Source organism: Methylobacterium sp. BTF04, assembly GCF_010692745.1.
Lineage (GTDB): Bacteria > Pseudomonadota > Alphaproteobacteria > Rhizobiales > Beijerinckiaceae > Methylobacterium.
Map to the genome: position 1 here is coordinate 1 of NZ_JAAHTB010000011.1, position 54,572 is coordinate 54,572.

The window sequence follows — 54,572 nt, forward strand, 5'->3', positions numbered from 1 at the left end:
ACCAAAGGCCGACACAAACACACCCAAGTGACACAAACGCCGACCCACCCAGCCAAAAGCCGGATCAGCCAACGCTAAATCCCCGAATGTGAAACCGGCGCCAACCCCGAAACCCGAAGGTCCCGCTCGCCGCCGCCGATGAACAGGCTTCTAGAGGCACCCAGAGCACCCGTCAATCGCCAAATGACAGCGGTTCGCATTTTTTACGAACGTTTCACGACGGGCCGCTCCAGGCTCTCAGAAATGGCCGTAGACAGCCTCTCAGGACTGGGCCCGCTTCCGATCAGAACCCACCGGCCGGCGGGCGAGCGTCGACGATGCGCGTTCGAAACCAATCGCGCAGCAGGTCGCGCTCATAGTCGAACGCGCCGTTGGACAGGCGCGTCGCGCGCATCAGGAAGTTGATGTCGGTCACGACCTCTTCGGCCGCGTCAATCTTGCGGCGCCCTTCGGTGAGGACATAGCGCAAGCGAAACCGCGGCGGAGTGACGTCGCTGACCACGCGCACGCCGAAGGGGATGTTGGCGCCGGGCCGCTCGGCACCGGCGAGATCGATGTCGAGGATTTCCACGGCGAGGGCGCGGCCCGGCGGCAAGCCTCGCCGTCCGAGCTCCTCGAAGATGCGGCGGATTTCCCCGAGGGTCCCCTGCAGCGGCAAGCCGGATCCGAACCGGTTCCCGGCGTCCGTATAGCGCTCCGGCGCGACGAAGCGAACGGTGACCTGCGCGACGGCGGCCTCGGCCCAGACCATCAGCACGAGGGCAAGGATCGGCCGGCCCCGGCGCATCGTCAGAACCCCTTCTTCACCTGGGCGAGCGCCCGGGTCAGCCCCTGCGCGATGACCTCACGCTCGGGCGGCGAGGCATCGCGCGCCACCACGACGTATTCGCGGCGCGACACCAGGGTGAGGGTCTGCATCCCGTATTCGTCGTCCTCGACCTTGGTGAGCTTGGTCCAGAGCGGGTTGAAGCGCCATTCCCGGCGCTCGCCGCGATGGGTGACGCGCGCCAGCATCACTTCGATCGGCGAGATCATCACCTCCTCGAACGAACGCCCACGCCGGAAGCTGACCTTCAGCGCCACGTAGAGCCCGATCATGTCGAGGCCGAAGAACCCGGCCACCGGCCAGAAGCCGGCGCGCACGCAGGCGACGGAGGTGACGACGGAGACCAGGCCGCAGCCGATCATCACCATCTTGAAACCGTCCTGGCTCAAAGATTGGTGCGGTCGAATCGTCGCCTGGAAAACCGGTCGATCGATCGTGTCCGGATCGAGCCCGTCCGGATGGGCATGGATGTTGCCGCTCGCCATTCCCGCAATATAACGCGGTCATGCGCACCCGACAGCCGAAACCGTCCCGGAAATCGACAATTACCGGCCGAATGGCCGAACCGATCGTCGCACGGGTGGAAACGGTCCCCTCCCCCGTCGGCGCCGAGACCGTCGCGGAGATCTTTTCGCGGCTTCGCGCCGCCAACCCGGAGCCGCGGGCGGAACTGGAGTTCCAGAATCCCTATACCCTGCTGGTCGCCGTGGTGCTGTCGGCACAGGCGACAGACAAGAGCGTCAACCTCGCCACCGCCCCGCTCTTCGCCATCGCCGATACGCCGGAGAAGATGCTGGCGCTCGGGGAGGAGCGGGTGCGCGGGTTCATCCGCACCATCGGGCTGTTCAACACCAAGGCGAAAAACGTCATCGCGCTCTCTCAGATCCTGGTGGACCGGCATGGCGGCACGGTCCCGCACGTACGCGAGCATCTGGAGGTCCTGCCGGGGGTCGGCAGCAAGACCGCGAGCGTCGTCCTCAACGTCGCCTTCGGCGAGGAAACCATCGCCGTCGACACGCACATCTTTCGCGTCGCCAATCGCATCCCCCTGGTAGTGGCGCCGACCACCGACAAGGTCCAGGCTGGACTCGAGGCGATCGTCCCCGCGCCCTATCGGCTCGACGCGCATCACTGGCTGATCCTGTTCGGCCGCTACGTCTGCAAGGCGCGCAAGCCCGACTGTCCGCGCTGCCTCCTGTCCGACCTGTGCTGCTATCCCGCCAAAACCACCGCGATTTGACGCGGAAGGTCGGGTCGAAGCCTGGGCGCGAAGCCATTCCGCGTGTTGTCGGATTTGCGCCCGCGCCCATCACGGCCGGCGGATGGGTGCCATCCCGTGAGCGCGTTGTGCTGCAAGCCCGCTTCGGGTAGTTTGCGACACGGTCGCAGGAGCTTTCGACAAACGACGTGTTTTCGCGGCCCGGTCTCCCAGGAGGCCACCACGCCGCGGATTCCGCATCGTTCAGTCCGAAGGAGTCACGGCCCATGGACTTCCTCAAACCACGGTACACGCCTATGAACCGCCGCCGTCGCATCTACGAGGGCAAGGCGAAGGTCCTCTACGAGGGTCCGGAGCCGGGTACGCTCATCCAGCATTTCAAGGATGATGCCACCGCCTTCAACGCGCAGAAGCATGACGTCATCGACGGCAAGGGCGTGCTGAACAACCGAATCTCCGAGTTCGTCTTCCAGCACCTCAACGACATCGGCGTGCCGACGCACTTCATCCGCCGGCTCAACATGCGCGAGCAGCTGATCCGCGAAGTCGAGATCATCCCGCTCGAAGTAGTGGTCCGCAACGTCGCCGCCGGCTCCCTCGCCACCCGCCTCGGTCTTGAGGAAGGGACGCAGCTGCCGCGTTCGATCATCGAGTTCTATTACAAGAACGATGCGCTCAACGACCCGATGGTCTCGGAAGAGCACATCACCGCCTTCGGCTGGGCCACGCCGCAGGAGATCGACGACATCATGGCGCTGGCCATCCGCGTCAACGACTTCCTGTCGGGGCTCTTCCTCGGCGTCGGCATCCGCCTCGTCGACTTCAAGATCGAGACCGGCCGCCTGTGGGAAGGCGACATGATGCGCATCGTCGTCGCCGACGAGATCTCCCCCGATTCGTGCCGCCTGTGGGACATCAAGTCCTCGGACAAGCTCGACAAGGACCGGTTCCGCAAGGATCTCGGTGGCCTGATCGAGGCCTATACCGAAGTCGCCAAGCGCCTCGGCATCATGTCCGAGAACGAAAAGGTGCAGACCGGCGGCCCGCGTCTCGTCCAGTAGGACCCTCAGCGCGGTGCGACCGGGCCGGCTTTCGGCCAGCCGGGCCGCACCCGCGCATAGGTACCGAGATCGGGGTCGAACCCTGGATGATAATGGGGGTCCTGCGCCAGCAGCGGCCCCCATCGTGTTTTGAAGGCCTCGACCTCGCGCCGGTGCCGTGCCCGTGAGTCCGGATTCCAGCGTCGGCTCGCGGCCTCGTAATGGTTGAGCATGGCGCCGCCGACGAAGAGCGTGCGATACCCGGCCGCGTTCAGGCGCAGGCACAGGTCGACGTCGTTGAAGTCGACGGCGAAGGCCGCCGCGTCGAAACCGCCGACACTCCAGAATTTGTCCGCCTCCACCACGAGGCAGGCCGCCGTCACCGCCGAGACCGCGCGGGTGGATGACAAGCCCGCGAGATAGCCAGGCGCATCGCCGGCAAAGAAGCGGTGGGCGTGGGTGACGAGGCCGCCGGGCCCGAGCACTACGCCGCCATGCTGGATGCGCCCTTCCCGGTCGCGGAGTTTCGCGCCGACCGCGCCGACATCCGGGCGCAGCGCCTCGCGGACCATACGGGCGAGCCAATCCGGTTCGGTCGCTTCCACGTCGTTGTTGACGAAGGCGAGGAGCCGGCCCCGGGCGACACGCGCCGCGGCATTGTTCATGGCGGCGAAATCGAAGGGGCCGGGGCAGGCGACGATCCGCGCGGTGCCGCTCGCTGCGAGCTCGCGAAAATACGCGGCGGTTTCCGGCTCGCAACTGTCGTTGTCGCAGATCAGGATTTCGCGGGAAGGCCAGTCGGTGCGGTGGATGAGGCTCTCGATGCAGGGCCTCAGGAGGTCGAGCCGATCGCGGGTCGGAACGATGAGGCTGACCAAGGGCGCCGGCTCGGGGCACGGGCGGATGAGGGTGATGATCCCGGCCGCATCGCTCTCCGCCCGCGTGGAATCCTGCCCCGTATCAGCAAGGTGCCGGCGGACGATGGCGAGGCGTCCCGCGCGCCTGTCGGAAGCCCCCTCCCCTGCCGGTCCCGGCCGCCATGTGGAGAGTATCCGCGGCAGATGCCCGATCGCCGAGCGACCGAAATGCTCGGCGATGCGGAACAGCAGGTCGAAGGCGGGGGCGTCGACGGAGAGGCGCGCGACTCCGCCCAATGCCGCGAGGCCGGCGCGCCGCACCGCCACGACGGGGCCGACGTAATCCACCGCCATGAGGTAATCCGGGTCGAAGACCGGCCGCAGCAGCGGCATCGCCGAACCGCTCTCACACAGGAAAAGCGCATCCCCGTAGATCGCCTGAAGATCGGGCCGGGTGGCGAAGGCTTCGGTCACCCGCTTGGCCGCCCCGGCCACCAACGCATGGCCCGGTGCGGTGAGGATGACGATCTCGGCGTTTTCGGAGATTTCGCCCGAAGAGAAGGGTGCGGAGACGACCGCCGTGGACGACGAACCCTGCGGTGCCGCGGCATCGGCGGACGGGCGTTGCCAGAGCGTGTGGTGATCGAGGCCGAGCAAGGCGGCCGCCGCCTGCCTTGCTCGCACCCGCTTTCCCGCCAGGCGAGCGCGCAGGATTGCCGATGCCTCGGTGGGATGTTGGACGAGCGCGGCGAGGACTGCGCCGAGGCGCGCCCCCAGACTCGGCCTTGGCAGGAACGCGAACCGCAAGGCGTCGAGACCGTGATCGGCATCCGGCGCGCGTCTATTCAAGGTCTTCGCCGAAGGTCGTGAGCGACAGGGCCGGATGGTAGAACGGGTCGTGCCGGATGGTGTCGCGCCAGCGCGCGACGAAGCGGTCGGCCTCCCGCTCGAACCGCAGGCGGGCCGGCCCCACCGATGGGCCGCGGCTGGTGGATTCGCGATGCGCGACCACGGCGCGCGGGGTCCACAGGGTCTTGTAGCCGGCCGCGTTCAGCCGGAGGCAGAAGTCGACGTCGTTGAAGTCGATGGGAAAGGCCTGCGCATCGAGCCCCCCGACCGCGTCGAACTTGTGCTTCTCCACGGCGAGACAGGCGGCGGTGACGGCGGAGACCTCGTGGGCCACGCGCATCTGCCCGAGATGGCCCGGCGATTCGGCTGGACGGCGACGCAGGATATGGCCGGCGCGGCCGCCGAGGCCGACGACGACGCCGGCATGTTGCAGGGTTCCGTCGGCATAGAGCAGCTTGGCGCCCACCGCGCCGACCTCCGGCCGGCACGCCTGCCGCACCAGGGCCTCGAGCCAATCTTCGTGCAGGATCGCGATATCGTTGTTGAGGAGCACCACGACCCGGCCCGTCGCCGCCGCGACGCCGGCATTGGTCATGGCAGAAAAGTCGAACGGCGCCGGCCAGGACAGGATGCGGACGCGCGGGTCGCGGCGCAGGGTGCCGTAATATTGGAGCACGTCGGCGTCGGTGGAGCCGTTGTCGACGATGACGAGTTCGATCGCCGGATAGGCGGTGCCGTTGAGGACGCCGTCGCTCGATTGCCGGATCAGATCGAGGCGGTTGCGCGACGGGATCACCACGCTGACAAGGGGCGCCGGCTGCGGCAGCGGCCAGAGCAGATCGAATCCGGCGATCTCGGTCCGGACGCGGGCCAGGGAGCCGGTCGCGACGCAGTGCCTGCCGAGCGCATCGGCATGGTCGATCGCTGCGTCCGCGGGTGGCGGCGGGACCAGAGCGAGGACGCGCGGCACATGGGCGACGCGGGCCGACTGCACTGTCGTGGCGGCAGCCAGAGCGAAGCGGGTCCGGCAGCCCTCGAGCCTGCCGAGCGGCAGCGCGGCCAAATGCGAGAGCAGAGCGCCGGCATGGAGTGTCGGTGCGCCCTGGTAGGCGGTGACCAGGGCGAGGTCCGGGCTCCAATCCGGCTTGAAGCGCGGGAGCGGTGACGCGGCGATGACGACTTCGTCGCCATAGACCATCTCCGGTGCGTCCGGCCCGGCAAGTGCTCCGACGAGGAGCGAGAGCGCATCAACGGTAAGGCGCTCGCCCGGCAGCATCATACCGACCGCCGTGGCGTCCGGCGCCCGATCCCGAAGGGTTGCGGTTTCCGACCAGGCGACTTGGGTCACGCGGGAATCGGCGGGGGTGAGGTCCGCGCCGTGCTGGTCCCAAGCGATGGCCAGCGTCCAGGCGCTATGGGACTGGGCTTCGAGACTGCGGACCGTCTCCATGACCAGAAGCATGTCGGCGCGGCGGGCCGGCAGGATCAGCGCGACCGGCCAATCGGTTGCCGGGTCTGTCTCCGTCCGCATCCGGTCGAGGGTCCACCGCGCGTAGCGATGCATCGGTGTGACGCCGCAGGCGCCGCGCAAGATATCGCGAAATCGTCGCTCGTCGCGCCGGAGAGAGGTGTAGAGCGCCGGCACCAGACGGAGGGGGCGCTTCCAAAGGCACTCGGCGAACACGTCGGCGTGGCCGCGCAGGCCCACCCGTTCCAGCACGAACCCGCTGCGTGGGTCTGTCGCCAGACAGATTTCGGCGAGGTCGGCCGGGAGGTAGCCGAGCCAGAAGGCGGCTCCGAGCACCGGTCCGGGCAGGACGAATTCCTCACTCCGGCCATCGGTGCGGACCAGCCGAACCAGCGGCCTGAGCGGACGTGGCACCGCGTGTCCGCGATAACGCAGGACGATCCAGCATCCGCGCGGGTTGCCGGCAATCGACAACCGCTGCGTAAAAAGCGGGTCGTCGGTGGCCGCCAGGGCGAAGGCCGCCGGGCGGCCGGGCCACACACCACCGAGACCGGATTCCGGGGACGTCTCCGTTCCGCTCAGGGCCGGACCCTCGTGACGGCGGAACCTGGACGGTGTGTCACTCGCCCGGTGCCGGGTTGGTGCTCGGGGCCTCGGAGGTCGCCGCGGCGGCTGGTGCCTTGCGGGTTTTTCTCGGAGCTCGGGGCGCGGCGGCGGCACCGCCGACCCGGACCTCGATGTCGTAATCGCCCACCATCGCAGGCGGTACGATGAGATTGTCCTCGATGAGCGAGAACAGCCCCTGTGCCTGACCTGCCGGAACCATCGTGGGGATCCGGCGGGTGCGCGTGGTCAAGACCTTGCCGCCGTACTTCAGCGTGATCGTCACCGGTGCCTCGAAGCGACCCGGCGTACCGGCGGGGCCGAGCAGAACGTGCCCTTCGACCCCGACCTTGACGCTGATCGTGCCATCCTGGAGCCGGACGCATTCCCGGGCGAGGCGTCCGAGGGCGATCTGGTAGCGCAGGGACGTGCCGGCGCCGGTCTGGATGGACGCGCCGCCCTCCGGCACCGCGACGGTGGGGCAATACGGCGGCTCGAGATCGGCCGGCTGGGATGGCGGCACGGTGGGACCGCCGTATTTCAGCATGTTGGTGAAGAAATTGCCGTCCTCGGCCCTCGCCCCGCTCGCGGCGAGGACGACGACCAGGGCGACGCCCATCACCCGCTTCGCACGCTCACGCATGGTCAAACCTCGGTCTCCCCCGGCTCACTCTGACGGCGCCGCTACTTCAGGCTCTCGAAGCCCTGGCCGAACCCCTTCATCGAGAGCGGGATGCCGACGCCCTCCTCCGGGGTCTGGAACACGATGAAGGTCGCCTGGGCGCCCGCGCTGAACTGCTTGATCAAGCCTTCGTCCATCACGACCTCGGCGACGCAACCGGTGGTGAGGCAGCGGACGAACCCGGCGCGGCCCACATCGGTCTTGTCGATCTTGAGGCCGAGGCCGGAGGGCAGCAGCACGCCGAGCGGCGCCACCACCCGCAGCAGGTAGCCGCGATTGTCGGCGGTCTTCAGGACGATGACGACGAGCGTCAGGTTCGGGCGGTCCTCGGCGGCGAGGTACTGAACCAGCGCACATTGCTCGGCCTTGGCACCGGCCGGCGTCTCGCAGCGCAGCTGCCAATCACCGAAGGTGTTACGGACCATGCCCTGCGCCTGGGCTGCCCCGGGGACAACGGCAGCGATCAGGAGCGCAACGAGCGGCAGGGCCGCGCGCAGGCCGCCACGGGCCAAAACGCGGCGTGCGCAATGCAGCAATCCGGAAAACCCCACGCGCAGTCCCTTCACATCGTGCCCTTCACAGCGTGCCCGCCGCCCCGCGGACCGTTAACCGAAAACACGGGTGTTCCGACCATGCTGGGCCATTGTATGTCAAGCGAGGCTTTGGGGCCGGGAACCGACTTTCCCGTGGCGCGTACAGCCTCTACTGACGAAGCCACGCTTGTTTATGACAAAGCCCGCTTGCCCGCGAATGGACCGATCCCATGCGACTGTGCGCCCCTCTCGTTCTGCTCACCCTCGCCGGCGGTCTTCCGGCCCTCGCCGAGCCGCTTCCGGTTGGTGAGACCACCTATGTCGAACACTCCCTGAATCGGGACGGCCCGCTCGTCGTCGAACACCGGCCCATCGCCCGTACCCCCGGCGGACGTCGCCATGGCAGCGCGGCGGAGATCGCCGGCGGTTGCCGCGAAGGCGGCATCATCCGTCGGCGCGACGAATTCGGGCAGCCGGTGATCCTGCGTCAGCGCGAGATCTGTGACAGCGTCGCGCCGCGGACTTTGATGCCCGGCGAGGCCGATCCGCGTCCGACCTGGCCCGCCGAGACCGTGACGCGCCAGACGGTGCTGCGCGCCCGCGGCTGATGCTGGCAATCACCCGAAACGGTGCAGGCTTGCGCCATTGCGATTGAGCCAGCGTTCGGCCTCCTCGACATGGGGGCACAGGCTGCCGACGAGGGTCCAGAACCGCGGCGAGTGGTTCATCTCGCGCAGATGCGCCATCTCGTGGGCCACCAGGTAGTCGAGCACGAGCGGCGGCGCGAGGATAAGCCGCCACGAGAAGTTCAATTCACCCCGCGCGGTGCATGAGCCCCAGCGGCTGCGGGTGTCGCGCACGGTGATGCGCTTGGGTCCCTGCCCGAGCTTCTCCGTGTAGGCGCGAACCGCCTCCGTCAGATCGCGCCGCGCCTCGCGTTCGAGGAAGTCGCCGACCCTGCGCGCCAGATGCGGTTCGGCGCACGCCACCGAAATCGCTGCCTCGCCCTCCACCAGCTCGATCCGGGTGAGACCGCCGGTCTCGCCGCGGTGGACGATGCGATGGCCGAGGCCGCGCAATGGTAGAATCGCGCCTGGCGTGAACGGCACCCGCTCGGGCACCCGCGCGAGCCGCGCCGCGATCCATCCCCCGTGGCCCACCGCGAATTTCTGGGCGACGGCGAGCGAGGTCCGAGCGGGCAGCGTCATCACCACTTCGCCGGTGGCGCTCGAGACCCGCAGGGTCAGCCTCCGCGCCGTGGGGCGACGGCGCAACGCGATACGAAAGGTTTCGCCTGCGTGCGGAATGTCGAGGTGATCGGGGTCCGGCCCGCGCAGCAGAGCGACTCTCATGAGCGTAGCTTAGCCGTGCAGATCACCGACCGCCATCGCCCACATAACGTCCTCCTCGCTTCTCGGCGCCGAACCTCTCGCCGGGCTTTACCGCCGACCGATCCTCAATTCACCGGCGCCTCCGGCTTGTGCGCGATCGCCGAGAAAGCCTGCGTCTCGCGCAGGCCCTGAATCTCCCGGATGAAGGCGGCGATGCGCGGCGCGATGATCGTGCGGTAGCGCGAGCCGTTGAACACGCCGTAATGCCCGACCCCCGTCTGAAGGTGGTAGGCCTTGCGCTCGACCGGCAGGTTGGGCGTCAGTTCGAGGGCGGCCAATGTCTGCCCGACGCCGGAGATATCGTCGTTCTCGCCCTCCACCGCGAGGATCGCACAGGTCCGGATCGCTCCGAGATCGATGCGTGCCCCGCGATGGACCATCGTCCCCATCGGCAGCGCATGGTCGACGAACACCGTCTTGACGGTCTGGAGATAGAACTCGGCGGTGAGATCCATCACCGCGAGGTATTCGTCGTAGAAGTCGCGGTGCTTCTCGGCCGAATCGCCGTCGCCCTTCACGAGGTGGTCGAACATGTCGGAATGCGCGTCCACGTGCCGGTCGAGATTCATCGCCATGAAGCCCGACAGCTGGAAGAAGCCCGGATAGACGCTGCGCCACGCCCCCGGATAGCCGGCGGGCACCGTAGAGATGCAATGGCGCTCGAACCACGCCGTGCCGCGCTCCTGCGCCAGGCAGTTCACGGCGGTGGGTGAGCGGCGGGTGTCGATGGGGCCGCCCATCAGCGTCATCGAGACCGGCACCGGCGAATAACCTTGGGCCTCCATCACGGCGATGGCGGCGAGCACAGGGACCGCAGGCTGGCACACCGCCATCACATGAAGGTCGGGCCCGAGTTCGCGAAAGATGTCGATGAGGTAGTCGATGTAGGTGTCGAGATCGAAACGGCCGGCACCGAGCGGCACCATGCGGGCATCCGCCCAATCAGTGATGAAGACCTGATGGCTCGGCAGCATCGCCTCGACGGTGCCGCGCAGGAGCGTCGCGTAATGGCCGGACATCGGCGCCACGATGAGAAGCTTGGGTTGGACCTCCGCCGGCCCGCGCACGAAGCCCCGGTCGAAGGTGATCACGCGGCAGAACGGCCGGTCCCACACCACGCGCTCGCTCACCGGGACGGTCGCCCCGTCCACTATCGTACCGGTGAAGCCGAAAGCGGGCTTCGCATAGCGCCGGGTAGCGCGCTCGAACATCTCGCAGGCGGCGGCCAAGGAACGGGCATAGGGCGCATATGCGAGGGGATTTGCAGGGTTCTGCAGGCTGTGCTTGGCCATGTCGGCCACTACACGCGCCGGCGCCGTCATGATCCGGGCAGCCTCGTACCAGTAATAGGACAGGTGCATGACGCGACGGCCCCCCATGGCAGCGCCGCGATCTCACCACCCGGCCAAGCGGGCAATAGTCATCGGCACCACGCCGGGCCATTCGGCCGCGACTTCTGAGAACCTAGGGCTTTTTCAAGCAAGGTGGACCCGGCCTGCCTCAAGAAAGTGCATCCATTCGAAGACAAACCAACGGTTCCGTAACAGCGCATGGCGGCCCGAACCGCCTGGACAAACATCCGCCGGGGATGGACGCCGCCGCCGCCGGCCCTATCGTTGCTCAAGCATGATCGACATGAGCACCAACGGCTTCGTCCGGAACGCGCGGCACCTGCGCCTCGACACTTTCGTACGCCTACGATGGCTGGCGATCACCGGGCAAAGCGCGGCCGTGGTCGGCGCTCAGTTCGGGCTCGGTCTACCGCTGCCGTTCGGCTGGTGCTTCCTCGTCATCGCCGCGTCCTCGTGGCTGAACCTCGCGCTGCGGATACGATTTCCGGCGAGCTATCGGCTCAGCGATGACTCGGCCGCTTTGCTTCTTGCCTTCGACATCGTCCAGCTCGCCGCCCTGCTGTTCCTGACCGGAGGTCTGCAGAACCCATTCTCCCTGCTGTTCCTCGCCCCCGTGCTGATCTCGGCCACCGCCCTGCCCCCGGAGCGGACCCTGGCGCTCGGGCTACTGGCGGTGGGACTCGCGACGCTGCTGGCGCTGATCCACCGGCCGCTGCCGTGGTTCTCCGACGGACGGCTGGAACTGCCGTTTCTCTACATCTCGGGCGTCTGGACCGCGATTCTGCTCGGGACGGCGTTCACCGGCGTCTACGCCTGGAAGGTCGCCGAGGAGACGCGCCAGCTCGCCCAGGCGCTCGCCGCCACCGAACTGGTGCTTGCACGCGAACAACACCTCTCCCAGCTCGACGGCCTCGCTGCGGCTGCGGCCCACGAACTCGGCACGCCGCTCGGGACGATCATGGTGGTGACGAAGGAACTCACGCGCCAGCTCGCCCCCACCGCGTCGCCCGCAGTGCGCGACGACCTCGCGCTGCTGCGCGATCAGGTCGACCGCTGCCGCGGCATCCTCTCCAAGCTCACCTCCCTCGATGGTGACGAGGCCGGCTTCCTCCAGACCGTCAGCCTCAGTCACCTCGTCGAAGAACTCGTGGCGCCTCAGCGCGCCATGGGGACCATCCTCGACGTGTCGAATCGCGGAGAAGGACCGGAGCCGGCTTGCCGGCGCAATCCCGGCGTGCTGTTCGGACTTGCCAACATCGTCGACAACGCCGTTGATTTCGCCGCCACCCGTGTGGTGATCGAAGCGCGCTGGACCCTCGACCGGGTGTGGCTCGAAATGCGGGACGACGGGCCGGGCTTCTCGAGCGAGGTGCTGCTCCGCGCCGGCGAACCCTATGTGACAACGCGGAGCCCCGATCGCTCACGCGGTGGTGACGATACCGGCGCGGGCCTCGGACTCGGCCTGTTCATCGCCAAGACCCTCATCGAGCGGTCGGGCGCGCAGCTGACGCTCTCCAACGTCTCGCACCCCGCCAACAGCGGAGCGGTGGTCCGGGTGAGCTGGGCCCGCCACATCTTCGAGCGAGACGCCGCAACTCGACCTTATGCGCAATTGAGTAGTGGACAACCCCTGACGGAATCCGGACCGGCGCCTATATAGCTTTCAGAAAACATCACCTGGCATTCTGGAGGAGCGTCCAATGTTGACGCAGACCGCTACGACGGCGCCTGGCGCCGAGATCATGCAGCTTTCGGAGAACGATCCCCTCGCGGCTTTTTCCGACCGCAGCCTGTTGATCGTCGATGACGACAAGCCGTTCTCGACCCGGCTGGCTCGGGCGATGGAAATGCGCGGCTACGAGGTGCAGGTCGCCGAGAGCGTCGCCGAAGGCGTATCCATGGTGGATGTCCGTGCTCCCGCATTCGCGGTCATCGACATGCGTCTGGCTGACGGCAACGGTCTCGACGTGATCGCGCGGCTCAAGGAGCGTCGTCCCGAAGCACGCGGCGTCATCCTCACCGGATACGGCAACATTGCCACGGCCGTGACGGCGGTGAAGCTCGGTGCGTTCGATTACCTCGCCAAGCCAGCCGATGCCGATGAGATCCACGGTACCCTGATGGCGCAGCCCGGCGAGCGCGCCGATCCGCCGGAGAACCCAATGTCGGCGGACCGCGTGCGCTGGGAGCACATCCAGCGGGTCTACGAGCTGTGCAGCCGCAATGTCTCGGAGACGGCGCGGCGCCTCAACATGCATCGTCGTACCCTGCAGCGTATCCTGGCCAAACGCGCACCGCGCTAGACCGCGAACGGGGCGAAGTTGCGCGGCGGAGCCGGATCGCGCTACTTCGCTCCTCCGATCGCAGCCACGTCGCTGCGACGAGCCAATCGGGACGTCACGCTTGTGAACACGCGCAACCTCATCACGATCGTCAGCATGATGGTGCTGGTCGGCACGGAAGTCTTCGCCGTTGCCATCGCGGCCGGATGGGCTTTGGCCGGCCTTTTCGATCTCGGCGATACGGTGGGGCACGTGCTGATGGCGGTATTCAGTCTGTTCGCCGTGTGGATCATGGTTCAGCTCTGGCGCCGGGCCATCAGCATCGAGCCCGTGCACGCTACGGCTCGCCGCTGAGGCCGTCAGGCGTCCTGGGAGCCGAGCGAGCGAGAGCTTTCGTGTGAAGGAACGACGCGCATGCGCATGGCCGCTGTAGCGATCGCTCTCGTGGCTGGGATCGGCCTCGTTATTCAGTTGGTCGCCATCGTCAATCGGATCGGATCGCTGCCGAGCGCGATCTGGGAGATGGGTCGCTACTTCACGGTTCTCACGAATTTCCTCGTTGCCATCCTTTTCAGCGGGATCGCGGCCGGGCTCAGGATGAAGCCGCGGCTCATCGCTGGAATCACGCTCGCGATCCTGCTCGTCGGCATCGTCTATGCCACGCTCCTCCAAGGTCTGCAGACGCTGAGCGGTGGCGATGCCGTTGCCGACGTCCTCCTGCATTGGGTGACGCCGGTGCTGGTGCCGCTCTTCTGGTTCGCCTTCACGCCCAAGGGTGGGCTCAGACCCATCGACCCGTTGCTCTGGGCGCTCTATCCGGTGACCTATCTCGGGTATGCGTTGATCCGGGGCGCCGCCGAGGGGCGTTACGCTTATCCGTTCATCGACGTCCCCGCCCTCGGCTGGGGGCCGGTGCTCCTCAACGTCGGCGCCATAGCGCTGGGCTTCGTGGCGACCGGCCATGCCTGCGTGCGGATCGATCGACACCTCGGCGGTCAGTCCTCTCGATCGTAGGAGAGCGGCCAGGGCGCAGGGCATACGGGCGTCCGCGTCCGTTGCCAGGGCGACATTTCCCGATTATCGCCAAAGCGCCCTGCCACGCGCACCCGAGTCCGAACCCATGAAAGCACGCATCATCGTCACCCTGAAGACCGGCGTGCTGGACCCACAGGGCAAGGCGATCGAAGCGGCCCTGACCTCGTTCGGTCTGTCCGGCGTCGACGGGGTCCGCCAGGGCAAGGTCTTCGACGTGGAGATCGCGGGCGACGACCGCGCGGCCGCCGAAGGCACGCTCAAGGCGGCGTGCGAGAAGTTGCTCGCCAACACCGTGGTCGAGAACTACGCGATCGAGATCGCCTGATGCGCGCCGCCATCGTCGTCTTCCCGGGCTCCAACCGCGACGCGGACGTCGCCCGGGCGCTCAGACAGGCCGGGGCCGAGGTGGTCAAGGTCTGGCATGCCGACACCGAATTGCCGGCGGGGACCGATCTCGCCGTGCTGCCCGGTGGGTTCTCCTACGGCGACTACCTGCGCTGCGGCGCCATTGCCGGCCGGGCTGCGGCCATGGACGCGGTGCGGGCCCATGCGGCGCGCGGCGGCCTCGTGCTCGGGATCTGCAACGGCTTCCAGATCCTGTGCGAATCGGGCCTGCTTCCCGGCGTGCTGATGCGCAACGTCGATCGCCGCTTCATCTGCCATCGCCAATTGTTGCGCGTCGAGCGCGCCGACACGCGCTTCACAACGGCTTATGCCAAGGATCAGGTCATCGACGTCTGCGTGGCACATGGCGAGGGCAATTACTTCGCCGATCCCGACACCATCGCGCGGCTCGAAGGCGATGGCCGTGTGGCGTTCCGTTACTGCGACGCCTCGGGCGCCCTGACGGTCGACGCCAACCGCAACGGCTCGCTGAACTCCATCGCGGGGATCTATTCCGAAAAGCTCAACGTACTTGGGCTGATGCCCCACCCGGAGAATTTCGTGGAAGGTCTCGTGGGCGGCACCGATGGCCGCGGGCTGTTCGCCAGCCTGGCAGCGTAAGGAGTAGAAGCCCTCTCCCCTTTGCGGGAGAGGGAAAAGCGGCCTCAGTGGCCGTCGAATTCCATCAGCGTCCGCACCGGCACGTCGAGTTCGCGCAGCTTTTGTGCGCCCCCGATCTCCGGCAGGTCGATGACGAAGCAGGCCGCCACCACCTCGGCGCCGATCTGGCGCAGCAGGTTCACCGCCGCGCAGGCAGTGCCGCCGGTGGCGATGAGGTCGTCCACCAGCAGAACCCGGTCACCCGGTTTGATGGCGTCCACGTGGATTTCCATCTCGTCGGTGCCGTATTCGAGCGCATAGGCGATCGAGACCGTCTTGTGCGGCAGCTTGCCCTTCTTGCGGATCGGCACGAAGCCCGAAGAGAGCTGATGCGCCACAGCGCCGCCCAGGATGAAGCCGCGCGCTTCGATGCCGGCGACCTGATCGATCCGGCCGCCCGCGAACGGATGCACCAGGGCGTCCACCGCCCGGCGGAACGCGCGCGGATCGCTCAGCAGGGTGGTGATATCGCGAAAGACGATCCCCGGCTTCGGGTAGTCCGGAATCGAACGGATCGAGTCCTTCAGCGCGATGTGGCGACGGGAATCCATGCAAGCGGCCTTCGTCGGGTTCTGTGACGGTCGGGGCGGGTCAGCATATCCGGTGGGATAGGCCAGTTGAGTTTCTTGGGAGACATGCCGGCCAAGAAGCCGGCATTTCCTTTAGACGTTGGCTCGGCGCAGGAGCTTGATGAGGTCGCCGTGCAGGGACTCGTTACCGGCGGCCACCGAGCGAGCGGCGAGAGGCTCGGCCCCACCATCGGCACTGGTGACGAAACCGCCGGCCTCGCGCACCAGGATGATTCCAGCGGCGATGTCCCAGGTCTGCAGATCGCGCTCCCAATACAGGTCCGAGCGGCCGCAGGCGACATAGGCGAGATCGAGCGCCGCCGAGCCGAAGCGGCGTGCCCCGCCGCTCACCGCCATCACGGCGGCGACCTCGCGCAAAAGCTTCGGGTGGTCGCCGCGGCCGAGATAGGGCGAGCCGTAGGCGACGAGGGCGTCGGCCATGTCGATCCGGCCGGAAACGCGCAGGCGGCGGTTGTTGAGATACGCACCCTTGCCGCGCTCGGCCACGAAGAGTTCGTCCTTGGCCGGATCGTAGATCACGCCGGCAACGATCTGGCCTTCGCGCTCCAGGCCAACCGAAATCGCGAAATGCGGGATGCCGTGCAGGAAGTTGGTGGTGCCGTCGAGAGGATCGACGTGCCAGGTGTGGCTCTTGTCCTGGCCCTCGATGATGCCGGATTCTTCCAGGATCATCCCGTAGCCGGGGCGCGCCTTCATCAGGGCTTCGCGCAGAACTTCCTCGGCCTTGCGGTCGGCGGCGGAGACGAAGTTGCCCGGCCCTTTGCGGGACACCTGAAGATTCTCGATCTCGCCATAGTCGCGCTTGAGCCCGCGGGCGGCCTTGCGGACAGCATCGACCATCACGGTCATGAGAGGTGAGCTGATCATCGGTTTTCGGGTCCGGGTCGATTCAAAGAACGTCGCTGCGAGGAGCGTCTGGGAGGCGCCATAGCACGTTTGGCGCCGCGCTCACCCCATGCGGATGCGGGTCTGCCTTTCGGCCGTCTACTTCACGTTGGCGCGTTCGGCCGCCAGGCGCTCGGCCCGGGTGCGCTCATCGGCGGTCAATCCGGTGAGCGTCTGATCGAGCCACGCGTCCGATAATCCCTGCGCGGCAGCCGCGAGATTCCAGGCCGCCGCCTCGACAGGGTTCTTCTGAAGCCCGCGCCCGACCGCATAGAGACGCGAGACGCGGTTCTGCGCGATGGCGTTGCCGCGCGAGGCCGCGTGCAGGAAATAGCGGGCGGCGCGGGCCTCGTCCTTCGGTACGCCGGTGCCGTTGAACAACAGGATGGCGAACTCGACCTCGCCGGCGAGATCGCCGTTATCGGCGGCCTTGCGAAACCATTCGGCGGCCTGGGTCGGGTCTTTGGGCACGCCGCGGCCCTGGAGGTAGAGCACGCCGAGATCATGCTGGGCCGCACCGATCTCACCATCCGCCGCCTTGCGGAACAGGATCGCCGCGCGGGCCTGATCGTCCTCCTTGCCGATCCCCAGCAGGATCAGGGCGAGGTTGTAGGACGCCGTGGCGTCGCCCTTCTCGGAGGCCTGTTCGAGCCAACGCCGACCGGCCTTCATATCCTTAGGGCCGCCGCGTCCGTCGATGGACATCAGCCCGAGCGACGCCATCGCGTGAATGTCGCCCTGTGCCGCGGCGAGGCGATACCATTCGGCCGCCTTCACCGGATCCTGCTTGATGCCGAGGCCCTGGTTGTAGAGCTCACCGAGCAGCGTCATCGCCGCCGCGTCCTTGGAATCGGCACCGATCCGTTTCGTCGCCTCCCGGAAGGCCATCGTATACTGGCCACGCTGGTAAGCGCCGAAGGCGACGTCGGGGTTCTTCGTCGCCGTGGCCGGCCGGGCCCCCATCACGCCGGGGGTGTAGGGAGTCGGCAGATCCTTCAGCGGTGCCGTAAAGACTTCCTTCGTCACGGGCTTCTGAATTTCCAGAGGCTTCTGGGCATCGACGGGCTTGGCCGGCTCCGTCGGTGCGGCGAGCACGGCCGACGAAACCGACAAGGCGAGCCCGATTACGGCCAGACGACCCGCACCCTTCACGAAGCGGTCTCCGCGGCAGCGATGACCGCCTGGATCGCCGCGACGTCGGCCCCTTCGCCCATCCAGAGTGCGCTCTCGAGCCCGAGGAACTCGACGCCGAGGGCGACGATGGCCGCGACCTGCCCGGCCTCGTGCGCCACCGCGATGCACGGCGTCTCGAATATCTCGGTCCACCAGCCGGCGCGTTCCAGCACCGTCTCCGCATCGGGGGCGATACCGTCGGCATAGAGGCCGCCGAACATCACGTAATCGACGCCGGCCTCACCGGCCTCCATCGCCGCGTGCTTCTGCTCGTGACCGCCGGCCCCGAGGATGCGGCCGTCTTCGAGGCGTCCGCGCAACTCCCGCAAAACCCCATCCTTGGCTTTGTCGAGATGGACGCCATCGGCGCCGCCGCGCGCCGATACGCTGACGATGTCGCCGGGAAACCCGGTGCAGGACACGACGAGTGCCGCCCCCGTCGCCTGCACGGTAGGCGCCAGGCGCTTGACGAGATTGACCAGGCTGCGCTCGTCGGCCGGTGCCAGCCGCAAAACGACGGCGGCGACATCGCCCGCCGCGCAGGCTGCGGCGAGTGCAGTGGCGATGTGATCGGCGTCACCAGCCTCGACCCGGTGTGGGGTGAGCAGGGCGAGGCGGGTGCGGGGTTCGGACATGCGGGTCCTTCTGGCGAAATCGGCGCGCCTCAGCGCGCCGCGCCGATCTTCGGATTGAGTGAGCCGTCGGCGTAGCGCTTGGCCATGCTGGCAACGGAGACCGGGCGGATCTTCGAGCCCTGACCGGCCGTGCCGAACTCCTCGAAGCGCTGACGGCAGAGCTTCGTCATCGCCTCCATGGCGGGCTTCAGGTACTTGCGCGGGTCGAACTCGGCCTTGTTCTCGGCCAGTATCTTCCGGATCTGACCGGTCATCGCCATGCGGTTGTCGGTGTCGATGTTGATCTTGCGCACACCGTGCTTGATGCCGCGCTGGATCTCCTCCACCGGCACGCCCCAGGTCGGCTTCATCTCGCCACCGTACTGGTTGATGATGTCCTGCAGGTCCTGGGGCACGGAGGACGACCCGTGCATCACCAGATGCGTCGTGGGCAGGCGCCGGTGGATCTCTTCGATGACGTTCATGGCGAGCACGTCGCCGTCGGGCTGGCGGGTGAACTTGTAGGCGCCATGGCTAGTCCCCATCGCCACCGCGAGGGCATCGACCTTCGTCGCCTGGACGAACTTCACCGCCTCGTCGGGATCGGTGAGGAGCTGGTCGTGGCTGAGCACGCCTTCCGCACCGTGACCATCCTCGGCCTCACCCTCACCGCTTTCCAGAGAGCCGAGCACGCCGAGTTCGCCCTCTACCGATACGCCGGCCCAATGGGCCATCTCGGTAACCTTGCGGGTGATCTCGACATTGTAGGCGTAGTCGGCCGGGGTCTTGCCGTCGGCCTTTAGCGATCCGTCCATCATCACCGAGGTGAAGCCGTATTGGATCGCGGTGGCGCAGGTGGCCTCGTCGCTGCCGTGGTCGAGGTGCATGCAGACGGGGATGTGAGGATAGACCTCCACGAGGCCGTCGATGAGCTTGGCGAGCACGATGTCGTTGGCGTAGGCGCGCGCGCCCTTGCTCGCCTGCAGGATCACCGGCGAATCGGTCGCATCGGCCGCCGCCATGATGGCGAGCCCCTGCTCCATGTTGTTCATGTTGAACGCCGGCACGCCGTATTCGTGCTCGGCGGCATGGTCCAGGAGCTGCCTCAGGGTGATGCGGGCCATGGGTTTCTCCTCACGATCGACCGCCGCCGGGACGGTCCGCTGATTCTCGCGCCGGTTGGCGCCATCCCTCGAATTTCGTTCGTCTTGTCGGACCTCACAGGGTCCGTGGCAACCGGGAGGAGCGCCTTATCCGTAGCCTCCGCCAGCCTGACTTCATCCTGAAACGCCGCAGCACCGCTGTCTCAGAACGCAGGTGAAGGCGGAATCACCGAAAAGGCCTCAGCCCTTGGCGCGCAAGGCCTCGACGCCGGGCAATTCCTTGCCCTCCAGCCATTCGAGGAAGGCGCCGCCCGCCGTCGAGACATAGGAGAAAGTCTCGCCGACACCGGCATGGTTGAGGGCCGCGACCGTGTCGCCGCCGCCGGCCACGGATACCAGCTTGCCGGCAATCGTTCGCGCGGCCGCGTGCTGGGCGGCCGCCACCGTCGCGGCATCGAAGGGGGTAAGCTCGAAGGCGCCGAGCGGACCGTTCCAGACCAGCGTCGCGGCCTCGTCGATCGCCGCATTGATCTCGGTGACCGAGGCCGGACCGGCATCGAGGATCATGCCGCCCTCCGGCACCGCGTCGACCGCGACGGTCTCGTGGGCTGCGTTCGCCTTGAACTCCGAGGCCACCACCGCATCGGAGGGAAGAATGATCCGGCAATTCGCCGCCTTGGCTGCCGCGACGATGCGCAACGCAGTATCGGCCAGATCCTTCTCACACAGTGACTTGCCGACGGCTTTTCCCTGTGCGTGCAGGAAGGTGTTGGCCATGCCGCCACCGATCACCAGCATGTCGACCTTCGAGACGAGGTTCTCCAGAAGGTCGATCTTCGACGACACCTTGGCACCGCCCACCAGCGCGATGACCGGACGCTTTGGCGATTCCAGCCCCTTGGTGAGTGCATCGAGTTCCGCCTGCATCAGCCGACCGGCATAAGCCGGCAGCACGTGGGCGAGCCCCTCGGTCGAAGCGTGGGCTCGGTGCGCGGCCGAGAAGGCTTCGTTGACGTAGAGGTCGCCGTTGACGGCGAGCTGCTCCGTGAAGGCCGGATCGTTCTTCTCCTCGCCAGCGTGAAAGCGGGTGTTCTCGAGGAGCAGCACGTCGCCGTCCTTGAGCGCCGCCACCGCCGATGCCGCTGCGGGGCCGACGCAATCCTCGGCGAACGCCACGGGTCGGCCGAGATGCTCGGACAAAGTCGCGACCACCGGCTTGAGGGACTCGCTCGCCACCGGCTTTCCCTTGGGGCGGCCGAAATGCGCCAGCAGCACGACGCGGCCCCCCTTGTCGGCGATCTCTGCGATGGTCGGAACGATGCGCGCGATGCGGGTCGCATCGGTGACGCGACCGGTCTCCATCGGCACATTGAGGTCGACGCGCAGGAGTACGCGCTTTCCGGCAAGTGCGCCGGCATCGTCGAGGGTACGGAAAGCGGTCATCGTGGCCTGGAATCTTGGGTGGGATCGGACAGGATCAGCGCGGCGGCAGCAGCGCGTCGAGATGGAAGCGCTGGGCCGCAATGGTGAGCGCCACGGTGAGCACGGCGGTGATCACCGCTGTCAGCACCAGGGCACCCGAGCCGGGCAGGCCGCGGGTGCGGTCAGCCACCGCGCGGACCTCGCTGCGCAAGGCGGCGAGATCGCTCTGGCGGGCGGCCTCGTTCATGCGCGCGGCGGCTCCGTCCATCTTCTCCTCGACGCGCGACAGCAGCGCTTCCGAGCGGGCGTACTTGTCCTCGATCCGAGCGCACTTGTCCTCGATCCGGGCGAGCTGGTCGCCGCCCGGCACCGAGGACGCAGCCGAACCGATCGCCTCGGCCTTGCCGACCAATACCGGAACCGCGGCTGGCGGTGTGCTCGTCGCAGTCGCACCGAAGGTATCCGGCGTGCCTGGAATGAAGTCGCGTCCGGGGGAGGAAGTCTCTGTCATGTCAGGCACACCCTATTGTCGTCGGAAGCACGCGATCCATCCGGACCGGGGCTCTCATTCCGTCGTTCTGCATCACCGTTTTTCCGGAAAGTGAAACTCACTTCCCGGGGGATACCCTAGAGGAACTTGCCCATCGCCACGGCCGTGTCGGCCATGCGGTTCGAGAAGCCCCACTCGTTGTCGTACCAGGCGAGGATGCGCACGAAGGTCCCGTCCATGACCTTGGTCTGGTCGAGATGGAAAGTCGACGAATGCGGATCGTGGTTGAAGTCGATGGAGACGTTGGGCTGATCGGTATAGGCGAGGACGCCCTTGAGCGGGCCGTCGGCGGCCGCCCGGATCGCGGTGTTGATCTCCTCGACCGAAGTCGCGCGCTTGGCGGTGAACACCAGATCCACTGCGGAGACGTTCGGGGTCGGCACGCGGATCGAGGTGCCGTCGAGCTTGCCCTTCAGCTCCGGCAGCACGAGGCCGACGGCCTTGGCCGCACCGGTGGAAGTCGGGATCATCGACAGAGCGGCGGCGCGGCCCCGATAGAGGTCCTTGTGCATCTGGTCGAGCGACGGCTGGTCGTTGGTGTAGGAGTGGATCGTGGTCATGAAGCCACGCTCGATCCCGACCAGATCGTTGAGCACCTTGGCCACCGGCACGAGGCAGTTGGTGGTGCACGAGGCGTTGGAGATTACGAGGTGATCGGCGGTCAGCTTGTCGTGGTTGACGCCGTAGACCACCGTCAGGTCGGCCCCATCGGCGGGCGCCGACACGATCACGCGCTTGGCACCGGCCTCGAGATGGGCCTTCGCCTTGTCCTTCGAGGTGAAGATACCGGTGCATTCGAGCGCGATGTCGACACCGAGTTCGCGGTGCGGCAACTCGGCGGGGTTGCGCACGGCGGTGACCTTGACGCGCTTGCCGTCGATGACGAGGCAATCGCCGTCGACCTCCACCTTGGCGCCGAAGCGGCCGTGGATCGAATCGAAGCGCAGGAGATGGGCGTTGGTCTCGACCGGGCCGAGATCATTGATCGCCACGACCTCGATGTCCTTGCGGCCGGCCTCGTGGATGGCGCGAAGCACGTTGCGGCCGATGCGTCCGAACCCGTTGATGGCAACCTTCACCGACACGACGTGAATCCTTTACGATAATCGGGCACCGGCCTCGCCGCGCCCTCCAGCATTCAGATCGAAACGGCGAGCCCGAACGGCAAGCCTCGCTCCGTCGCCCGCTCTGTGCGAGTCCAGATTGAACGGCAGATGAATTGCGACCGGCGTCCGGACACCCGGGATCATCCGTAGACTGGACGATGGGCGGGAAGAACCTGAACGTGTCACGGGATACTGCATCCGGTCTGCGGCCGGCCGGTCTCTAACATGATGACAATGGCTGGCAAAGGTCGCATGGCAACGATGGGGCGGGTCCGTCACCCGCGATCGACGCGCCCTGCCGAAATTTTTGCGCATACCTGCGAAGCGTCCCCCTAAGCTCACCTCGGCGCTCGCCGATCCGAAGGAGGTTTCCCGTGTCCGAGGCCGTCGACCATGCGCTGCATCGTCTGGAGACCGTGCTGACCCGCCTGGAAGGTGCGGTGGCGCACCGGTTCGAGGCCGAGCGCGATCCGAGCGACCTCGAGACCGAGCTCGCGATCATGGGCGAGGACCGGGCACGGCTTGCCGCCGAGCTCGACGCGGCGAGCGCGCGCCTCGTCGAGGTCGAGGCGGCAGCCGACGATGTCGGTCTGCGTCTCGGCCGTGCGATCGAAGCCGTCGAAGGCGTCTTGGCGCCGTCCGGCGCGACCCGCTAACTCTGCCGACCACCCGACCGGAGACGCGATGCCCCAGATCAACGTCACCATCGACGGCAAGAGCTACCGCATGGCCTGCGCCGAAGGTGAGGAAGCTCACCTGACCGCCCTGGCCAACGGCCTCGACGCCCGCGTCAGCGAGATTCGCCGATCCTTCGGCGAGATCGGCGACATGCGCCTGCAGGTCATGGCCGCCCTGATGCAGGCCGACGAACTCGACGAGGTCAAGCGCCGGCTCGCCACCCTGGAAGGCGAGACCGCCGCCCTTCGCGAAAAGGTCGATTCGGCCGATTCCGTGCGCGCCACCGAGGAGGCGCGCATCGCCACCAGCCTCGGCCGTTGCGCCGAGCGAATCGAGCGGCTGGCCAACGCGATTTCGGCGGGGTGATCTGCGTTTACGCTGCGCGTTCCAGATCGAAGCCGAGACAGGCGAGCCGCACCGTCTTCGGCAGAAGATGCCGGCCAGCCTCATAGTACCGAACCATGCGGTTGGAGAGTCCGAGCGCCGTCGCGGCCGCCTCCTGAGTGAGGCCGCGCGCACTGCGCCATGCCTTGAGCCACGCAGCACCCTGGTCGAGCGCCAAGCGCCACAGCGTATCGGCAGCGACCTCCCTATCGTCGGACCCAGGCATGTCGTCGGACCAGCGGATGCTCCATCCGTATTCGCCGACCACCACACCCGCGAACGGTACGGCTCCGTCGGAGAGGGGTGCGAACACCGCGAAGCGCGCAAGATGATCGCGCAGATCGACTTGGCTCTCCGCTCCGTTCTTCCAAGTGATCACGACCGATCGTCCAGTGACGGCACGCACGGCCTTGATACTTTGCGGCTCCATCGCGTCATCCTCGCAAGGTGTTGAGCCGATCCCATTCGGCGTGAAGGCGTTCCACTTTGTCCTGAGCCCAGTCCATCGCCGCTCCGGCTTCGCCGATGCGCCCAGCGAGAACCGCAAAGCCATCGATCGCGATCAAGGCGCGCCAGCCTCTCCCCTCGATGTGGAAATGCGGTGGGTTGTGGTCATCGGCATAGATGGCGATCTTGCAGTTCGGGAAGCGCTGAAGCGTCGGCATCCCGCCCTCTTTTTTGCTGGAATGCCCGAAAACGATAGGCAACCATTGCCGATTTCGTCAATGAGAATACCGGCGTCGCAATGCGATTGCGCAATCCCGCGGATCTGGAGCGAACGTCCCCCCTGGCGCGGACGATGAGCCGACGCTACATAGGACGAGCGGGGCTGCCGAGTCCGTCAGGAGTACTTTTCCCCGGGGCCTTATCGACTCCCTAGGGAGCTGTCCCTGGCCCTGTCCCTGGACTCGGCCAATACGGCGCCCACCTACATTGTAGGTTCCCGGGATCGCAACTCCAACGGCTCACGTGGCTCCGCACCCAACCTCTCCGATCGCCGCCCTCAAGACCGACCTGCGCAATGCGGCACTCGCCCGGCGCGACGCCCTCGCAGCGCCGGCGCGCCATGCGGGCGCGCTCACCATCGCCGAGACGGTGATGGGCATTGCCCCTCTCGCACAGGCTGCGATCGTCGGAGCGTTCTGGCCGATCCGCAGTGAGGTCGACCCTCGTCCCTTGATCGAGCGTCTGTTCGCGCGCGGCCAGCGCGTGGCGCTGCCGAAGGTGACGCCGGACGGTCTGGTCTTCCGCGAATGGCGCGCCGGCGAAGCGCTGGTGTCGGGCCGATTCGGCCTCAGCGAACCGCGCGACGACCTGCCACCCCTCGACCCCACGGCCTTGATCGTGCCGCTCGCCGCCTATGACGAGCGCGGCCACCGCATCGGCTACGGACGTGGCTACTACGATCAGGCGATCGAACGCCTTTCGCGCAACGGGCCTGTGCTCACCATCGGCATAGCCTTCTCCGTCCAGGGGGTGGAGCATGTCCCAGCCGAATCGCACGACCAGCCCCTCGACCACCTCATCACCGAAGCGGGACCGGTCCCGCTGAAACGGACCTGACGACCCAGCGATGCGCCTCCTCTTCCTCGGCGACGTGGTCGGCCGCCCCGGCCGCCACGTGATCACGGACCGCCTGCCTGCCCTCCGGGAGCGGTGGCGCCTCGACTGCGTGGTGATCAACGGCGAGAACGCCGCCGGGGGCTTCGGCCTGACCGAAGCGATTTGCGACGAGCTGCTCCAGGCCGGTGCCGACGCGGTGACGCTGGGCAACCATTCGTTCGACCAGCGAGAGGCCCTGGTCTTCATCGCCCGGCAATCGCGGCTCGTGCGCCCGGCGAACTACCCGCCCGGCACTCCGGGTCGGGGCGCCACGGTGGTGGAAACCGCCAAGGGCGCGCGCGTCCTGGTCCTCAACGTCATGGGCCGCATCTACATGGATGCCCTCGACGACCCCTTCGCTTCGGCCGAGCGCGAACTTGCCGCGTGCCCGCTCGGGGAAGTTGCCGATGCCGTCATCGTCGACGTGCATGCGGAGGCGACCAGCGAGAAACAGGCGTTCGGGTACTTTCTCGACGGACGCGCCAGCCTCGTCGTCGGCACACACACCCACACGCCCACTGCCGATCATCGCATCCTGCCCGGCGGCACCGCCTACCTGTCGGATGCCGGCATGTGCGGCGATTACGATTCGATCCTCGGGATGCAGAAGGACGAGCCCCTGCGGCGCTTCCTTCAGAAGACGCCCGGCGCGCGCCTCGAATCCGCGCAAGGCAAGGGCACCCTGTGCGGGATCGCGGTGGAGACCGACGACCGCACGGGGCTCGCCAAGTCCGTGGCCGCCGTGCGTCTCGGGCCGCACCTCGAAGAGACGTGGCCGCGCGACTGGGATTAGGGCCATTCCATCGGGGATGAGCACAGAGGCGGCTTGATCGTCGGGGAGGCTGCGGCCAATGTGCCCGCATGTTCGCACCGGCGCCCGTCTTGGCGTGGGGACTCCCAAAAAATCCTGCGTGACGAGTGCCCGAGCCGATGGCGACCCCTCCCGCGACCGCAACGCTTGCCAAGCCAGGCATCTATCTCGTGCGGATGCTGGTGTTCCTCATCCTGGTCGGCTTTCTGGCCTTCGTCCTGTTCCGGCAGATCACTCCGGCTTTCCTCGCCAATCCGGGATTGAACGGGCTGATCCTCGGCGTCCTGCTCATCGCCGTGATCCTGGCCTTCGGGCAGGTTTTTCGCCTGTACCGCGAAGTCGGCTACGTCACCGCGGTGGCCGCCGGCGAGAGCCCGAGCAAGGTCCCGCCGCTGCTGGCCCCCCTCGCCCCGGCCATCAGCGCGCGTCAGGATGGCGTTACCCTCCCCACCGTCCGGGCCTCCCTCGACACCGTGGCGGCGCGTCTCGACGAAGGCCGCGAGATCCTGCGCTATGTCGCGGGATTGCTCATCCTGCTCGGCCTGCTCGGCACCTTCTGGGGCCTGATCGACACGCTGAGCGCGGTCGGCTCGGTCATCAAGACCATGCGGGGCGGCGGCGAGGCCTCCGCCATGTTCGACGAGTTGAAGAACGGCCTCGCCGTGCCGCTCTCGGGCATCGGCCTTGCCTTCTCGGCCTCCCTGTTCGGCCTTTCCAGCTCCCTCATCACTGGCTTCCTGGATCTCCAGGCGGGTCAGGCCCATGCCCGCTTCCACAACGAGCTGGAGGATTGGCTGGTCTCGGGCGAAACACCGGCCACCGCCATACCGGTGCTCACCCCGCGAGCGGCACCGACACCGGTGCCCGTGCAGGAGCCGGCCTCGGCCCGTGAGCTTCAGGAAGCCGTCGATCGGCTGACGGCGGTGGTCGCAGAGGGCGCCAACGGGCGGGTGGCGACGCAGGCGATGACCAATCTCGCCGAGGGCATCCAGGGCCTCGTCCAGCACATGCGCGCCGAGCAGCAGATGATCCGCGATTGGGTGGAGGCGCAGGCGAGCCGCGAGCGCGAGCTGAAGCAGGTGCTCGACCGCCTCGGCCGCGAGCGGGTCTGACATGGCCTCCCTGCGCGCGCGTCGCGACCGGAGCCTCAACGTCTGGCCGGGCTACGTCGATGCCCTGGCGACCCTGCTCCTCGCCGTGGTCTTCCTGCTGACGATCTTCGTGGTCGGCCAGTTCTTCCTGTCCCAGGAGATCACCGGGCGCGATTCCGTGCTGACCCGGCTCAACCGGCAGATCGCCGACCTGACCGACCTGCTCGCTCTGGAACGCTCCACCCGCAAGGCGCAGGAGGAGAAGGCATCGTCCCTGCGCAACACCCTGCTGGGGGCCGAAGCGGAGCGCGACCGATTCAAGAGCGTCGCCGAATCGAGCCAGGGAGCCGCCGGCAAGCAGGGCGAACTCGACAAGCAACTCGCCGCCGAGCGCGCCGGCTCGACCCGCGCCCTGTCGCAGATCGACCTGCTCAACGAGCAGATCGGTGCCATGCGTCGGCAATTGGCCGCCTTGGAGGATGCGCTCGCGGCCTCCGAAAACCGCGACAAGGAGAGCCAGGCCCGCATCGCCGATCTCGGCAGCCGTCTCAACGTGGCCCTCGCCCAGAAGGTGCAGGAACTCGCGCGCTATCGCTCCGACTTCTTCGGCCGCCTGCGCCAGATCCTCGGCAACCGTCCCGACATCCGCATCGTCGGCGACCGGTTCGTCCTGCAATCCGAGGTGCTGTTTCCGGCGGGCTCGGCCAGCCTGAAGCCCGAGGCCGGGCCGGAGCTCGACCGCATCGCTGGCGCGATCCTCGACCTGTCGAAGCAGATTCCCGCCGATATCCCGTGGGTGCTGCGCATCGATGGTCACACCGATGCGCGGCCCATCGCCAGCACGCAATTCCCGTCGAACTGGGCCCTGTCGGCCGCCCGGGCCATCGCCGTGGTGCAATCCATGGCGGCCAAGGGAATCCCGCCCCAGCACCTGCTGGCGGCCGCATTCGGCGAGTTCCAGCCGCTCGAGGCCGGCACCACCGACGAGGCCTATGCCCGCAACCGCCGGATCGAGATGAAGCTGACCGAGCGCTGAGCCCGAGCGCTCACGTGCCGGCCAGAACGTCCGGATAGGCGAACAGCCCCGGTACGCCACCGGTCATGACGAACAGAATCGCCGATCCGGGCGCGTAGTGGCCCGCCCGCACGTCCTGCAACAATCCGGCAAATGCCTTGCCGCTGTAGACGGGATCGAGGAGCAATCCTTCGGTGCGGGCCATCAGGCGGACGGCCTCCAGCATCCCGTCGGTGGGAATGCCGTAGCCGGCTCCGCGATGGCTTCCGTCGATGACGATATCCGCCGCCGTGAGGGTGGCGCCGGGCGTGAGGAGGGCGAGGGTCGCGTTCGCCTTCTGCAACGTCTCGGCAGCCGCGTCGGCTTCGGTGGCGAGCACCGCGAAGGATTTGACCAGGGTCGGCGGGCTCCCGGCGGCGGCAAAGCCGGCGGCAAGGCCCGCATGGGTCCCGGCGCTGCCATTGGCGGTGATCACTTGTGCGAAGGCGATGTCCATCGCGGCGGATTGCGCCAGGATCTCGGCGGCACAGGCAGCATAGCCAAGGCTGCCCACCGGGCTCGATCCACCGGAGGGGAACACGTAGACGCCCCGCCCCTGCTCTCGAAGTACCCCGGCGCGCGCCTCGGCCAGCGCCAGCGAATCTGCGTCGGCCGGTAATTCATGGACGGTGGCGCCAAAGATGTCGTCGAGCAGACGATTGCCGTTGCGCATATACGCGGCATCGATGCGCGGCACGCTGCGGGTGAGGAAGAGCTCGCAGGCGAACCCGGCCCGCGCGGCTGCCGCCGCGGTGAGCCGGGCGTGGTTCGATTGGATCGCCCCCACGGTGATCACCGTATCGGCCGCCTCGGCACGGGCGGCGCCGAGCAAGAATTCGAGCTTGCGCAGCTTGTTGCCGCCGATGCCGAAACGGGCGAGGTCGTCGCGCTTCACGTACAGGCGCACGCCGTTGAGCGCGGGACCGAGATGGCGGCTCAGCGCCTCCAGCGGCTCGATCGGCGTCGGCAGGTCGAGGAAGTTCAGGCGGGGAAACAGCGAGAGATCGAGCATGGCCGAGGGTTCTACTCCGCCGGCTGAGCTTCGAGCCGCGCACGCGCTTCCGTGACCCGCGCCATCCCGTCCGGGCTGCCGGTCATTTGCAGGGCATCGGTAAACTGCAGCGCGGCGAGCTGGGCATAGAGCGCGCCCTGCGCCAGCAGGCTCTCATGGGTACCCGATTCGACGATCCGTCCCCCGTCGAGCACGAGGATGCGGTCGGCCGCCCGGATCGTGGCGAGGCGATGGGCGATGACCAGGGTGGTGCGCCCGCGCATCAGCGTATCGAGGGCATTCTGCACCGCGCGCTCGCTCTCGGCGTCGAGGGCCGAAGTCGCCTCGTCGAGGAGCAGGATCGGCGCATCCTTCAGGATCGCTCGGGCGATGGCGACGCGCTGGCGCTGGCCACCTGACAGCGTAACACCGCGCTCGCCCACCGCCGTGTCGTAGCCCTGCGGCAGCGCCCGGATGAAGCCGTCGGCATGGGCGAGTTCCGCGGCACGCTGTACCTGCGCCGCCGTGGCGTCGGGGCGCCCGTAGCGGATGTTCTCGATCACCGAGCCGGAGAACACCGTGGGGTCCTGCGGCACCAGGGACAGGCGCTCGCGCAACGAATCGGGATCGGTGCGGGCGATGTCGACGCCGTCGACGCGGATGCAACCCGTTTGTGGGTCGTAGAACCGCAACAGCAATTGCAGCACCGTGGTCTTGCCGGCGCCCGAGGGACCGACGAGGGCGACGCGCTCGCCCGGCGCGATGGTGAAGCTGATCCCGTCGAGCGAAGGGTATTCGGGCCGGGTCGGATATTGGAAGCGAACCGATTCGAACGCCACTTCGCCGCGTGGCGGCGACGGCAGCGCCAGTGGCTGGGCCGGTGCCCGGATCGCCGGCTCGGCGGCCAGGATCTCGCCGAGGCGCTCGGCGGCACCGGCGGCTTGCGCGAGTTCGCCGTAGACCTCGGAAAGTTGGCCGAGGGCGCTGGCGCCGAAGACGGCGTAGAGCACGAATTGCGAAAGCTGCCCGGCGGTCATGGTGCCGGCCAGAACCTCTTGGGCGCCGTACCACATCACGCCAACGACGCTGGCCGAGATAAGGAAGATCGCCACACCGGTGAGCAGCGCACGCGCCTGGATCGATTCGCGAGCGGCGCCGTAGGCGTTCTCCGATGCCTGGGCGAAGCGCGCCGCGGTGGTGCGGCTCATGCCGAAGGCCTGCATGGTGCGAATCGCACCGACCGCTTCGGCAGCGTAGGCCGACGCATCGGCGAGCCGGTCCTGCGCCGCGCGCGAGCGGCGGCGAACGCCGCGCCCCGAGAGAATGAGCGGGAACACGATCAGGGGGATCGCCACCAGCACCAGGATCGAGAGCTTGGGGCTCGTGAACACCATCATCACGATGGCGCCGGTGAACAGGAAGGCGTTGCGCAGCAGGATCGAGATGCTGACGCCGAACACCGCCTTCACCTGGGTCGCGTCCGCGGTGAGGCGGGAGACGATCTCGCCCGATTGCGAGCGGTCGAAGAAGGCGGGATCGAGGATGGTGAGGCGGGCGAAGACGGCGCTGCGCAGATCTGCGACCACGCGCTCGCCCAAGGTCACCACGGTGTAGTAGCGCGCGCCACTCGACAGGGCGAGTACGGCGACGACGCCGATCAGCCCCGCAAAATAAGCGTTGATGACGCTCTGGCCCTCGGGCGAGAAGCCGTGGTCGATGACCCGGCGCAAGGCAATCGGCACGACGAGGGTGGCGAGAGAGGCCATCAGCAGCGCCAGGAACGCCGCTAGGATGCGCCCACGATAGACCACCGCGAAGGGCACCAGCGGGCGCAGCGAGCCCAGGGGAGCCTTCGAACGCCCCTCGGCGGAAGCGTTTTTCTTAGGGCCGCGTGCCATCGTGCCTCGTCATTGTTTGTGTCGGGATAGCGACGAACCGTCGATCTCTCGGATCGGCTGCTTGTCGGGCGCGAGCGCCTGGGGTATAGGCGCGCCTTCATCCGATTGCGCGTGATCTATGGCCGCGGGCCGCCAGACGGGCCGGTCGGCTTGGCTATTCAAGGATTTCGTCATGGCAAAGAGCGCGGCCGACAAGGCCAAGGGTACCGAGCATCCCGACTATCACTTCATCAAGGTCGTGATGACCGACGGGTCCGATTACATGACCCGCTCGACCTACGGCAAGGAGGGCGACACCCTCAACCTCGACATCGATCCCAACACGCACCCGGCCTGGACCGGCGGCGAGCAGAAGATGCTCGATCGCGGTGGTCGCGTTTCGCGGTTCAACTCCCGCTTCGGCGCGCTGTCCTTCGGCAAGAAGTAGGCTGTCGGGCGTCGCCGCCATAGAGCGGCGGCATCAAGGATCGATACGAAAAAGGCGGCGCTTCGGCGCCGCCTTTTTCGTATCGGAAAGGAGGAGAGCAGCCGCTCAGTGCGCCATGCCGAAGGCGGAGCGCAGAAGCCCCTGCTGGGCCGCCACCGGGCTCTCCACCGCCACCGGCGTCGGCCGGTCGTTGGTGATCAGCGCGTCGAGATGGACGATGCGGGTGTGGAGGCGGCGCGAGCGGACGATCAGATCCTGCAGGGTGGCGGGCAGCACGCCGAACACCTCGGCCCGGAAGGTCTCGGGGGTGGTCAAGCGCACGCGGGTCTTCTCCTGCATCGCCTCGGCCGGGGTCAGCTCCCCTTCCGACACCGCACGCTGCACCAGGAGCCAGGACGCGATCTGCATCAGGCGTGTTGTGAGGCGCATGCTCTCGCTGGAATAGTTGAGCGTGCCGTCCCGCGACATCAGGCGCGACTCTTCACGGCCCACGCCGTCGAGATAGGCGGCGGCCTCCTCGACCATGGTCATCCCTTCACGAAACAGAACCTTGAACGCCTCGGAGGCCACGTAGGTGTCGCCGAAGTTCACCCAATCGCGCTCGTCCCGGAACATGACGTCGAACCCGCTCATGGTGCCTCCTGTGCCGCGGCCGGACCGGTCTCGTTCCAAAATGGAACGAAGGCGGCGCGTTTGCATCCATTGGCGCAACTCTAGCGCCGAACCGCACGCCGCGCGCCGTTGACCGTTTATTAACGTTAATCGGGGGCCGCCGGTGCCGGCGCGTCACGCGAGTCACGTTGCGCGATCCATCGAGATTGATTGACTCGGACGAGCCCATCCGCCATAAGCCGCGCCATCGCGACGCGGCGCCCCCTATGGGCGCTCTTCGCGCTTGCAGACACATTTTTAGGGCGAGTGAGGATGTCGGCGTGGCCTTAGAGCCTACGACATCGATCCTCTGCCAATCGGAGATCTCGCCGTGAAAAGAACCTATCAGCCCAGCAAGCTCGTGCGTAAGCGTCGTCACGGCTTCCGCGCCCGCATGGCGACCGCCGGCGGCCGCAAGGTCATCGCTGCCCGCCGTTCGCACGGCCGTAAGAAGCTATCGGCTTAAAAACAGACAAGGCGTGCCGTCGCGACGGCGCGTTGCGGATGCATTCGGCCTCGCGCCGCAGGACCGGACCGACAGTGTCGACGATCGGACGGCTCACGCGTCGCTCTGAGTTTCTGGCTGCCGCGAGCGGTCGCCGGTTTCACAACGAGCGGATGTCGGCGCAAGGACTGCTGCGCGGCGCGGATGCCGCTTCGGCTGATGGTCTTCGCATCGGTTTCACCATCACCAAACGCGTCGGCCACGCGACGGAGCGCAACCGCATCCGCCGGCGCTTGCGTGCGGCTTTGACCGCAACGGCGGAGGCGCTGCCCGTGCTCGCCGCCGACGTCGTCCTCGTCGCCCGGCGACCTGCCTTGCACGCATCCTTCGATACTCTGATCGACGATCTGCGCCGCGCCGTCTCCGTGGTCACGAAACCGCAGCCACCCAAGTCCGGCGATGCGCGCCCTCCGTCCAAACGGCCGTCCACCAGCGGACGTGGACGAGGAAAGGCCGCGGCCGCCTCGGCTGGCGGTTTGCCGACTCCTCCTTTATCAGCCTCGAACGTAGCGGATGCCGCCGCGACCGGCACGCTGCCGGATCGCGCCCACGCGCCCTCCCCCCATTCCAACGTATGCGACGGACCGACCGATGGGTAATGACAAGACGAACATGATCGTCGCGATCGCCTTGTCGCTGGCGGTCCTGCTCGGCTGGAACTACTTCATTGCCGCCCCGCGCGTGGAGCAGCAGCGCCAAGCCGCACTTCAGGACAAGGCCGCATCCTCCACGGTGGACGGTGTACCGAGCCCGAGCCCGAAGGAGGGCGGCCCGGCCAATCCGGTGCCCGGTACCCTGCCCAACACTCAAGGCGCGGTGGAGCCCCGCGAGGCGGTGATCGCTCGCGCGCCCCGCGTGACCATCGATACCCCGGCCCTCGCCGGATCGATCGCGCTCAAGGGCGGCCGGATCGACGACGTCTCGCTGAAAAACTACCACGAGACCGTCGACGACAAGAGCCCGCGCATCGTGCTGCTCTCGCCCACCGGTACCGCCAACCCGTATTACGCGGAGTTCGGATGGGTCGGCCAGAATACCGGGCCGCTGCCCAACGGCGACACGGTGTGGACCGCCGACGGCACCACCCTCGCGTCGGGCAAGCCGGTGACGCTGACCTACGACAACGGCGCCGGTCTGCTGTTCAAGCGCGTCATCGCCGTCGACGACAAGTTCATGTTCACCGTCCGCGACGAGGTCGAGAACAAGGGAACGAAGGCGGTCAATCTCTATCCGTACGGGTTGGTCTCGCGCTGGGGCAAGCCGCACACCCAGGGCTATTACGTCCTCCACGAGGGCATGATCGGTGTCCTGGGCGCCGACGGCCTGCAGGAATATACCTACGACCACCTCGCCAAGGAGCCCGCGCTCGGCAACGTGTCCACCAAGGGCAAGTCTTGGACCGGTGTCACCGGCGGATTCGTCGGCATCACCGACAAGTACTGGGCCGCGGCCACCATTCCCGACCAGTCGGCGGCCTATACCGGCAGCTTCACCGAGCGGACCGATGGCGCCACCAAGGTCTATCAGGCCAACGTGCTCGGCGGCGTCCAGACGGTCGAACCCGGCGCCACGGCGTCCGCGACCCAGCAGCTCTTCGCCGGGGCGAAAGAAGTCAACACGATCAACAACTACCAGAAGGATCTCGGCATCAAGCAGTTCGATCTGATGATCGACTGGGGCTGGTTCCACTTCATCACCAAGCCGATGTTCCGGGCTCTGGACTTCTTCTTCCACCTGTTCGGCAATTTCGGCGTGGCGATTCTGGTGGTGACGCTCTGCCTCAAGACGCTGTTCCTGCCCATCGCCAACAAGTCGTACAAATCCATGGCCAAGATGAAGGCCGTGCAGCCGGAGATGGCCTCGATTCGCGAGCGCTACGGCGACGACAAGGTGAAGCAGCAACAGGCGATGATGGAGCTTTACAAGAAGGAGAAGATCAACCCGGTCGCCGGCTGCTGGCCGGTGCTGATCCAGATCCCGGTGTTCTTCGCGCTCTACAAGGTCCTGTTCATCACCATCGAGATGCGGCACGCGCCGTTCTTCGGCTGGATCCAAGATCTGGCGGCGCCCGATCCGACGAACATCCTCAACCTGTTCGGACTTCTGCCGTTCGCGGCCCCAGACCTGTTCCACCTCGGCGTCTGGCCCATCATCATGGGCATCACGATGTTCGTCCAGATGAAGATGAATCCCGCGCCGCCGGACCCGGTCCAGGCGCAGATCTTCACCTTCATGCCGATCGTGTTCACCTTCATGCTCGGTTCGTTCCCGGCCGGCCTGGTGATCTACTGGGCGTGGAACAACACCCTCTCGGTCATCCAGCAATACGTCATCATGCGTCGTAACGGCGTGAAGGTGGAGCTGTGGGACAACCTTTCGGGGATGTTCAAGAAGAAGCCCGCCGGCAAGAACGCCGTCGCCAAGAGTTGATCCGCCGGCGGATCTTCGTTCTTCGAACATCCCACCACCCTCATCCTGAGGTACGGCCAAGCGGCCTCGACGGAGCCCTCTGGTTCTCCCTGAGAACTCGAGAGGCCTCCGTCGAGGCCTTCTTCACGAAGGCGCCTCGGGATGAGGCGCCCAGCTAGGGCGACCTGACAGAAGCCTGCCTTCCGGAGCCCTTCCATGACCGATCTCGAAGCCGACGCGGCCCTCCTCGAATCTGGCCGCCTGTTGTTCGCAGGTGCGGCCGATTTCATTTCGTCGGCGCCCACCGTAGTGGCGCTGCCGCCAATGAAGGGCGTCGAGATCGCGTTTGCGGGCCGCTCGAACGTCGGCAAGTCGAGCCTCGTCAACGCGCTCACCGGCCGCAACACCCTGGCGCGGACCTCGCACACGCCGGGCCGGACGCAGCAGCTCAACTTCTTCGACATCGGCGGCCGGCTGACCCTGGTCGACATGCCCGGCTACGGCTACGCGGCGGTGGAGAAGACCAAGGTCGAGGCCTGGACCGACCTGATCCACGATTACCTCAAGGGCCGCGCCAACCTCGCGCGCGTCTTCATGCTGATCGATTCGCGGCACGGCCTGAAGGGCATCGACATCGACGTGCTCGACGGCCTCGATCAGGCCGCGGTGAGCTATCAGGTGGTGCTCACCAAGGGTGATGCGCTCAAGAAGGCGGAGATCGAGGCGCGGATCGAGAAGACCCGCGAGGCGCTGTCGAAACGCCCGGCGGCCTACCCGGAAATCCTGATCACCTCAAGCCGCGACGACCGCGGCGTGCCGGAACTGCGCGCCAGCGTCGCGCGGCTGTTGCAGGAGCGCGGGGCGTGACCTTTCCCGACCGCATCCTGCTGGTTCTCGGCGCGCTGGCCGGCCTGCTCGGCGTGGCCGCCAGTGCGGCGGCGGCCCATGTCACCGGGGCCGACAGCCTCAAGACCGCCGCGCAGTTTTTGCTGTTTCACGCGCCCGTCATTCTGAGCCTTGTGGCGCTCTCGGCAACCGGCACCACCCACCGTGGCCTGACGCGGCTCGCAGCCGGTGCCCTGGTCATCGGTCTGGCCCTGTTCTCAGGCGACCTCGCCCTGCGGGCGCTGCACGGCGTCCCGTTGTTCCCCATGGCGGCCCCAAGCGGCGGAATCCTGCTGATGGCGGGCTGGCTGATGGTGGCGATAGCTGCCTTCGTTCCGGTGAGGCGCTGAGCGCACCTGGGATACGGCGATCCGTATGAGCCTCGTTTTTAACGAACAGACCAAGCTTCTCGCCACAGCGCTGAACACAGCGGCGACATCCTGCTTCACCGTGGGAATCGCGACCCCGGTGGCGGGCTACATCTACAATGTCAGCAATCTACAGACGACGTTGAGCCCCTGGTCGTTGGGCCTCGGTGTTGCAGGTTGGCTTATCGCTGCCATCATCCTACATTTGTTGGCACGGCGCACCTTGAAGGAGCTTAAGCCATGAGCGAGCTCGCCATCCTCGCATTCGTTGTAACGCCCACCATCGTTGTGGTGATGGGCTACGTTGCGGTGCGTCTCCATGAAGCCGCCGGGCGCCGACAGGCGCATGCTCCTACGCCACCAGTCGAATTGCGCCACGGCCCGCAGCCGCGATAGCTGCGGGACCTCAGGGTCAGGCCCTATCGGATCAGCGGCGGCAATTGCGGCGACGAGCCCGCCGGCAACGCAGTCTGTGCCATGTTCAGGGTCATGGCCAGCAGGGTGTAATAGCCGTTGATCCCGGCCATATCGATGGCGCCCTGCTCTCCGAACTTCTCCAGCACGCGCTTGTAGGTCACGTCGCTCACCGCCTTGTTGCGGTGAAGCTCGGTCGAGAACGCGTAGGTCAGCGCCTCCTCCTCGCCCATCACGTCGGGGCGGCGGCCCTCTTGGATCGCCGTGACGATCGCTGGGTCGAGCCCCGCCTTCAGCGCGATCGGCTGGTGGATGTGCCACTCGAGCTGCTGGGTCCATTCCCGCGCCGTGATCAGGATGATGAACTCGGACAGGCGCAGCGGCAGCGCGCTGCGGTAGCGCAGGTGCAGCCCCATGTTGCTGGCATTGGTCATCAGTTCGGGGCTGCGCAGCAGCGGCACGAACGGCCCGAAGACCGGCACCTTGCGGGCGGCGAGGAAATCCTCTGACGCTTTTTTCTGGGTGTCGGTGAGCTTGTCGGCCGGAATATCCGGCAGGCGATCCTGGGCGACCACGGGTAGGTTCCCGAGCAGGAGGACGGACAGGATCGGCAGGATCGCTGCGCGCATGGACTTTGGCTTTCGTGAGGGAATGGACGCAGGTCGAGCTAAGCCGGCATGACCGGCGGATGATAGGTCAGCGTGAAGGCCAGCGCCCACAGCAGGAACAGCACGATCGGCAGGTGGACGAGGAGCTGCAGGAAGCTGAAGCCGACGATATCGCGCGCCTTGAGGCCGAGGATGCCGAGGAGCGGCAGCATCCAGAACGGGTTGATCAGGTTCGGCAGCGCCTCGGCGGCGTTGTAGACCATCACCGCCCAGCCGAGATGGACCTGCAGCTCGTTGGCCGCCTGCATCACGTAGGGCGCTTCCAGCAACCACTTGCCGCCGCCCGACGGAACGAAGAAACCGAGCACCGCCGAGTAGACGCCCATCGAGATCGGGAAACTACCGGTGGTGTTGAGGCTGACGAAGGCGTGGGTAATCACCTCCGAGACCGATGTTCCGGCCGCGTTCTTGGGGCCGGTGAGCATCGCGCTGATCGCCGCATAGAGCGGGAACTGGATCAGGATGCCGGCGGTGGCCGGCACAGCCTTGGCCACCGCAGTAAGAAAGCGCTTGGGTCGCCAATGCAGGAGCAGGCCGAGGGTGAGGAACAGCAAGTTGTAGGTGTTCAGGTTCGAGATCGCGGTGATCCACGATTGCCGGGCGAATTCCTGCACGATCCAGCCGCCGGCGATCACCACCAGCAGCAAGGTCAGGATCGGGGAATGCTCGAGCCATTCGCCGGGCTGGGTCGGGCGCCCAAGATCGGGCGTCTCACGGGCGACGGTGACGCCGAGATCCTCCGCCGTCACCGCCGTGGCGGGACGCGGGGCGGAGGCATAGGCGATGACGATCGAGATTACGAACAGGATCAGCGCGATCAGCATCGACTGCCACAGGAAGATGGTCTCGCTGAACGGGATCACGCCGGTGATCGGCAGCAAAGCCTTCGGCAGGCTCGCGGCGTTCGCCTGAAGCTGGGCGGCGGAAGAACTGAGGCCCATGGCCCAGGTGGCGCCGAGTCCGAGATAGGCGGCAGCTCCGGCCGCGCGGTAATCCATCCGCAATTCGGTGCGGCGGGCCAGGGCCCGGGCGAGAAGGCCGCCGAAGATCAGGCTCAGGCCCCAGCTCAGGAACGAGGACAGCATGGTGGCCGCCGCGATGAAGCCGACGGCGCCGCGCCCGGTCTTGGGGATCGACGCCAGCTTGTCGATGAGGGCCTGCACCGGAGGCGCAGTGGCCACGACGTAGCCGCCGATGGTCACGAAGGCCATCTGCATGGTGAAGGGGATCAGGCTCCAAAATCCGTCGCCGAAGCTTTTCGCGATGGCCGCCGGGGCGGCACCGTTGGCGAAGGCGCCGAGCGCGACGATCACCACCGCGATCGCCACGAAGATAAAGGCATCCGGGAACCACTTCTCGGCCCAGGCCGTGAAGCGAATGCCGGCCCGCGAGAGTGCCCCCTCGGTGACGGAGCCGTCAGCCCCCTGCGCCGGCCCCGGCTTTGATGTCGGCATCTGACTGTCCATGGAGATCGGGCGCGGGGATGCGCCGTGCGGGGCGTATGTTGCTCAAAGCCCCCGGCCGCTCAAGCGACACCGACACCCGAACGCGCGTTATAATGCGAAATTCGGTATACCATGGCCGGATCGTCACCCATCGGCACGAGCTCGACGCAGACGCGGATCGATCGCAGGAATCGTCGCGGAGATTTCAGGCTTCCTTGAGGGTTCCGCCCTCAAGCTCCCGCGAACTGCTGAACGACACACTGCACGGAGGTCACCCGGTGGCCGACATCTCGAAGACGCGAGACCTCGACGCGATGATGGCCGAACGGCGCAGCCGTCCGGGCCTGGTGCGGGACCTCACCGATGGACCCTCGGCGAAAGCCAAGGACGGGCGCGTGTTCCTGTCGCCGTTGGGCTGGCTCGTAGCGGTCTTCTGCCAGATCGGCCTCGTCGTGGCGATCGTTCTCGGCGCCCTCGCGATACCGCCGATCTGGTCGTGCCGCGATCACGATCAACGCGGCTTCTTCGCAGGAGACACGTTCACCGCATGCGCCACGCAAGGCATCGGCGCGCGGATGACGCAGTTCGATCAGTCCGTGCGCCGTCTGATCCTCGGCTCGGGACGATAGGATTCGATCGGGGCGTCACGGCCAGACGAGCCGCGACGCCTTATCCGATCAGTTCAGCAGCACGCTCGGCGGCCGCCGCTCGGTGCTGACTCCATCCTCACCCACCACGAGGCCGAGCGGCCCCATCCGGACCGGCACGGATTCGCCATCGTGGACCTTGCCCGACAGAAGCTGTTCGGCGAGCCGGTCCTGAACCGCCTTCTGGATCACCCGCTTCAAGGGGCGCGCCCCGTAGGCCGGGTCATAGCCCTTGTCGGCGAGCCAGTCGCGAGCGTCGGCATCGACGTCGATGATGATCTTGCGCTCGTCGAGGAGCTTCTGCAGGCGCAGGAGCTGGATATCGACGATTGCCCCCATCTCCGACCGCTTGAGCCGGTGGAACAGGATGATCTCATCGATCCGGTTGAGGAATTCCGGCCGGAAGTGGTGGCGGACCACCCCCATCACTTCGTCGCGGACGCCATCGGTGTCGTCACCGTCGGCCTGGTTCACCAGATACTCCGAACCGAGATTCGAGGTCATGATCAGGAGCGTATTGCGAAAGTCTACGGTACGCCCCTGCCCGTCCGTCAGGCGCCCATCATCGAGCACCTGCAGGAGCACGTTGAACACATCGGGATGCGCCTTCTCGACCTCATCGAACAGCACGACCTGATACGGTCTGCGCCGCACCGCCTCGGTGAGCGCGCCGCCCTCCTCGTAGCCGACATAGCCCGGAGGGGCGCCGATGAGGCGGGCGACCGAGTGCTTCTCCATGTATTCCGACATGTCGATCCGCACGAGGGCGGTGTCGTCGTCGAACAGGAAGCCGGCCAGCGCCTTGGTCAGCTCGGTCTTGCCGACACCCGTCGGCCCGAGGAACATGAACGAGCCGATCGGCCGGTTCGGGTCCTGCAGGCCGGCGCGTGCGCGTCGGACCGCGGTGGAGACCGCCTCAACCGCCTCGCGTTGGCCGACGACGCGCTTGCCGAGCGCCGCCTCCATGGCCAGGAGCTTGTCGCGCTCGCCCTCCAGCATCTTGTCGACGGGCACGCCGGTCCAGCGCGAGACCACGCCCGCGATATGGGCCGGCGTCACCGCCTCCTCGACCATGCCGTCGCGCACGATGGCGCTCTCGGCCTGAGCCTCGATGGCCGCAAGCTGCTTCTCCAGGCCCGGAACCACGCCGTAGGCGAGCTCGCCGGCGCGCTGATACTGGCCTTGCCGCTGGGCGTTGGCGAGTTCGGTACGGGCCTCGTCGAGCTTCTTCTTGAGGTCGGCGGCGGCGCCGAGCTTGTCCTTCTCGGCCTTCCAGCGCGACGTGATCGCGGACGATTCCTCCTCGAGATCGGCCAGTTCCTTCTCGAGCCGCACCAAGCGGTCGCGGGAGGCGGAATCGGTCTCCTTCTTGAGGGCCTCCCCCTCGATCTTCAGGCGGACAATCTCACGATCGATGTTGTCGAGCTCCTCGGGCTTGGAATCGACCTGCATGCGCAGGCGCGATCCGGCCTCGTCCATCAGGTCGATGGCCTTATCGGGAAGGAAGCGGTCGGTGATGTAGCGGTTCGACAGGGTGGCGGCGGCGACCAAAGCGGCATCCTGGATGCGGACGCCGTGGTGCTGCTCGTACTTTTCCTTGATGCCGCGCAGGATCGAGATCGTATCCTCGACGGTGGGCTCCGAGACGAACACCGGCTGGAAGCGCCGGGCCAGGGCCGCATCCTTCTCCACGTGCTTACGATACTCGTCGAGGGTGGTGGCGCCGACGCAATGCAGCTCGCCACGCGCCAGCGCGGGCTTCAGCAGGTTCGAGGCGTCCATCGCCCCGTCGGCCTTTCCAGCCCCAACCAAGGTGTGCATTTCGTCGATGAATAGGATGATGCCGCCATCCGCCGCGGTGACCTCGGCGAGCACGCTCTTCAGCCGCTCCTCGAACTCACCCCGGTATTTCGCGCCGGCAATCAGCGAGCCCATATCGAGCGCCAGCAGGCTCTTGTCCTTGAGCGATTCCGGCACGTCGCCATCGACGATGCGCAGTGCGAGCCCCTCGACGATGGCAGTCTTGCCCACGCCCGGTTCGCCGATGAGGACGGGATTGTTCTTGGTCCGCCGCGACAGAACCTGAATCGTGCGACGAATTTCTTCGTCGCGGCCGATCACCGGGTCGAGTTTGCCCTCGCGCGCCGCCTCGGTGAGATCGCGGGCGTATTTCTTGAGCGCGTCGTAGGCGTTCTCGGCGGTGGCGTTGTCGGCGGTGCGTCCCTTGCGCAGGGCGTTAATCGCGCCGTTGAGCGAGGCCGCGGTGACGCCGGCCGCAGCCAGCGCCCGACCCGCCTCGGTGTCCTTTTCCACGGCAAGCGCCAGCAGCAGGCGTTCCACCGTGACGTAGCTGTCGCCAGCCTTCTCGGCCGCCTTCTCGGCGGTGTCGAAGAGGCGCACGAGTTCGCGCGTCGCCTGCGGTTGCGAAGAATTGCCCGATACCTTCGGCTGCTTGGTCAGCCAGGTTTCGACCTGGGCTAGAGCCACGCGCGACTGCCCGCCGGCGCGGTCGATGAGCCCGGCGCACAAGCCCTCGGGGTCGTCGAGAAGCACTTTCAGGAGGTGCCCCGGCTGCAATTGCGGGTGGCCCTCGCGCATCGCGAGGGTCTGCGCCGACTGGACGAAGCCGCGGGCGCGTTCGGTGTAGATCTCGAAATTCATGGTGTGCACTTTCCCGTGTCGAACGTCCGCCGCCCGCGTAGCGCGGCACGGCCTTGCCGAAACGTCGCCTCCCGGCTCATGCCGCGAAGACCCCGGCTCCCTCCTCGGCAGCCGGTGATCCGGATGTAGTGTTGCAATTTCGCACCACAAGGGTATCGGCGCGGAAGTCGATCAACGATCGGTGAGGCGAGCCGCCGTTTCGTCAGAGTGGTTCCCGCGGGGCTTGCAACAGGGCCGCTTCCGAGGCCACGTTTGCCGGATGGCTTCCACTCATCCGCTCGCAGATATCCGCCTCGACGCCCTCCACCGCTATCCCGTCAAGGGGCTCTCGCCCGAGCGGATCGAGTCCACGCCCCTCGTGGCCGGCGCGTACTTTCCTGGCGACCGGCTGTTCGCGGTGGAGAATGGCCCGTCCGGTTTCGATCCGGCAGCCCCGACGCATCAGCCGAAGATCAAGTTCCTGATGCTGATGCGCAACGAAGCGCTCGCCTGCCTCGACACGCGCTACGATCCGGAATGCGCCATGCTGACGATCCGGCATGGGGGCGCGGTGGCGGCACGGGGCGATCTCGCTACGCCGGAGGGCCGCGCGGCGATCGAGAGCTTCCTCGCCGGTTATTTGCCCGACGCGTTGCGCGGGCCTCCGCGGGTCCTGGCTGCGCCAGAGGGCTTCCGCTTCACCGATTCGCCACGCGGCTTCGTCTCGCTTCTCAACCTCGCCAGCGTCGCAGCCGTCGAGGACATGACGGGGGCGGCCGTCGATCCGCTGCGTTTCCGTGCGAATCTTCACCTTACCGGTCTGGCCCCCTGGGCCGAACTCGACCTCGTGGGCCGCACGCTCACGACGCAGAGCGGTCTCAGCCTGCGCATCCTGAAGCGCACCGAGCGGTGCGCGGCCACCAACGTCGACCCGGCGACCGGCATCCGCGACCTCGCGATCCCACACACTCTGTCGCGCCACCTCGGCCACACCGATTGCGGCATCTATGCCGAGGTGCTGGACGGCGGCACGCTGAGGGTCGGCGACACGATGACAGTCGCGGCGATCGCGTAGCGGACTCGGTCATCGCCGAGTCACGACGGCTTCGCTCACGACACGGCCGGGACCGGCTCTCTCGAGCTTCCGCTTCGATGTAGCGTACCGAATGGTACCGCGTGGACGATCCCGCCTCGCAGTCCAGTCTGGTTTCCGCAGGCGCGAGGTCAGCGACGACCAAACGCATCATCGTGGCGCGCGGTGGATTCGATGGCATGCACCTGCGTGGAACTGGAATTGGCCGAGGCCATCGCGATCATGCTCACCGGCCGCATCGATCAGTCAGGCTGCACCGACGCGATCCGCATAGGCGAGGCGAAATCCGCGCACGAGCGCGTCGCGCTGGCGACGATCCTGGTGCGATGCCTTAAATCGCGTCCCTCGGCACAAGCACCACCGCAGCCGCATAGCCGGCGCGTCGGAGTTGACGCAGATCGGCGTGCCGCCGTTCGCAGGTGACCTTGAGATAGCGGTCGTCTCCGCCGGGAAGGCCGCTTGCGGCGGCGACGGCCTGCCCGTGCATCAGGCATTCCATCGGCGTACGGGCGGGCGAGACGATGACGTCGAGTGCGGTGTCGCGGGAGCAATTCTGGGCCAGCATCGTGCCGGCGCAGACCAGGGCAACGGACAATAATTCAGCCATGACGGACCCCTTGTTCAGTGCAAGGAAGAAGGTCCGCGGAGTTGCTCTGGCGTGAGCGGCCGCGTGATTGTTGCCTGGGCGTCCCTCGTTATCGTTGGATTGGACTAAGCACGGCGTATGCCAGTCTGGTTTCTTGGGCATTCATCGCGCCCATGCAGCGACTGCAGGCGGCACGCTGAGGGTCAGGTGCGCGCCGGTAGCCAGACCGGCTCGGGCTCGGAGCGGGGAAGGAGCGCGGCGACCTCATCGAGGTCGACGGTGTAGCGATCCGTCAGCAATCGCCAGACCTCCGCTTGCGACCCGGCCAGGGCACCGATTCGGTCCACCAAGGTGGCGATGTGGTGCGGATTGGTGAGGGTCGGGCGGGGCAGAAAGGGATCGGCGTTCAGCATTTCGAATGATCCGGTGCGACAAGGCACAGGATCACGGATTACGGTTAACGGAGCCTTACCGGCTACCACCGAAGCGTGTCATTTGGGGCTTGGCGCGGGTGCCACGCCGTGCACGCGTCGCGGCGGGCGGGCGGGCAGATCCCGCCTGGATCAAATAACCGGCGGCCTGCTTCGCACCGCCGCATTGCTGCGTTAGAAGCCCGGCGACGCGCGCGGTGCTCGACGCGCCATCGAGGACAAGCCCCACGATGAAAGAACCGCTGCCCAACGTGCATGTGCGCGCCGAGGTCCTGGTCCAGGCCCTGCCCCACATGCAGCGCTACGACCAGGAAATAGTGGTCATCAAATATGGCGGGCATGCCATGGGCGACCGCGCCGCGGCCGAGGATTTCGCCGAGGACATCGTGCTTCTCGAGCAATCCGGCCTCAAGCCCATCGTCGTGCACGGTGGCGGCCCGCAGATCGGCCGGATGCTCGGCCGCCTCGGCATCGAATCCGAATTCCGCGGTGGCCTGCGCGTCACCGACGAGGCCACCGTCGAGGTGGTCGAGATGGTTTTGGCCGGCTCGATCAACAAGCAGATCGTTGGCTGGATCTCGGCCGAGGGCGGTCGCGCGGTCGGCCTGTGCGGCAAGGACGGCAACATGGTGCGGGCCAAGAAGGCCACGCGCACCATTCTCGATCCCGAGAGCCAGACCGAGCAGGAGGTCGATCTCGGTCTCGTCGGCGAGCCCGACCATGTCGAGCGCGGCGTCCTCGACGCGGTGCTCAAGGCGGAGCTGATCCCGGTTCTCGCCCCCGTGGCCTTTGGGGCCGACGGCCAGACCTACAACGTCAACGCCGACACCTTCGCGGGCGCCATCGCCGGGGCATTGCGGGCCAAGCGCCTGCTGCTGCTCACCGACGTGCCTGGCGTCCTCGACAAGGACAAGAAGCTGATCCCCGAACTCACCCTGGAGGATTGCCGGCGCCTGATCGCCGACGGCACCATCACGGGGGGCATGATCCCCAAGGTCGAGACCTGCATCTACGCCCTGGAGCAGGGTGTCGAGGCGGTTGTCATCCTCGACGGCAAGGTCAGCCACGCAGTGCTGCTGGAGCTGTTCACGGATTACGGCGCCGGCACGCTGATCCGGCGAAGCTGAAACGACCGCTACCAACCCCGATTGCGTTCATCGGGGTTGGTAGCGTCAAGCCCGCGTAGTGCCTGAGCGACACTGAAAGCTGCATCGCCGCGCCATCGAATGGGTTCGGCCTGAGAAGCCGGCCGCCTCGGCGCGGCGGGCCTCATTGCCGGTCAGATCACGCAACCGCCGGCAGCACTTCCGGCGTCGGGCGGAAGGCCACAAGGGTCATGTCGTCCCGCCGGGCTTCGCCGCCGCGATACGCCACGAGTTCGGTTTCGAGGGCGGCGACCTGCTCTGCGAGCGGCAAGGCCTGATGCGCACCGAGGATGTCGGTGACCCCGCGATGGCCGAGCAAGCGCCGCGTCGGCTTGAGGCCGCCCATCTGGTCCGAGATACCATCGGTCATCAGGTAATACGTCGTGCCGGGAGTGACCGGAACGACGACGTCGACACTTGCGAATTGCTCGCCGGCTCTCTGCGGGTAGCCGAGGCCGCGCTTGGCGCCCTTGATGCGCGTCACCACACCGTCGGTCACGGTGGTGAGCGCGAGACCCGCGCCGGCGAATCGGATCTCGACGTTCGCCCGGTCCCAGATACACACCCCGCAATCGAGGCCGTCGTCGGATTCCGAGCCCCGTCCGTCCTGGCGCAACTGCGCACGGACCATCGTGTCGAGGGCGCGGAGAATGTCGGTGGGCGCACGCAGGCGCCGCTCGTGCAGGATGCGGTCGAGGGCAGTGGCGACGATGAGGGTCAGGAAAGCGCCCGGAACCCCGTGGCCGGTGCAATCGGCCACCACGAGGATGCCGAGCCCGTCGACCTCCTCCAGCCAGAAATAGTCGCCGCCCACCAAGTGGAGAGGTTCCCATAGTACGGCGACTTCGAGGCCGGTACCGGCGAGGGCCGAGCGCTCGGGCAGCACCGAACTCTGGATGCGCCGGGCGTAGCCGATGCTCTCCATGACGAAGCGGTTGGCGTCAGCGAGCTTGGCATGGGCTTGCTCGAGCTGCTGAAGCAGTTGCTTGGCCTCGTCGCCGGTGCGCAGGCCGTCCACCATCCGGTTGAAGGCCTGCGAGATGACGTCGATCTCGTTGCTGGCGCGGAATTCACCGTCGAGGTCCACCGGCACCCAGCGCTTGTGTTCGACCTCGCGCATGGCGAGCAGGAGACGCTTGAGCGGGGCGAGCACGTGCCGGCGCACGTTGGCGTGGAGGGTCACCACGAAGACCAGCATCAGGATCAGGCTGGTGACGAGCGCCAGGATCGCCTGCTTCTCGGCGTTACCGCGCAGGGCTTCGGCCGAGATCGCGAGGGTGAGCCTACCCAAGGGCGCCGTACCCGAAGCGGCCACGAGGTCGGCTTGGCTGATGATCAGCTCGAAGGTGCGTCCGCGCGGCATGTCTCCGATCGACATCACCACGGCACCGGCGGCATTGCGCAGGGTCACCGAGCGAAACGCCGGATCGAGGGTCAGGGCCTGAACCTGCTGGCGATAGATTTCCGGCGTCGCGCTCCAGTCGGGGCGCGCGATGGCCTTGGCGGAGAGCGCGGCCATCAGATCCGCCCGCTCCTTATAAAGGCGGATCTGATCGCTGTAATTGACCCAGGCGATGCCGATCTGGGTGACGAGGACCACCACCGCGATGACGGGGTAGATCCGCAGGAACAGGGTGTGGGCAAGGCTGTCGAGATCGCGCCCGCGCGCGGAACCACGCAGTGCACCGGGGCGCATCGTATCGGCGCCATCGGCCTGGGGAACGTCGAGAAAGCCCGCAGCCTTGAGGAATTCGCTGCTGCGCCGAGGGCCGGCGCCGCGCAGGGAGCCGCCGCGCCGCAGCGGCGCGTCCGTGGGCACCGGTGTGGACGCCGGAGCCAGAATTTCAGGCTTCATAGGGCAGACCCATCCGCGGAGGTCTCGTTCGGTGTGAGCGCGACACGGTTGCGACCAGCGCGCTTGGCGACGTAGAGCGCCGCATCGGCCCGCCGCATGGCGCTCTCGAGGGTTTCGCCGGCCAAGGCCTGTGCGATGCCGATGCTCACCGACATCGCAATGACCCCTTCCTCGGCCGGCACCGCAGTCGCCGCCACCGCCGCGCGCATGCGCTCGGCGACCGCATGTCCGGTGTCCAGATCCGTATCGGGCAGCACGATGGCGAATTCCTCGCCACCGGTGCGTCCAATGATGTCGAGGGTGCGCAGGTTAGCCCGGCAGGTCGCCACGAAGGCGACGAGCGCGGCGTCCCCCACTGCATGGCCGTAGCTGTCGTTGAGGAGCTTGAAGCGGTCGAGGTCGAGCATCAGCACGCAGACCGGCGCGCCACTGCGCTCATGGCGCAGCCATTCGCGCGCCGCGATCTCCATAAAACGCCGACGCGCCAGCGCACTCGTGAGGTCGTCGGTGTCGGCCAGACGTCGCAATTCGGATTCGAGGCGGGTGCGGTGCTCGATCTCCCCCGACAGAGCCGCGTTGAGGGCCTGGAGATCGCGGCGCTGCTCGGCCAAGCAATGATTGGCCTTCTGCAGGTCGAGCTGCATCCGGTCGCTCATCCGCACCAGGCGCCGTTGTTCGCGGTATCCGCGCCGATAGGCGTCGGCCAGCGCCTGAACGCCGCCGGCCACGTCCGACAATCCGGTGAGCATCGACTCGGCCCGCGCCAGCACCGCCTCTTCGGCATCGTACAGGCTGAAGGCATCAACCGCCGTTTCGGCCTTGGCCTCGGCGATGGCCCTGCCAGTGCCCGTCATGCCGGCTGCTCCCTCACCATTTCGAACCGGGCGCTCGAGAAATCGGCGGCGAAATCCTCGCCGGCCTCCTCGATGGTCTCGTCGCCGTCGGCAAACAGCCAACGCACCGTCACCGAGCGGCCTTCGGCAGCGGCATCCTCGAGGGGCATGAACAGGTTCATCAGCGCCTTGGCGCTCGATGAATTGAAATAGGCGAGCCCGACCTCGAACGTGATCGGGTCCGGGCTGGGCTCGGCCAGATAGCCGCGCAAGGCCTGAAGAAGCGGTCCGAAGAACGCCGCGGCATCCTCCGGGTAAGATTCACCACGAAGCTGGAGGTGCCCGGCTTCGAAGTCGAAATCGACCAGCGGCGAGCGGTCCGTGGGGGCGAGACGAATGGGGTCCATCGGTTGGCTGCCCATCAAATGTAGGCTTTGAGGCAGAAGAAGCTGCGCTCAGGCCCCAGGTCCTGGAAATCGTATTCGACGGGGGCGCTCGAGCGCCGGGCGATCTCGATCAGCCCGATGCTGCCGCCGAGGCTGCCCTCGTCGGGCGGTTGACGCAGCTTTTCGCGGTAGAAGGCCTTCAATTCGTCCCCCGTCATGCCAGCGAGATGATCGAGACGGGAGCGCAGGTTCGGCACGTCGGCGTTCGGCACCTCGTTGCCGCAGACGACGAAGAACCGGCCAGCCTCCACCCCGACCACGATCACGCCCGCGCTGATCAGGCCTCCCGACTTGGCGGGAGGCTGGGAGACCTTGTCGGCCGAATAGCGAATGACGTTCTGGGCCTGCTCCACGAAGATCGCGAAGACCCGCTTGGCGACGGTGGCGTCCGTCTCGCCCTGGCTCATGCGCAGCTTCAGCACTTCGCCGAGCGAGAACAGCACGTTCTCGGAGATGTCGCCCCCGAAGGAGAGAATCACGCCCTGTCGCCGTGAGGCGTCGAAGAAATTCCGGAAATCGTGTGCGAGCAACGGAATGCTCCCTGCCTGGCACGTCGGCCTCGAGCTACTTGCCCGTGTCGACCCCATGGCCGGAATAACCCCCAAATCCTGTATGAGCCGTTAAGACTAAAGTCTGCACGACGGACTGACTTGAAGGAGATGAGGAACAAACCCGAATTTACGTTTTGCTGACTTCATTCCGAATTCTCTGCGAAAGCCGCCGAAATCATCAGTGTTGCCTGAAATTCAATCAATCCAGCGGTGTCACCGCGGCCGCAGCGGCGAAGGACGCAGCAGAGGGTCGGGGCGAGCGTCGACCCGCGATTGCCCCTGGCAGACGACGCGGCCGCCTTGCCGGACGGACGCGATCGTGATCTGACCGAAGAACCGCAGAGCTTTCCTTCACGCGGTCTCGCTCCCATCTCGGAAGTCGAGACGTCTCCGTTCACCGCCAACCGTATCGAAACACCGTGTTGCTTCCCGGCGAGAGCCATTTCACCACTCCCGAATCCCGCGGCTTCACTGAGGTGGATACCTGGGTGTTCGACCTCGACAACACGCTCTATCCGAGCGATGCGCGGGTTTGGCCGCAGGTGGACGAGCGCATCACCCTGTACGTGATGCGCCTCTACGGGCTCGACGGGATTTCGGCCCGCGCCCTGCAGAAGTATTTCTACCATCGCTACGGCACGACGCTGAAGGCGCTGATGGTCGAGGCGCAGATCGATCCGCACGACTTCCTCGACTTCGCCCATGACATCGATCACTCGACGATCCGCCTCGATCCGGCCCTCGGCGACGCCATCGAACGGCTGCCCGGCCGCAAGCTCATTCTCACCAACGGCTCGCGCCGGCATGCGCAGAACGTGGCGGCCAAGCTCGGCATCCTCGATCATTTCGAGGACGTGTTCGACATCGCCGACGCCGATTTCGTGCCCAAGCCCGAGCGCTCGACCTATGAGCGCTTCCTCTCGCGCCACGCGGTCGATCCGCGTCGCTCGGCCTTGTTCGAGGATATCGCCCGCAACCTCGTAGTGCCGCACGACATCGGCATGGCCACCGTGCTCGTGGTTCCGGCGATCCTCGACCCGTTCCGCGAAGCCTTCGAGCAAGAAGCGGTGCGCGAACCGCATATCGACCATATCACCAGTGATCTCGCTGGATTCCTCAGCCACCGCGTCCTACCGGTGGTGGCATGAGCACCTGGGCGGGCGCGCACGCGCCGACCATCGACGATATCGAAGATCTGGCGCATGCCGCCTTCGCCAATCTTCCGGGTAGCTTCAGGGCCCTGTGCACGGGCGTAACGATCCATGTCGAGGATTTTCCCGACGAGGAGACCCTGAACGAAATGGAGTGCGAGAGCGAATTCGACCTGCTCGGCCTCTTCCGCGGGTTTGGCTTGGCTCAAAGCGGCGAAGTGGTGAGCGGCCAGATGCCGAATCGGGTGTGGCTCTATCGCCGCCCGTTGCTCGATTACTGGGCCGAACACGACGAGACCCTCGGCCATCTCGTCAGCCATGTCCTGATTCACGAGATCGGCCACCATTTCGGACTGTCCGACGCCGACATGGCGTCGATCGAGGCGACAGCCGATCGGGCCTGATCGACCGTCTCACCTATCAGACCGAAAGCCCGCGAGGCTACCCTTGCCAGATGCTGTCCGCTCCCACGGGCGATGGCGCACAGGGTCGCTTCGCCAATTGTATCAGGCGTCGTTGGCCGGGCGCAGGAGGCTCGCCTTGGGCCGGCGCGTGCGGAACTGTCCGCGGTCCACCGCCACGAACACCAGCACCGTGAGTGCGAGGGTGGTGAGCCACCACATCACCGTGAGCCCGACGCCGATGCAGGCGATGGCGAAGGCCGCCGCGAAGGCCGCCATGGCGCCCGGCACCAGCACGGGCGCGCCGCGTCCGCTACGCCGGATGGCGGCGTAGAGGGCGAAGGCCGCGGCGAACGCGCCGACGACGCCGAGTTCGTACCAGAGTTCGAACAGCAGGGTCGTGGGCGCATTGGTCGGCAGCAGATTGACGAAGCGTCCGCGCAGGGCGGTCTCGAACCCGTGCCCGGTGACGAGCCGCACCGGCTCCGTGGTCACGACCTTCTGCCAGGTCTTCAGGGTGAGAACGCCGGGTGCCACCGGGCCGAACAGGGCGGCACCCACCGGCCGGGCCAGGAACGGCAGGATTGGAGCGATCGCAAGGAGGCCCGTCACCGCCATCGCGATGGCGCGGGTTCCAAGCGCAGGGCGGGAGGTCGTCACGGCGAAAGCGGTGGCCCCGACCGCCAGCGCAACCAGCGTCGTCGCCCCGGGCGAGCACACGAGGGCGGCGGCCACCAGAAGTGCGAGACCGAGCGCCTCCAGGTCGCGCCCGCGCGAGCGCAGCCACGCCACCGCAGGCCAGGCCAGGAGCACCAGCACGGTCAGGCCGCGATCGAGGGTGCCGTCCTCGTCCGCTGCGCCGCGCAAAAGGCCGTTCCCGAATAGGCCGAGCGCAATGGCAAGGAGCGCGGCTGCGGCAATCCCCACGGGGAGGAGGTACAGGTTGGCCGAACGCATTCGGTCGGGAAGCGCGAGATAGCCCGCCAGTGTCATCAGGATCGTGGCGACGAGGTTGAGCAGGCGCTCCGTCGCCGGTTCGAGGAATGGCGTCCAGACCAGCGACAGGGCCGACCACAGGACCACGAGGAGGCCGGCGAGAAAGGCCGGCGCTCGCAGAAGCGCCAGGGCGGCCGGGCGGATCGGACGGGATTTCCCGTCGATGGCGCTGGCGAGGATCAGCAGCGCAACCGCGATAGGAGCGAGCACGACGGTGGCGCGGCGCGCAACTTGAGCCGCCAGGGGCACGACGACAAACAGGCTGAAGAAGCCGACGCGCCGCAGGAGAGCAGCGGCATCGAGGGCTGGATCGACGTTTGGTGTTGAGGCGCGCGCCATGGTTTCGATCGAAGCCGTTGCAACGGCGCCGCGAGAAGACCCGAGCGCTATTCTCCAGTCCTAGTGCAGGCGTGCGGCACCGGCTGTAGATGTCTTGCAACACTTCCCCGCCCGTGAAGGGATATCGCCGCGTGATTCAAGGCGAACCGATTGACCGGCGAACACGGTCACACCCGCTCGATCGGGACCGGTTCACGTCGGCGCGGCGCCATCCTGCGGCCGAGATCGGAGAGGACGCGCCAGCCGGCCCAGGTCCCGAGGAAGCCGAGGAGGCCGGCGACGAGCCCGTCGGTGGTGGTGGGAATGGCCGGGCTGTAGTCTTGGTAGGTCGCTCGGGCGAGGGGCAAGTCGGGGTCGCGGATCAGCGCAGCGAGGCGGCCCAGCGGTCCGCCGGCGCTGGCGAGGGCCTGCTGTTGGGCGGTCAGGTCGTTGAGCCGGGCGATGTCGTAGCGGGCGGCCTCGCCGCGGCGGGCCACGAGGGCATTGGGATCGCTGCGAAGACGATCGACCGCGTCGTCGCGGGTATGGCCGGTCGCCGTGGCATCGGCTTCGAAGCCGGCCACCACGCGGCGTAATTCGTCGAGGGTACCGCCGAGGCGCTGCGCATATTGCTGGGCGAATTCGGGGCCTTGCGCCGCGATCATCCCCCCGAGGAGGCCGAGTGCGAGGCCGAGCGTGCGTAGGACGCGAAACACGTAGCTGATCCTGATCTCGCTGCGATGCCCGGACAAGAGCATGCCGGCGGTATGGGTTCCAGGGCACTCACGTCAGGACGGCTCGGCAAGGGCCAAGGCGACGTCCGCCTGTGTCACCTCGGACACGGGTCTGGCGACCTTGACGGCCCGGGCCGGCCGCCCCGGGACCAGGACGAGGATGATGGTCTCAGTTCCGGGGCAAGCGGGATCGGCGCAGACGATCTCGTTGACCTTGATCACCACCGCGGCGTCGAAGCCGCCGAGGGCGCGGACCCAATCCGCCACCGCCATGCGGGCGCCCTGATCGGTGGGGGGACGTCGGGTACCGAAGCCGAAGAGGGCCATGGTCAGGCCGGCAGCGTAAGGATGCCGGCCTGACCGTCGACGCAGCCGAAGGCGAGGCGGCTGCCGCGCCCGTCCCAGGCCAGTGCCGAGATGCCGCTGCCCTTCACCGCCGGCCGCACCAGCAACTCGGAGGCGTCGGTAAAGCGCACGAGCAGGATGCAGCCGTCCTCGTAGCCGATGGCGAGCACCAGGGCCTTGGGGTGGAACGCCACCCGCGAGACGCGGGCCGGGCGCACGCCGCATTCGCGCGGGGCCTTGCCGGTGGGGCCCTCCTTCGAATCGAACGGCCAGACGATGGCCGCCTCGGCGCCACTGGTGGCGAGCCAGTCTCCGTCACCGGACCACGACACCGACCGGACCTTGCCGGGGTAGCCCGACATCCGCATGTGGCCGCGGTCGGGCTGCAGACGCCAGCCGTGAAGCGAATTCTCCTGCATGGTCGTGACGACGAAGCGCCCGTCCGGCGACCAGGTAACGTCGATATGCGAGCCCTTCCACTCGACGAAATCCGGCGCGGTCTCGAGGTTGGGGTACCACAGGGTCGCGCCGTTATAGTGGGCCACCGCGAGGCGGTAGCCCTTCGGCGCGAAGGCGAGGCCGCGCGCGGTGGACGGCGCCGCAAAGGTCTTCTCGCGGCCCTTGGCATCGCGCGCGACGACGTTGCGGCCGGCGCCGTAGGCGATCCCGCCATCAGGGTGGAGCGCCAATGCGTCGATCCAGGCCCCGCTCTTTGCGGCGGCCATCTCCACGGTTTCGCCATTGGCAGCGGTCGCCACCACCCGGCCATCGTCGCCGCCGGTGACGAGGCGGCGGCCGTCGCCGGCGCCGACGAGGATGCCCGCATCGGCATGGGCCTCGACCCGGTGCGTGTCCCCGTCCGAAACGAGCAGGACACCGCCGTCACCCAGCGCCAACGCCAGGGTGTCTTTCAGCCAGGCGGCCATGACCACGTGGGCCCCGGCGGCCACCGGCGCCACGTGATCGCGAAGGGAGGGTGCGGCGGTCGCGCTCATCGGGGTTTCGTCTTTCTTCACGCAGACTTGCTTCACGCAAACTTGCTTCACGCAGGCTTGGTCGCCGGCTTAGCCCTGGCCGGCATGCGCCACGCCGTCAGGATCGCCGCGACGAGCGCCAAGCTGCCGGCGATGCCGGCGGGTATGGCGAGGGCATACAACGCGTAGCGGCCGTAGGCGACCGTTCCGGACAGCGACCCGACGAGGAGCGAGAGCCAGACCATGCCGTCGCCGATCCAGGCAAAGCGCCCGCCGCGCCGGGCCAGGGCGAGGGCGAGCTTCTGGCCGAAGCTGAACAGCGCGCCGGTAACGAAGGTGGTGCCGGCGCGAAAGCCCTGGACGTGGGACAGAACCGCGTTCTGCGCGCCCATGGCGAGGGCGAGGAGCAGCGAGGCCATGCCGGAATCCGGAGCGGCGATGCCGGCCGAGAGGGCACCGCCCACGATGATGGTCTCGAAGCCGAGGATGACGGGCGTGCCCCAGCGCGACGGGGTCAGCGC

Annotated in this window: 62 protein-coding genes and 1 other RNA gene (1 of these 63 running past the window's edge); 28 read left to right on the forward strand and 35 right to left on the reverse strand. The window is 67.1% G+C overall.

The window, feature by feature from the left end; all coding sequences use genetic code 11:
• Positions 1-283 precede the first annotated feature (283 nt).
• Together G3T14_RS08810 and G3T14_RS08815 are read right to left on the reverse strand one after the other, a co-directional pair.
• Positions 284-751 carry a DUF3016 domain-containing protein gene (locus tag G3T14_RS08810; protein ID WP_246733115.1) on the reverse strand — a complete coding sequence of 156 codons (468 nt, stop codon included), beginning with the start codon at positions 749-751 and terminating at the stop codon, positions 284-286.
• 38 nt (positions 752-789) lie between these two features.
• Positions 790-1,311: a DUF2244 domain-containing protein gene (locus G3T14_RS08815; RefSeq protein WP_163641920.1), complete on the reverse strand. Its 522-nt coding sequence runs from the start codon at positions 1,309-1,311 to the stop codon at positions 790-792.
• A gap of 71 nt (positions 1,312-1,382) precedes the next feature.
• Between G3T14_RS08815 and nth the strand changes: the two genes are divergently transcribed.
• Together nth and purC are read left to right on the forward strand one after the other, a co-directional pair.
• A complete protein-coding gene (gene nth / locus G3T14_RS08820; protein ID WP_163641921.1) occupies positions 1,383-2,066 on the forward strand; it encodes an endonuclease III in 684 nt (227 codons plus the stop codon).
• Positions 2,067-2,311: 245 nt separating this feature from the next.
• Complete coding sequence (gene purC, locus G3T14_RS08825; RefSeq protein ID WP_055955211.1) at positions 2,312-3,106, forward strand: phosphoribosylaminoimidazolesuccinocarboxamide synthase; 795 nt, start codon at positions 2,312-2,314, stop codon at positions 3,104-3,106.
• A gap of 5 nt (positions 3,107-3,111) precedes the next feature.
• On the opposite strand, the gene G3T14_RS08830 is transcribed toward purC, so the two are convergent.
• From G3T14_RS08830 to G3T14_RS08845, 4 genes are all read right to left on the reverse strand, one after another.
• Positions 3,112-4,734, reverse strand: a complete 1,623-nt coding sequence (locus tag G3T14_RS08830; protein WP_246733127.1) for a glycosyltransferase — start codon at positions 4,732-4,734, stop codon at positions 3,112-3,114.
• 49 nt (positions 4,735-4,783) lie between these two features.
• Positions 4,784-6,799, reverse strand: coding sequence for a glycosyltransferase family 2 protein (locus tag G3T14_RS08835; protein WP_163641923.1), 2,016 nt, complete (start codon positions 6,797-6,799; stop codon positions 4,784-4,786).
• A 79-nt stretch (positions 6,800-6,878) separates the two neighbouring features.
• Complete coding sequence (locus G3T14_RS08840) at positions 6,879-7,505, reverse strand: hypothetical protein (RefSeq protein WP_163641924.1); 627 nt, start codon at positions 7,503-7,505, stop codon at positions 6,879-6,881.
• Between the two features lie 41 nt (positions 7,506-7,546).
• Positions 7,547-8,011, reverse strand: a complete 465-nt coding sequence (locus G3T14_RS08845; protein ID WP_246733132.1) for an invasion associated locus B family protein — start codon at positions 8,009-8,011, stop codon at positions 7,547-7,549.
• A 296-nt stretch (positions 8,012-8,307) separates the two neighbouring features.
• On the opposite strand from G3T14_RS08845, the gene G3T14_RS08850 reads away from it, so the two are divergent.
• Positions 8,308-8,685: a hypothetical protein gene (locus tag G3T14_RS08850; protein ID WP_163641925.1), complete on the forward strand. Its 378-nt coding sequence runs from the start codon at positions 8,308-8,310 to the stop codon at positions 8,683-8,685.
• Positions 8,686-8,694: 9 nt separating this feature from the next.
• Here G3T14_RS08850 and G3T14_RS08855 read toward each other — a convergent pair whose 3' ends face one another.
• Both G3T14_RS08855 and phaZ read right to left on the reverse strand, forming a co-directional pair.
• Entirely contained in the window at positions 8,695-9,429 is a 735-nt protein-coding gene (locus tag G3T14_RS08855; RefSeq protein ID WP_163641926.1) for a SprT family zinc-dependent metalloprotease, read from the reverse strand.
• 104 nt (positions 9,430-9,533) lie between these two features.
• Positions 9,534-10,829: a polyhydroxyalkanoate depolymerase gene (phaZ, locus tag G3T14_RS08860; protein ID WP_163642056.1), complete on the reverse strand. Its 1,296-nt coding sequence runs from the start codon at positions 10,827-10,829 to the stop codon at positions 9,534-9,536.
• Between the two features lie 265 nt (positions 10,830-11,094).
• On the opposite strand from phaZ, the gene G3T14_RS08865 reads away from it, so the two are divergent.
• From G3T14_RS08865 to purQ, 6 genes are all read left to right on the forward strand, one after another.
• Positions 11,095-12,480, forward strand: coding sequence for an ActS/PrrB/RegB family redox-sensitive histidine kinase (locus G3T14_RS08865; protein ID WP_163641927.1), 1,386 nt, complete (start codon positions 11,095-11,097; stop codon positions 12,478-12,480).
• Between the two features lie 40 nt (positions 12,481-12,520).
• Positions 12,521-13,123, forward strand: coding sequence for an ActR/PrrA/RegA family redox response regulator transcription factor (locus tag G3T14_RS08870; protein WP_163641928.1), 603 nt, complete (start codon positions 12,521-12,523; stop codon positions 13,121-13,123).
• Between the two features lie 102 nt (positions 13,124-13,225).
• Complete coding sequence (locus G3T14_RS08875; protein ID WP_163642059.1) at positions 13,226-13,456, forward strand: hypothetical protein; 231 nt, start codon at positions 13,226-13,228, stop codon at positions 13,454-13,456.
• A 60-nt stretch (positions 13,457-13,516) separates the two neighbouring features.
• Positions 13,517-14,116 carry a Pr6Pr family membrane protein gene (locus G3T14_RS08880; RefSeq protein WP_163641929.1) on the forward strand — a complete coding sequence of 200 codons (600 nt, stop codon included), beginning with the start codon at positions 13,517-13,519 and terminating at the stop codon, positions 14,114-14,116.
• 106 nt (positions 14,117-14,222) lie between these two features.
• Complete coding sequence (gene purS, locus G3T14_RS08885; protein ID WP_163641930.1) at positions 14,223-14,462, forward strand: phosphoribosylformylglycinamidine synthase subunit PurS; 240 nt, start codon at positions 14,223-14,225, stop codon at positions 14,460-14,462.
• Entirely contained in the window at positions 14,462-15,142 is a 681-nt protein-coding gene (purQ, locus tag G3T14_RS08890) for a phosphoribosylformylglycinamidine synthase subunit PurQ (protein ID WP_163641931.1), read from the forward strand. Before purS ends, purQ begins: the two co-directional genes overlap by 1 nt.
• A 44-nt stretch (positions 15,143-15,186) precedes the next feature.
• On the opposite strand, the gene G3T14_RS08895 is transcribed toward purQ, so the two are convergent.
• The 8 genes from G3T14_RS08895 to gap form a co-directional block, all read right to left on the reverse strand.
• Positions 15,187-15,732 (reverse strand): adenine phosphoribosyltransferase, encoded by a 546-nt coding sequence (locus tag G3T14_RS08895; protein ID WP_056097169.1) that lies wholly within the window; start codon positions 15,730-15,732, stop codon positions 15,187-15,189.
• Between the two features lie 111 nt (positions 15,733-15,843).
• On the reverse strand, positions 15,844-16,638 hold the full coding sequence (locus G3T14_RS08900) for an inositol monophosphatase family protein (protein WP_163641932.1): 795 nt from the start codon (positions 16,636-16,638) through the stop codon (positions 15,844-15,846).
• A 117-nt stretch (positions 16,639-16,755) separates the two neighbouring features.
• The gene (locus G3T14_RS08905; RefSeq protein ID WP_348645242.1) at positions 16,756-17,808 is read right to left on the reverse strand and encodes a tetratricopeptide repeat protein; all 1,053 of its coding nucleotides are present in this window, start codon (positions 17,806-17,808) and stop codon (positions 16,756-16,758) included.
• On the reverse strand, positions 17,805-18,464 hold the full coding sequence (locus G3T14_RS08910; protein WP_163641933.1) for a thiamine phosphate synthase: 660 nt from the start codon (positions 18,462-18,464) through the stop codon (positions 17,805-17,807). The genes G3T14_RS08905 and G3T14_RS08910 overlap by 4 nt, the downstream gene beginning before the upstream one ends.
• 29 nt (positions 18,465-18,493) lie before the next feature.
• Positions 18,494-19,567: a class II fructose-bisphosphate aldolase gene (gene fba, locus G3T14_RS08915; protein ID WP_163641934.1), complete on the reverse strand. Its 1,074-nt coding sequence runs from the start codon at positions 19,565-19,567 to the stop codon at positions 18,494-18,496.
• Between the two features lie 219 nt (positions 19,568-19,786).
• On the reverse strand, positions 19,787-20,989 hold the full coding sequence (locus G3T14_RS08920) for a phosphoglycerate kinase (protein WP_163641935.1): 1,203 nt from the start codon (positions 20,987-20,989) through the stop codon (positions 19,787-19,789).
• A gap of 34 nt (positions 20,990-21,023) precedes the next feature.
• Positions 21,024-21,479, reverse strand: a complete 456-nt coding sequence (locus tag G3T14_RS08925; RefSeq protein ID WP_163641936.1) for a hypothetical protein — start codon at positions 21,477-21,479, stop codon at positions 21,024-21,026.
• A gap of 116 nt (positions 21,480-21,595) precedes the next feature.
• Positions 21,596-22,603: a type I glyceraldehyde-3-phosphate dehydrogenase gene (gene gap, locus G3T14_RS08930; RefSeq protein ID WP_163641937.1), complete on the reverse strand. Its 1,008-nt coding sequence runs from the start codon at positions 22,601-22,603 to the stop codon at positions 21,596-21,598.
• A 395-nt stretch (positions 22,604-22,998) separates the two neighbouring features.
• Here gap and G3T14_RS08935 point away from each other — a divergent pair, with 395 nt between their 5' ends.
• Positions 22,999-23,280 carry a DUF4164 domain-containing protein gene (locus G3T14_RS08935; protein WP_163641938.1) on the forward strand — a complete coding sequence of 94 codons (282 nt, stop codon included), beginning with the start codon at positions 22,999-23,001 and terminating at the stop codon, positions 23,278-23,280.
• Positions 23,281-23,308: 28 nt separating this feature from the next.
• Positions 23,309-23,668 carry a cell division protein ZapA gene (locus tag G3T14_RS08940; protein ID WP_163641939.1) on the forward strand — a complete coding sequence of 120 codons (360 nt, stop codon included), beginning with the start codon at positions 23,309-23,311 and terminating at the stop codon, positions 23,666-23,668.
• A gap of 7 nt (positions 23,669-23,675) precedes the next feature.
• Here the strand turns inward: G3T14_RS08940 and G3T14_RS08945 are convergent, their stop codons facing one another.
• Complete coding sequence (locus tag G3T14_RS08945) at positions 23,676-24,116, reverse strand: helix-turn-helix domain-containing protein (protein ID WP_163641940.1); 441 nt, start codon at positions 24,114-24,116, stop codon at positions 23,676-23,678.
• Between the two features lie 4 nt (positions 24,117-24,120).
• On the reverse strand, positions 24,121-24,351 hold the full coding sequence (locus G3T14_RS08950) for a DUF4160 domain-containing protein (protein WP_204262745.1): 231 nt from the start codon (positions 24,349-24,351) through the stop codon (positions 24,121-24,123).
• Between the two features lie 158 nt (positions 24,352-24,509).
• On the opposite strand from G3T14_RS08950, the gene ssrS reads away from it, so the two are divergent.
• The 5 genes from ssrS to G3T14_RS08975 all read left to right on the forward strand — a co-directional run bounded on the left by ssrS (position 24,510) and on the right by G3T14_RS08975 (position 28,226).
• A non-coding RNA gene (gene ssrS, locus G3T14_RS08955) (6S RNA) lies at positions 24,510-24,666 on the forward strand.
• Complete coding sequence (locus G3T14_RS08960; protein ID WP_163641941.1) at positions 24,656-25,249, forward strand: 5-formyltetrahydrofolate cyclo-ligase; 594 nt, start codon at positions 24,656-24,658, stop codon at positions 25,247-25,249. The genes ssrS and G3T14_RS08960 overlap by 11 nt, the downstream gene beginning before the upstream one ends.
• 10 nt (positions 25,250-25,259) lie before the next feature.
• Entirely contained in the window at positions 25,260-26,081 is an 822-nt protein-coding gene (locus tag G3T14_RS08965; RefSeq protein ID WP_163641942.1) for a TIGR00282 family metallophosphoesterase, read from the forward strand.
• Between the two features lie 137 nt (positions 26,082-26,218).
• A complete protein-coding gene (locus G3T14_RS08970) occupies positions 26,219-27,211 on the forward strand; it encodes a MotA/TolQ/ExbB proton channel family protein (RefSeq protein ID WP_163641943.1) in 993 nt (330 codons plus the stop codon).
• 1 nt (position 27,212) lies between these two features.
• Entirely contained in the window at positions 27,213-28,226 is a 1,014-nt protein-coding gene (locus tag G3T14_RS08975) for a peptidoglycan -binding protein (protein WP_163641944.1), read from the forward strand.
• A gap of 10 nt (positions 28,227-28,236) precedes the next feature.
• Here the strand turns inward: G3T14_RS08975 and G3T14_RS08980 are convergent, their stop codons facing one another.
• Together G3T14_RS08980 and G3T14_RS08985 are read right to left on the reverse strand one after the other, a co-directional pair.
• Positions 28,237-29,256, reverse strand: coding sequence for a D-cysteine desulfhydrase family protein (locus G3T14_RS08980; protein WP_163641945.1), 1,020 nt, complete (start codon positions 29,254-29,256; stop codon positions 28,237-28,239).
• Positions 29,257-29,267: 11 nt separating this feature from the next.
• Entirely contained in the window at positions 29,268-31,133 is a 1,866-nt protein-coding gene (locus G3T14_RS08985; protein WP_163641946.1) for an ABC transporter transmembrane domain-containing protein, read from the reverse strand.
• 172 nt (positions 31,134-31,305) lie between these two features.
• On the opposite strand from G3T14_RS08985, the gene rpmE reads away from it, so the two are divergent.
• On the forward strand, positions 31,306-31,560 hold the full coding sequence (gene rpmE, locus G3T14_RS08990; RefSeq protein WP_018045309.1) for a 50S ribosomal protein L31: 255 nt from the start codon (positions 31,306-31,308) through the stop codon (positions 31,558-31,560).
• 105 nt (positions 31,561-31,665) lie between these two features.
• Here the strand turns inward: rpmE and G3T14_RS08995 are convergent, their stop codons facing one another.
• Positions 31,666-32,193: a DUF1465 family protein gene (locus G3T14_RS08995; protein ID WP_163641947.1), complete on the reverse strand. Its 528-nt coding sequence runs from the start codon at positions 32,191-32,193 to the stop codon at positions 31,666-31,668.
• A 349-nt stretch (positions 32,194-32,542) separates the two neighbouring features.
• Here G3T14_RS08995 and rpmH point away from each other — a divergent pair, with 349 nt between their 5' ends.
• The 6 genes from rpmH (at position 32,543) to G3T14_RS09025 (ending at position 36,622) form a co-directional block, all read left to right on the forward strand.
• A complete protein-coding gene (gene rpmH / locus G3T14_RS09000; RefSeq protein WP_018045311.1) occupies positions 32,543-32,677 on the forward strand; it encodes a 50S ribosomal protein L34 in 135 nt (44 codons plus the stop codon).
• Between the two features lie 74 nt (positions 32,678-32,751).
• The gene (gene rnpA / locus G3T14_RS09005) at positions 32,752-33,315 is read left to right on the forward strand and encodes a ribonuclease P protein component (RefSeq protein WP_163641948.1); all 564 of its coding nucleotides are present in this window, start codon (positions 32,752-32,754) and stop codon (positions 33,313-33,315) included.
• Positions 33,308-35,146 (forward strand): membrane protein insertase YidC, encoded by a 1,839-nt coding sequence (yidC, locus tag G3T14_RS09010; RefSeq protein ID WP_163641949.1) that lies wholly within the window; start codon positions 33,308-33,310, stop codon positions 35,144-35,146. Before rnpA ends, yidC begins: the two co-directional genes overlap by 8 nt.
• Before the next feature lie 195 nt (positions 35,147-35,341).
• Positions 35,342-35,992, forward strand: coding sequence for a ribosome biogenesis GTP-binding protein YihA/YsxC (yihA, locus tag G3T14_RS09015; protein WP_163641950.1), 651 nt, complete (start codon positions 35,342-35,344; stop codon positions 35,990-35,992).
• Positions 35,989-36,360, forward strand: a complete 372-nt coding sequence (locus G3T14_RS09020) for a DUF423 domain-containing protein (protein ID WP_163641951.1) — start codon at positions 35,989-35,991, stop codon at positions 36,358-36,360. The genes yihA and G3T14_RS09020 overlap by 4 nt, the downstream gene beginning before the upstream one ends.
• A 25-nt stretch (positions 36,361-36,385) precedes the next feature.
• Positions 36,386-36,622 (forward strand): hypothetical protein, encoded by a 237-nt coding sequence (locus G3T14_RS09025; protein WP_163641952.1) that lies wholly within the window; start codon positions 36,386-36,388, stop codon positions 36,620-36,622.
• Between the two features lie 175 nt (positions 36,623-36,797).
• Here the strand turns inward: G3T14_RS09025 and G3T14_RS09030 are convergent, their stop codons facing one another.
• Together G3T14_RS09030 and G3T14_RS09035 are read right to left on the reverse strand one after the other, a co-directional pair.
• Positions 36,798-37,421: a carboxymuconolactone decarboxylase family protein gene (locus tag G3T14_RS09030; RefSeq protein ID WP_163641953.1), complete on the reverse strand. Its 624-nt coding sequence runs from the start codon at positions 37,419-37,421 to the stop codon at positions 36,798-36,800.
• Between the two features lie 38 nt (positions 37,422-37,459).
• Positions 37,460-38,914: a TIGR00366 family protein gene (locus tag G3T14_RS09035; protein ID WP_246733117.1), complete on the reverse strand. Its 1,455-nt coding sequence runs from the start codon at positions 38,912-38,914 to the stop codon at positions 37,460-37,462.
• Positions 38,915-39,183: 269 nt separating this feature from the next.
• Here G3T14_RS09035 and G3T14_RS09040 point away from each other — a divergent pair, with 269 nt between their 5' ends.
• Positions 39,184-39,534: a hypothetical protein gene (locus tag G3T14_RS09040; protein ID WP_163641955.1), complete on the forward strand. Its 351-nt coding sequence runs from the start codon at positions 39,184-39,186 to the stop codon at positions 39,532-39,534.
• A gap of 48 nt (positions 39,535-39,582) precedes the next feature.
• Here G3T14_RS09040 and clpB read toward each other — a convergent pair whose 3' ends face one another.
• Complete coding sequence (clpB, locus tag G3T14_RS09045; RefSeq protein WP_163641956.1) at positions 39,583-42,213, reverse strand: ATP-dependent chaperone ClpB; 2,631 nt, start codon at positions 42,211-42,213, stop codon at positions 39,583-39,585.
• Positions 42,214-42,472: 259 nt separating this feature from the next.
• Between clpB and G3T14_RS09050 the strand changes: the two genes are divergently transcribed.
• Positions 42,473-43,267, forward strand: a complete 795-nt coding sequence (locus tag G3T14_RS09050; RefSeq protein ID WP_163641957.1) for an MOSC domain-containing protein — start codon at positions 42,473-42,475, stop codon at positions 43,265-43,267.
• A 349-nt stretch (positions 43,268-43,616) separates the two neighbouring features.
• Here G3T14_RS09050 and G3T14_RS09055 read toward each other — a convergent pair whose 3' ends face one another.
• Both G3T14_RS09055 and G3T14_RS09060 read right to left on the reverse strand, forming a co-directional pair.
• Positions 43,617-43,892: a hypothetical protein gene (locus tag G3T14_RS09055; RefSeq protein ID WP_163641958.1), complete on the reverse strand. Its 276-nt coding sequence runs from the start codon at positions 43,890-43,892 to the stop codon at positions 43,617-43,619.
• Positions 43,893-44,074: 182 nt separating this feature from the next.
• Positions 44,075-44,284 (reverse strand): hypothetical protein, encoded by a 210-nt coding sequence (locus G3T14_RS09060; RefSeq protein WP_163641959.1) that lies wholly within the window; start codon positions 44,282-44,284, stop codon positions 44,075-44,077.
• 248 nt (positions 44,285-44,532) lie between these two features.
• On the opposite strand from G3T14_RS09060, the gene argB reads away from it, so the two are divergent.
• Positions 44,533-45,429 (forward strand): acetylglutamate kinase, encoded by an 897-nt coding sequence (gene argB, locus G3T14_RS09065; RefSeq protein ID WP_163641960.1) that lies wholly within the window; start codon positions 44,533-44,535, stop codon positions 45,427-45,429.
• 157 nt (positions 45,430-45,586) lie between these two features.
• Here argB and G3T14_RS09070 read toward each other — a convergent pair whose 3' ends face one another.
• Genes G3T14_RS09070 through G3T14_RS09085 form a run of 4 tightly spaced genes read right to left on the reverse strand, consistent with a single transcriptional unit; the run spans position 45,587 to position 49,111 of the window.
• On the reverse strand, positions 45,587-47,302 hold the full coding sequence (locus G3T14_RS09070; RefSeq protein WP_163641961.1) for a SpoIIE family protein phosphatase: 1,716 nt from the start codon (positions 47,300-47,302) through the stop codon (positions 45,587-45,589).
• Positions 47,299-48,156 (reverse strand): GGDEF domain-containing protein, encoded by an 858-nt coding sequence (locus G3T14_RS09075; RefSeq protein ID WP_163641962.1) that lies wholly within the window; start codon positions 48,154-48,156, stop codon positions 47,299-47,301. Before G3T14_RS09075 ends, G3T14_RS09070 begins: the two co-directional genes overlap by 4 nt.
• Positions 48,153-48,542: a DUF1987 domain-containing protein gene (locus tag G3T14_RS09080; protein ID WP_163641963.1), complete on the reverse strand. Its 390-nt coding sequence runs from the start codon at positions 48,540-48,542 to the stop codon at positions 48,153-48,155. The genes G3T14_RS09075 and G3T14_RS09080 overlap by 4 nt, the downstream gene beginning before the upstream one ends.
• A 14-nt stretch (positions 48,543-48,556) precedes the next feature.
• Complete coding sequence (locus G3T14_RS09085) at positions 48,557-49,111, reverse strand: SiaB family protein kinase (RefSeq protein WP_163641964.1); 555 nt, start codon at positions 49,109-49,111, stop codon at positions 48,557-48,559.
• Between the two features lie 440 nt (positions 49,112-49,551).
• Here G3T14_RS09085 and G3T14_RS09090 point away from each other — a divergent pair, with 440 nt between their 5' ends.
• Together G3T14_RS09090 and G3T14_RS09095 are read left to right on the forward strand one after the other, a co-directional pair.
• A complete protein-coding gene (locus G3T14_RS09090) occupies positions 49,552-50,280 on the forward strand; it encodes a pyrimidine 5'-nucleotidase (protein WP_163641965.1) in 729 nt (242 codons plus the stop codon).
• A complete protein-coding gene (locus G3T14_RS09095; RefSeq protein ID WP_163641966.1) occupies positions 50,277-50,687 on the forward strand; it encodes a metallopeptidase family protein in 411 nt (136 codons plus the stop codon). The genes G3T14_RS09090 and G3T14_RS09095 overlap by 4 nt, the downstream gene beginning before the upstream one ends.
• A 102-nt stretch (positions 50,688-50,789) precedes the next feature.
• On the opposite strand, the gene G3T14_RS09100 is transcribed toward G3T14_RS09095, so the two are convergent.
• From G3T14_RS09100 to G3T14_RS09120, 5 genes are all read right to left on the reverse strand, one after another.
• Entirely contained in the window at positions 50,790-52,019 is a 1,230-nt protein-coding gene (locus G3T14_RS09100; protein ID WP_163641967.1) for a peptide ABC transporter permease, read from the reverse strand.
• A 167-nt stretch (positions 52,020-52,186) separates the two neighbouring features.
• A complete protein-coding gene (locus G3T14_RS09105) occupies positions 52,187-52,714 on the reverse strand; it encodes a DUF2937 family protein (protein ID WP_163642065.1) in 528 nt (175 codons plus the stop codon).
• A 72-nt stretch (positions 52,715-52,786) separates the two neighbouring features.
• Complete coding sequence (locus tag G3T14_RS09110; RefSeq protein ID WP_163641968.1) at positions 52,787-53,059, reverse strand: hypothetical protein; 273 nt, start codon at positions 53,057-53,059, stop codon at positions 52,787-52,789.
• Between the two features lie 2 nt (positions 53,060-53,061).
• The gene (locus tag G3T14_RS09115; RefSeq protein WP_163641969.1) at positions 53,062-54,072 is read right to left on the reverse strand and encodes a WD40 repeat domain-containing protein; all 1,011 of its coding nucleotides are present in this window, start codon (positions 54,070-54,072) and stop codon (positions 53,062-53,064) included.
• Positions 54,073-54,119: 47 nt separating this feature from the next.
• Positions 54,120-54,572, reverse strand: the 3' portion of a protein-coding gene (locus G3T14_RS09120) for a YoaK family protein (RefSeq protein WP_163641970.1). It continues 228 nt past the right edge of the window; the window shows 453 of its 681 coding nt (coding positions 229-681); its start codon lies off the right edge, out of view — the gene reads right to left on this strand; its stop codon occupies positions 54,120-54,122.

Coding starts and splice junctions, on each gene's coding strand:
- G3T14_RS08810 (WP_246733115.1), bottom strand. CDS start 751: ATGGTCTGGGCCGAGGCCGCCGTCGCGCAGGTCACCGTTCGCTTCGTC.
- G3T14_RS08815 (WP_163641920.1), bottom strand. CDS start 1,311: ATGGCGAGCGGCAACATCCATGCCCATCCGGACGGGCTCGATCCGGAC.
- nth (WP_163641921.1), top strand. CDS start 1,383: ATGGCCGAACCGATCGTCGCACGGGTGGAAACGGTCCCCTCCCCCGTC.
- purC (WP_055955211.1), top strand. CDS start 2,312: ATGGACTTCCTCAAACCACGGTACACGCCTATGAACCGCCGCCGTCGC.
- G3T14_RS08840 (WP_163641924.1), bottom strand. CDS start 7,505: ATGCGTGAGCGTGCGAAGCGGGTGATGGGCGTCGCCCTGGTCGTCGTC.
- G3T14_RS08850 (WP_163641925.1), top strand. CDS start 8,308: ATGCGACTGTGCGCCCCTCTCGTTCTGCTCACCCTCGCCGGCGGTCTT.
- G3T14_RS08855 (WP_163641926.1), bottom strand. CDS start 9,429: ATGAGAGTCGCTCTGCTGCGCGGGCCGGACCCCGATCACCTCGACATT.
- phaZ (WP_163642056.1), bottom strand. CDS start 10,829: ATGCACCTGTCCTATTACTGGTACGAGGCTGCCCGGATCATGACGGCG.
- G3T14_RS08865 (WP_163641927.1), top strand. CDS start 11,095: ATGATCGACATGAGCACCAACGGCTTCGTCCGGAACGCGCGGCACCTG.
- G3T14_RS08870 (WP_163641928.1), top strand. CDS start 12,521: ATGTTGACGCAGACCGCTACGACGGCGCCTGGCGCCGAGATCATGCAG.
- G3T14_RS08880 (WP_163641929.1), top strand. CDS start 13,517: ATGCGCATGGCCGCTGTAGCGATCGCTCTCGTGGCTGGGATCGGCCTC.
- purS (WP_163641930.1), top strand. CDS start 14,223: ATGAAAGCACGCATCATCGTCACCCTGAAGACCGGCGTGCTGGACCCA.
- purQ (WP_163641931.1), top strand. CDS start 14,462: ATGCGCGCCGCCATCGTCGTCTTCCCGGGCTCCAACCGCGACGCGGAC.
- G3T14_RS08895 (WP_056097169.1), bottom strand. CDS start 15,732: ATGGATTCCCGTCGCCACATCGCGCTGAAGGACTCGATCCGTTCGATT.
- G3T14_RS08900 (WP_163641932.1), bottom strand. CDS start 16,638: ATGATCAGCTCACCTCTCATGACCGTGATGGTCGATGCTGTCCGCAAG.
- G3T14_RS08910 (WP_163641933.1), bottom strand. CDS start 18,464: ATGTCCGAACCCCGCACCCGCCTCGCCCTGCTCACCCCACACCGGGTC.
- fba (WP_163641934.1), bottom strand. CDS start 19,567: ATGGCCCGCATCACCCTGAGGCAGCTCCTGGACCATGCCGCCGAGCAC.
- G3T14_RS08920 (WP_163641935.1), bottom strand. CDS start 20,989: ATGACCGCTTTCCGTACCCTCGACGATGCCGGCGCACTTGCCGGAAAG.
- G3T14_RS08925 (WP_163641936.1), bottom strand. CDS start 21,479: ATGACAGAGACTTCCTCCCCCGGACGCGACTTCATTCCAGGCACGCCG.
- G3T14_RS08940 (WP_163641939.1), top strand. CDS start 23,309: ATGCCCCAGATCAACGTCACCATCGACGGCAAGAGCTACCGCATGGCC.
- G3T14_RS08945 (WP_163641940.1), bottom strand. CDS start 24,116: ATGGAGCCGCAAAGTATCAAGGCCGTGCGTGCCGTCACTGGACGATCG.
- G3T14_RS08950 (WP_204262745.1), bottom strand. CDS start 24,351: ATGCCGACGCTTCAGCGCTTCCCGAACTGCAAGATCGCCATCTATGCC.
- G3T14_RS08965 (WP_163641942.1), top strand. CDS start 25,260: ATGCGCCTCCTCTTCCTCGGCGACGTGGTCGGCCGCCCCGGCCGCCAC.
- G3T14_RS08970 (WP_163641943.1), top strand. CDS start 26,219: ATGGCGACCCCTCCCGCGACCGCAACGCTTGCCAAGCCAGGCATCTAT.
- G3T14_RS08975 (WP_163641944.1), top strand. CDS start 27,213: ATGGCCTCCCTGCGCGCGCGTCGCGACCGGAGCCTCAACGTCTGGCCG.
- G3T14_RS08980 (WP_163641945.1), bottom strand. CDS start 29,256: ATGCTCGATCTCTCGCTGTTTCCCCGCCTGAACTTCCTCGACCTGCCG.
- G3T14_RS08985 (WP_163641946.1), bottom strand. CDS start 31,133: ATGGCACGCGGCCCTAAGAAAAACGCTTCCGCCGAGGGGCGTTCGAAG.
- rpmE (WP_018045309.1), top strand. CDS start 31,306: ATGGCAAAGAGCGCGGCCGACAAGGCCAAGGGTACCGAGCATCCCGAC.
- G3T14_RS08995 (WP_163641947.1), bottom strand. CDS start 32,193: ATGAGCGGGTTCGACGTCATGTTCCGGGACGAGCGCGATTGGGTGAAC.
- yidC (WP_163641949.1), top strand. CDS start 33,308: ATGGGTAATGACAAGACGAACATGATCGTCGCGATCGCCTTGTCGCTG.
- yihA (WP_163641950.1), top strand. CDS start 35,342: ATGACCGATCTCGAAGCCGACGCGGCCCTCCTCGAATCTGGCCGCCTG.
- G3T14_RS09025 (WP_163641952.1), top strand. CDS start 36,386: ATGAGCCTCGTTTTTAACGAACAGACCAAGCTTCTCGCCACAGCGCTG.
- G3T14_RS09030 (WP_163641953.1), bottom strand. CDS start 37,421: ATGCGCGCAGCGATCCTGCCGATCCTGTCCGTCCTCCTGCTCGGGAAC.
- G3T14_RS09035 (WP_246733117.1), bottom strand. CDS start 38,914: ATGCCGACATCAAAGCCGGGGCCGGCGCAGGGGGCTGACGGCTCCGTC.
- clpB (WP_163641956.1), bottom strand. CDS start 42,213: ATGAATTTCGAGATCTACACCGAACGCGCCCGCGGCTTCGTCCAGTCG.
- G3T14_RS09050 (WP_163641957.1), top strand. CDS start 42,473: ATGGCTTCCACTCATCCGCTCGCAGATATCCGCCTCGACGCCCTCCAC.
- G3T14_RS09055 (WP_163641958.1), bottom strand. CDS start 43,892: ATGGCTGAATTATTGTCCGTTGCCCTGGTCTGCGCCGGCACGATGCTG.
- G3T14_RS09060 (WP_163641959.1), bottom strand. CDS start 44,284: ATGCTGAACGCCGATCCCTTTCTGCCCCGCCCGACCCTCACCAATCCG.
- argB (WP_163641960.1), top strand. CDS start 44,533: ATGAAAGAACCGCTGCCCAACGTGCATGTGCGCGCCGAGGTCCTGGTC.
- G3T14_RS09070 (WP_163641961.1), bottom strand. CDS start 47,302: ATGAAGCCTGAAATTCTGGCTCCGGCGTCCACACCGGTGCCCACGGAC.
- G3T14_RS09075 (WP_163641962.1), bottom strand. CDS start 48,156: ATGACGGGCACTGGCAGGGCCATCGCCGAGGCCAAGGCCGAAACGGCG.
- G3T14_RS09080 (WP_163641963.1), bottom strand. CDS start 48,542: ATGGACCCCATTCGTCTCGCCCCCACGGACCGCTCGCCGCTGGTCGAT.
- G3T14_RS09095 (WP_163641966.1), top strand. CDS start 50,277: ATGAGCACCTGGGCGGGCGCGCACGCGCCGACCATCGACGATATCGAA.
- G3T14_RS09100 (WP_163641967.1), bottom strand. CDS start 52,019: ATGGCGCGCGCCTCAACACCAAACGTCGATCCAGCCCTCGATGCCGCT.
- G3T14_RS09110 (WP_163641968.1), bottom strand. CDS start 53,059: ATGGCCCTCTTCGGCTTCGGTACCCGACGTCCCCCCACCGATCAGGGC.
- G3T14_RS09115 (WP_163641969.1), bottom strand. CDS start 54,072: ATGAGCGCGACCGCCGCACCCTCCCTTCGCGATCACGTGGCGCCGGTG.